At 71.1% G+C, this 55,330-nt stretch carries 60 protein-coding genes and 1 tRNA gene (2 of these 61 running past the window's edge); 46 read left to right on the top strand and 15 right to left on the bottom strand.

The features are described from left to right. Positions 1-815, bottom strand: partial view of a homoserine O-acetyltransferase gene (locus BGO91_RS15205; protein ID WP_290473570.1) — the 5' portion only. 391 nt of this gene lie to the left of the window's left edge; only the first 815 of its 1,206 coding nucleotides appear in the window; its start codon is at positions 813-815; its stop codon lies off the left edge, out of view. A 128-nt stretch (positions 816-943) separates the two neighbouring features. Between BGO91_RS15205 and BGO91_RS15210 the strand changes: the two genes are divergently transcribed. Continuing rightward, positions 944-1,450, top strand: a complete 507-nt coding sequence (locus tag BGO91_RS15210) for an NfeD family protein (protein WP_290473571.1) — start codon at positions 944-946, stop codon at positions 1,448-1,450. Between the two features lie 3 nt (positions 1,451-1,453). Then, positions 1,454-2,989 carry a flotillin family protein gene (locus BGO91_RS15215; protein WP_290473572.1) on the top strand — a complete coding sequence of 512 codons (1,536 nt, stop codon included), beginning with the start codon at positions 1,454-1,456 and terminating at the stop codon, positions 2,987-2,989. A 28-nt stretch (positions 2,990-3,017) separates the two neighbouring features. On the opposite strand, the gene BGO91_RS15220 is transcribed toward BGO91_RS15215, so the two are convergent. Both BGO91_RS15220 and BGO91_RS15225 read right to left on the bottom strand, forming a co-directional pair. Next, positions 3,018-3,737 carry a potassium channel family protein gene (locus tag BGO91_RS15220; protein ID WP_290473573.1) on the bottom strand — a complete coding sequence of 240 codons (720 nt, stop codon included), beginning with the start codon at positions 3,735-3,737 and terminating at the stop codon, positions 3,018-3,020. 4 nt (positions 3,738-3,741) lie between these two features. After that, the gene (locus BGO91_RS15225; RefSeq protein WP_290473574.1) at positions 3,742-4,515 is read right to left on the bottom strand and encodes an SDR family oxidoreductase; all 774 of its coding nucleotides are present in this window, start codon (positions 4,513-4,515) and stop codon (positions 3,742-3,744) included. Positions 4,516-4,639: 124 nt separating this feature from the next. Between BGO91_RS15225 and BGO91_RS15230 the strand changes: the two genes are divergently transcribed. Continuing rightward, positions 4,640-5,962 carry a bifunctional o-acetylhomoserine/o-acetylserine sulfhydrylase gene (locus tag BGO91_RS15230; RefSeq protein WP_290473575.1) on the top strand — a complete coding sequence of 441 codons (1,323 nt, stop codon included), beginning with the start codon at positions 4,640-4,642 and terminating at the stop codon, positions 5,960-5,962. 72 nt (positions 5,963-6,034) lie between these two features. Here the strand turns inward: BGO91_RS15230 and BGO91_RS15235 are convergent, their stop codons facing one another. Then, entirely contained in the window at positions 6,035-7,495 is a 1,461-nt protein-coding gene (locus tag BGO91_RS15235) for an MFS transporter (protein ID WP_290473576.1), read from the bottom strand. Between the two features lie 41 nt (positions 7,496-7,536). Here BGO91_RS15235 and BGO91_RS15240 point away from each other — a divergent pair, with 41 nt between their 5' ends. The 5 genes from BGO91_RS15240 to BGO91_RS15260 all read left to right on the top strand — a co-directional run bounded on the left by BGO91_RS15240 (position 7,537) and on the right by BGO91_RS15260 (position 10,209). Next, positions 7,537-8,055 (top strand): phosphoribosyltransferase, encoded by a 519-nt coding sequence (locus BGO91_RS15240; RefSeq protein ID WP_290473577.1) that lies wholly within the window; start codon positions 7,537-7,539, stop codon positions 8,053-8,055. Between the two features lie 8 nt (positions 8,056-8,063). Next, positions 8,064-8,756: a uracil-DNA glycosylase gene (locus tag BGO91_RS15245; RefSeq protein WP_290473578.1), complete on the top strand. Its 693-nt coding sequence runs from the start codon at positions 8,064-8,066 to the stop codon at positions 8,754-8,756. A gap of 35 nt (positions 8,757-8,791) precedes the next feature. Then, a complete protein-coding gene (locus BGO91_RS15250) occupies positions 8,792-9,370 on the top strand; it encodes a GNAT family N-acetyltransferase (RefSeq protein WP_290473579.1) in 579 nt (192 codons plus the stop codon). A gap of 61 nt (positions 9,371-9,431) precedes the next feature. Then, positions 9,432-9,980, top strand: a complete 549-nt coding sequence (locus BGO91_RS15255; RefSeq protein ID WP_290473580.1) for a DUF2781 domain-containing protein — start codon at positions 9,432-9,434, stop codon at positions 9,978-9,980. A 1-nt stretch (position 9,981) separates the two neighbouring features. Continuing rightward, positions 9,982-10,209: a hypothetical protein gene (locus tag BGO91_RS15260; RefSeq protein ID WP_290473581.1), complete on the top strand. Its 228-nt coding sequence runs from the start codon at positions 9,982-9,984 to the stop codon at positions 10,207-10,209. Positions 10,210-10,229: 20 nt separating this feature from the next. On the opposite strand, the gene BGO91_RS15265 is transcribed toward BGO91_RS15260, so the two are convergent. Continuing rightward, positions 10,230-10,565: a multidrug efflux SMR transporter gene (locus BGO91_RS15265; RefSeq protein WP_290473582.1), complete on the bottom strand. Its 336-nt coding sequence runs from the start codon at positions 10,563-10,565 to the stop codon at positions 10,230-10,232. A gap of 33 nt (positions 10,566-10,598) precedes the next feature. Here BGO91_RS15265 and BGO91_RS15270 point away from each other — a divergent pair, with 33 nt between their 5' ends. Continuing rightward, positions 10,599-11,024 carry a VOC family protein gene (locus BGO91_RS15270; RefSeq protein ID WP_290473583.1) on the top strand — a complete coding sequence of 142 codons (426 nt, stop codon included), beginning with the start codon at positions 10,599-10,601 and terminating at the stop codon, positions 11,022-11,024. Positions 11,025-11,204: 180 nt separating this feature from the next. Here the strand turns inward: BGO91_RS15270 and BGO91_RS15275 are convergent, their stop codons facing one another. Genes BGO91_RS15275 through BGO91_RS15285 form a run of 3 tightly spaced genes read right to left on the bottom strand, consistent with a single transcriptional unit; the run spans position 11,205 to position 13,239 of the window. Further along, positions 11,205-11,981, bottom strand: coding sequence for a hypothetical protein (locus BGO91_RS15275; RefSeq protein ID WP_290473584.1), 777 nt, complete (start codon positions 11,979-11,981; stop codon positions 11,205-11,207). Further along, positions 11,978-12,880 (bottom strand): ABC transporter ATP-binding protein, encoded by a 903-nt coding sequence (locus BGO91_RS15280; protein WP_290473585.1) that lies wholly within the window; start codon positions 12,878-12,880, stop codon positions 11,978-11,980. Before BGO91_RS15280 ends, BGO91_RS15275 begins: the two co-directional genes overlap by 4 nt. Next, complete coding sequence (locus tag BGO91_RS15285; protein WP_290473586.1) at positions 12,877-13,239, bottom strand: GntR family transcriptional regulator; 363 nt, start codon at positions 13,237-13,239, stop codon at positions 12,877-12,879. Before BGO91_RS15285 ends, BGO91_RS15280 begins: the two co-directional genes overlap by 4 nt. An 81-nt stretch (positions 13,240-13,320) precedes the next feature. On the opposite strand from BGO91_RS15285, the gene BGO91_RS15290 reads away from it, so the two are divergent. Together BGO91_RS15290 and BGO91_RS15295 are read left to right on the top strand one after the other, a co-directional pair. Beyond that, positions 13,321-14,748, top strand: coding sequence for an amidase (locus BGO91_RS15290; protein WP_290473587.1), 1,428 nt, complete (start codon positions 13,321-13,323; stop codon positions 14,746-14,748). Then, entirely contained in the window at positions 14,745-15,347 is a 603-nt protein-coding gene (locus BGO91_RS15295; protein WP_290473588.1) for a hypothetical protein, read from the top strand. The genes BGO91_RS15290 and BGO91_RS15295 overlap by 4 nt, the downstream gene beginning before the upstream one ends. Before the next feature lie 15 nt (positions 15,348-15,362). On the opposite strand, the gene BGO91_RS15300 is transcribed toward BGO91_RS15295, so the two are convergent. Both BGO91_RS15300 and BGO91_RS15305 read right to left on the bottom strand, forming a co-directional pair. After that, entirely contained in the window at positions 15,363-15,623 is a 261-nt protein-coding gene (locus BGO91_RS15300) for a hypothetical protein (protein WP_290473589.1), read from the bottom strand. 4 nt (positions 15,624-15,627) lie between these two features. Next, entirely contained in the window at positions 15,628-16,014 is a 387-nt protein-coding gene (locus tag BGO91_RS15305) for a DUF1844 domain-containing protein (RefSeq protein WP_021765186.1), read from the bottom strand. 267 nt (positions 16,015-16,281) lie between these two features. On the opposite strand from BGO91_RS15305, the gene infC reads away from it, so the two are divergent. Genes infC through rplT form a run of 3 tightly spaced genes read left to right on the top strand, consistent with a single transcriptional unit; the run spans position 16,282 to position 17,551 of the window. Next, entirely contained in the window at positions 16,282-16,938 is a 657-nt protein-coding gene (gene infC, locus BGO91_RS15310) for a translation initiation factor IF-3 (RefSeq protein ID WP_081704095.1), read from the top strand. Next, positions 16,938-17,132 carry a 50S ribosomal protein L35 gene (rpmI, locus tag BGO91_RS15315; protein WP_290473590.1) on the top strand — a complete coding sequence of 65 codons (195 nt, stop codon included), beginning with the start codon at positions 16,938-16,940 and terminating at the stop codon, positions 17,130-17,132. Before infC ends, rpmI begins: the two co-directional genes overlap by 1 nt. A gap of 32 nt (positions 17,133-17,164) precedes the next feature. After that, complete coding sequence (gene rplT / locus BGO91_RS15320) at positions 17,165-17,551, top strand: 50S ribosomal protein L20 (RefSeq protein ID WP_021765189.1); 387 nt, start codon at positions 17,165-17,167, stop codon at positions 17,549-17,551. A gap of 326 nt (positions 17,552-17,877) precedes the next feature. Here rplT and BGO91_RS15325 read toward each other — a convergent pair whose 3' ends face one another. After that, positions 17,878-18,207: a hypothetical protein gene (locus BGO91_RS15325; protein ID WP_290473591.1), complete on the bottom strand. Its 330-nt coding sequence runs from the start codon at positions 18,205-18,207 to the stop codon at positions 17,878-17,880. 103 nt (positions 18,208-18,310) lie between these two features. Here BGO91_RS15325 and BGO91_RS15330 point away from each other — a divergent pair, with 103 nt between their 5' ends. From BGO91_RS15330 to BGO91_RS15390, 13 genes are all read left to right on the top strand, one after another. Next, positions 18,311-19,111: an RNA methyltransferase gene (locus BGO91_RS15330; RefSeq protein ID WP_290473592.1), complete on the top strand. Its 801-nt coding sequence runs from the start codon at positions 18,311-18,313 to the stop codon at positions 19,109-19,111. Positions 19,112-19,162: 51 nt separating this feature from the next. Next, positions 19,163-19,525 (top strand): metalloregulator ArsR/SmtB family transcription factor, encoded by a 363-nt coding sequence (locus tag BGO91_RS15335; protein WP_290473593.1) that lies wholly within the window; start codon positions 19,163-19,165, stop codon positions 19,523-19,525. Continuing rightward, positions 19,522-20,565, top strand: coding sequence for an SRPBCC domain-containing protein (locus BGO91_RS15340; RefSeq protein WP_290473594.1), 1,044 nt, complete (start codon positions 19,522-19,524; stop codon positions 20,563-20,565). Before BGO91_RS15335 ends, BGO91_RS15340 begins: the two co-directional genes overlap by 4 nt. A gap of 11 nt (positions 20,566-20,576) precedes the next feature. Beyond that, positions 20,577-21,617 (top strand): phenylalanine--tRNA ligase subunit alpha, encoded by a 1,041-nt coding sequence (pheS, locus tag BGO91_RS15345; RefSeq protein ID WP_290473595.1) that lies wholly within the window; start codon positions 20,577-20,579, stop codon positions 21,615-21,617. After that, positions 21,617-24,160 (top strand): phenylalanine--tRNA ligase subunit beta, encoded by a 2,544-nt coding sequence (pheT, locus tag BGO91_RS15350; protein ID WP_290473596.1) that lies wholly within the window; start codon positions 21,617-21,619, stop codon positions 24,158-24,160. The genes pheS and pheT overlap by 1 nt, the downstream gene beginning before the upstream one ends. Positions 24,161-24,385: 225 nt before the next feature. Beyond that, positions 24,386-25,429, top strand: a complete 1,044-nt coding sequence (gene argC, locus BGO91_RS15355; RefSeq protein WP_290473597.1) for an N-acetyl-gamma-glutamyl-phosphate reductase — start codon at positions 24,386-24,388, stop codon at positions 25,427-25,429. Then, a complete protein-coding gene (gene argJ, locus BGO91_RS15360; RefSeq protein WP_290473598.1) occupies positions 25,426-26,580 on the top strand; it encodes a bifunctional glutamate N-acetyltransferase/amino-acid acetyltransferase ArgJ in 1,155 nt (384 codons plus the stop codon). The genes argC and argJ overlap by 4 nt, the downstream gene beginning before the upstream one ends. A gap of 1 nt (position 26,581) precedes the next feature. Beyond that, positions 26,582-27,553, top strand: coding sequence for an acetylglutamate kinase (gene argB / locus BGO91_RS15365; protein ID WP_290473599.1), 972 nt, complete (start codon positions 26,582-26,584; stop codon positions 27,551-27,553). Then, positions 27,550-28,746, top strand: coding sequence for an acetylornithine transaminase (locus tag BGO91_RS15370; protein ID WP_290473600.1), 1,197 nt, complete (start codon positions 27,550-27,552; stop codon positions 28,744-28,746). Before argB ends, BGO91_RS15370 begins: the two co-directional genes overlap by 4 nt. A gap of 22 nt (positions 28,747-28,768) precedes the next feature. Continuing rightward, on the top strand, positions 28,769-29,707 hold the full coding sequence (gene argF / locus BGO91_RS15375) for an ornithine carbamoyltransferase (protein WP_290473601.1): 939 nt from the start codon (positions 28,769-28,771) through the stop codon (positions 29,705-29,707). Continuing rightward, the gene (gene argH / locus BGO91_RS15380) at positions 29,704-31,164 is read left to right on the top strand and encodes an argininosuccinate lyase (RefSeq protein WP_290473602.1); all 1,461 of its coding nucleotides are present in this window, start codon (positions 29,704-29,706) and stop codon (positions 31,162-31,164) included. Before argF ends, argH begins: the two co-directional genes overlap by 4 nt. Then, positions 31,164-31,289 (top strand): hypothetical protein, encoded by a 126-nt coding sequence (locus tag BGO91_RS15385; protein ID WP_290473603.1) that lies wholly within the window; start codon positions 31,164-31,166, stop codon positions 31,287-31,289. The genes argH and BGO91_RS15385 overlap by 1 nt, the downstream gene beginning before the upstream one ends. A gap of 17 nt (positions 31,290-31,306) precedes the next feature. Continuing rightward, positions 31,307-31,936 carry a DNA-3-methyladenine glycosylase gene (locus BGO91_RS15390; RefSeq protein ID WP_290473604.1) on the top strand — a complete coding sequence of 210 codons (630 nt, stop codon included), beginning with the start codon at positions 31,307-31,309 and terminating at the stop codon, positions 31,934-31,936. Positions 31,937-31,938: 2 nt separating this feature from the next. On the opposite strand, the gene BGO91_RS15395 is transcribed toward BGO91_RS15390, so the two are convergent. Continuing rightward, on the bottom strand, positions 31,939-32,544 hold the full coding sequence (locus BGO91_RS15395) for a hypothetical protein (RefSeq protein WP_290473605.1): 606 nt from the start codon (positions 32,542-32,544) through the stop codon (positions 31,939-31,941). Continuing rightward, positions 32,541-33,182 (bottom strand): DNA-binding protein, encoded by a 642-nt coding sequence (locus BGO91_RS15400; RefSeq protein ID WP_290473606.1) that lies wholly within the window; start codon positions 33,180-33,182, stop codon positions 32,541-32,543. Before BGO91_RS15400 ends, BGO91_RS15395 begins: the two co-directional genes overlap by 4 nt. A gap of 139 nt (positions 33,183-33,321) precedes the next feature. Here BGO91_RS15400 and tyrS point away from each other — a divergent pair, with 139 nt between their 5' ends. From tyrS to BGO91_RS15490, 18 genes are all read left to right on the top strand, one after another. Further along, positions 33,322-34,623 carry a tyrosine--tRNA ligase gene (tyrS, locus tag BGO91_RS15405; protein WP_290473607.1) on the top strand — a complete coding sequence of 434 codons (1,302 nt, stop codon included), beginning with the start codon at positions 33,322-33,324 and terminating at the stop codon, positions 34,621-34,623. Positions 34,624-34,644: 21 nt separating this feature from the next. Next, positions 34,645-34,803, top strand: coding sequence for a hypothetical protein (locus tag BGO91_RS15410; RefSeq protein WP_290473608.1), 159 nt, complete (start codon positions 34,645-34,647; stop codon positions 34,801-34,803). Beyond that, the gene (locus tag BGO91_RS15415) at positions 34,796-35,587 is read left to right on the top strand and encodes a TlyA family RNA methyltransferase (RefSeq protein WP_290473609.1); all 792 of its coding nucleotides are present in this window, start codon (positions 34,796-34,798) and stop codon (positions 35,585-35,587) included. The genes BGO91_RS15410 and BGO91_RS15415 overlap by 8 nt, the downstream gene beginning before the upstream one ends. Before the next feature lie 131 nt (positions 35,588-35,718). Beyond that, positions 35,719-36,636: an NAD kinase gene (locus tag BGO91_RS15420; protein WP_179699653.1), complete on the top strand. Its 918-nt coding sequence runs from the start codon at positions 35,719-35,721 to the stop codon at positions 36,634-36,636. A gap of 1 nt (position 36,637) precedes the next feature. After that, complete coding sequence (gene recN, locus BGO91_RS15425; RefSeq protein ID WP_290473798.1) at positions 36,638-38,362, top strand: DNA repair protein RecN; 1,725 nt, start codon at positions 36,638-36,640, stop codon at positions 38,360-38,362. 31 nt (positions 38,363-38,393) lie between these two features. Then, complete coding sequence (locus tag BGO91_RS15430; protein WP_290473610.1) at positions 38,394-40,121, top strand: CTP synthase; 1,728 nt, start codon at positions 38,394-38,396, stop codon at positions 40,119-40,121. Beyond that, positions 40,121-40,753 (top strand): NUDIX hydrolase, encoded by a 633-nt coding sequence (locus tag BGO91_RS15435; protein WP_290473611.1) that lies wholly within the window; start codon positions 40,121-40,123, stop codon positions 40,751-40,753. The genes BGO91_RS15430 and BGO91_RS15435 overlap by 1 nt, the downstream gene beginning before the upstream one ends. After that, positions 40,750-41,655, top strand: coding sequence for a site-specific tyrosine recombinase XerD (xerD, locus tag BGO91_RS15440; RefSeq protein WP_290473612.1), 906 nt, complete (start codon positions 40,750-40,752; stop codon positions 41,653-41,655). Before BGO91_RS15435 ends, xerD begins: the two co-directional genes overlap by 4 nt. 106 nt (positions 41,656-41,761) lie before the next feature. After that, positions 41,762-42,661 carry a ParA family protein gene (locus tag BGO91_RS15445; protein ID WP_179699641.1) on the top strand — a complete coding sequence of 300 codons (900 nt, stop codon included), beginning with the start codon at positions 41,762-41,764 and terminating at the stop codon, positions 42,659-42,661. 19 nt (positions 42,662-42,680) lie between these two features. Further along, positions 42,681-43,502, top strand: coding sequence for a ScpA family protein (locus tag BGO91_RS15450; RefSeq protein ID WP_290473799.1), 822 nt, complete (start codon positions 42,681-42,683; stop codon positions 43,500-43,502). Further along, a complete protein-coding gene (scpB, locus tag BGO91_RS15455; protein WP_290473613.1) occupies positions 43,492-44,148 on the top strand; it encodes an SMC-Scp complex subunit ScpB in 657 nt (218 codons plus the stop codon). The genes BGO91_RS15450 and scpB overlap by 11 nt, the downstream gene beginning before the upstream one ends. Next, positions 44,138-44,920, top strand: a complete 783-nt coding sequence (locus BGO91_RS15460; protein ID WP_290473614.1) for a pseudouridine synthase — start codon at positions 44,138-44,140, stop codon at positions 44,918-44,920. The genes scpB and BGO91_RS15460 overlap by 11 nt, the downstream gene beginning before the upstream one ends. A gap of 132 nt (positions 44,921-45,052) precedes the next feature. Then, positions 45,053-46,141 (top strand): prephenate dehydrogenase, encoded by a 1,089-nt coding sequence (locus BGO91_RS15465; protein ID WP_290473615.1) that lies wholly within the window; start codon positions 45,053-45,055, stop codon positions 46,139-46,141. After that, positions 46,138-46,836, top strand: coding sequence for a (d)CMP kinase (gene cmk, locus BGO91_RS15470; protein WP_290473616.1), 699 nt, complete (start codon positions 46,138-46,140; stop codon positions 46,834-46,836). Before BGO91_RS15465 ends, cmk begins: the two co-directional genes overlap by 4 nt. Continuing rightward, positions 46,829-48,334 carry a ribosome biogenesis GTPase Der gene (der, locus tag BGO91_RS15475; RefSeq protein WP_290473617.1) on the top strand — a complete coding sequence of 502 codons (1,506 nt, stop codon included), beginning with the start codon at positions 46,829-46,831 and terminating at the stop codon, positions 48,332-48,334. Before cmk ends, der begins: the two co-directional genes overlap by 8 nt. A gap of 282 nt (positions 48,335-48,616) precedes the next feature. After that, complete coding sequence (locus BGO91_RS15480; RefSeq protein WP_290473618.1) at positions 48,617-50,959, top strand: glycosyltransferase family 2 protein; 2,343 nt, start codon at positions 48,617-48,619, stop codon at positions 50,957-50,959. Continuing rightward, a complete protein-coding gene (locus tag BGO91_RS15485; RefSeq protein ID WP_290473619.1) occupies positions 50,959-52,569 on the top strand; it encodes a chitinase in 1,611 nt (536 codons plus the stop codon). Before BGO91_RS15480 ends, BGO91_RS15485 begins: the two co-directional genes overlap by 1 nt. A 250-nt stretch (positions 52,570-52,819) precedes the next feature. Continuing rightward, positions 52,820-52,893: transfer RNA gene (locus BGO91_RS15490), tRNA-Pro, on the top strand. Between the two features lie 303 nt (positions 52,894-53,196). On the opposite strand, the gene BGO91_RS15495 is transcribed toward BGO91_RS15490, so the two are convergent. Continuing rightward, positions 53,197-54,471: an FAD-dependent oxidoreductase gene (locus BGO91_RS15495; protein ID WP_290473620.1), complete on the bottom strand. Its 1,275-nt coding sequence runs from the start codon at positions 54,469-54,471 to the stop codon at positions 53,197-53,199. Between the two features lie 32 nt (positions 54,472-54,503). On the opposite strand from BGO91_RS15495, the gene BGO91_RS15500 reads away from it, so the two are divergent. Next, on the top strand, positions 54,504-55,082 hold the full coding sequence (locus BGO91_RS15500) for a TetR/AcrR family transcriptional regulator C-terminal domain-containing protein (protein ID WP_290473621.1): 579 nt from the start codon (positions 54,504-54,506) through the stop codon (positions 55,080-55,082). Positions 55,083-55,158: 76 nt separating this feature from the next. On the opposite strand, the gene BGO91_RS15505 is transcribed toward BGO91_RS15500, so the two are convergent. After that, a protein-coding gene (locus BGO91_RS15505) for a DUF6596 domain-containing protein (protein ID WP_290473622.1) crosses the window boundary here: on the bottom strand, positions 55,159-55,330 show its 3' end. Its footprint extends 974 nt past the window's final position; only the last 172 of its 1,146 coding nucleotides appear in the window; the start codon falls outside the window, past its right edge — the gene reads right to left on this strand; it ends in the stop codon at positions 55,159-55,161.

The raw sequence follows: 55,330 nt of genomic DNA on the forward strand, positions 1-55,330 counted from the left end.
TCGAACCGCGCGTTCAGCTCGGACGGGCTGCGGTAGTTGAGCAGCGCCATCCGCCGGGCGAGCGCGAGGCCCTGGTGCGGACCGTCGCCGTCGCCGGCGTCGTAGTAGACGCCGCCGCGGTGCAGCGGGTCGGTGCGGACGGCCTCGATCTGCACCGAGTTGAGCGCGATCTGGTCGGCCGTGGAGAACGGAGGCGCGGCGAGCACGGCGAGGCGCTCGACCCGTTCGGGGAACGACACGGCCCACTCGAGCGCCTGCATCCCTCCCATCGAGCCGCCGACGACGGCCGCCCAGCGGTCGATGCCGAGCACGTCGGCGAAGGCCGCCTGCGCGTTCACCTGGTCGCGGATGGTCGTGAACGGGAAGCGCGGTCCCCACTCCGCGCCGTCCGGGGCGATGGAGGCGGGCCCGGTCGTCCCCTGGCAGCCGCCGAGCATGTTGGGCACGACCACGAACCAGCGGTCGGTGTCGATCGCCTTGCCGGGGCCGATGATCCCGGACCACCAGCCGGCGGTCGGCTGGCCCGGTCCGGAGGGTCCGACGGCGTGGGCGTCGCCGGTGAGCGCGTGCAGCACGAGCACGGCGTTGTCGCCCGTGGGGGAGAGCTCGCCCCAGGTCTCGTAGGCGACGCGGACGTAGGGGAGGGACTCGCCGCTCTCGAACGAGAACGGGCCGATGCCCGCGAACCGGCGGCCGGCGGGCGGGTCGGTCTCCTTCCACGCCCCGCTCGCCGGAGGCTTGCCGAGCAGCGAGCGCGCCTGAGCCTCCGTGATGAAACTCGACGGGGCCGTATCGGCGGATGTCTGCCACTCCATAGGCCCATTCTCCCGGAGCGGGAGACGCGTCGGCGCTCTGTTACGTCGCCGCCGGTGCTATAGGCTTCCTGGGACTTGGCTTTCAGTGTGATGAGAGCTTCTACAGGTGTTGCGGGGTGGGCAGGATCATGATCGTCTTCTTGATCATCGGCGGGGTGGGGTTGGCGCTGCTGCTGATCTCGATGCTCTTCGGAGAGCTTCTGGACCTGCTCGACGGCGCCCTCTCGGGCACGGGTCTCGGCGCCGGTCTCACGATCTTCGGCGCGTCCGGCCTCCTCGTGCTGGCCAACGACTGGCCGGTCGGCTTCGCCTACGTGATCGCCGCCGCGGCCGGCCTCGTGACGCTGGTCGGCGTGCAGCTGCTCGTCCGGCGGTTCCAGAGCAGCGAGGACGGCGCCCCGTCGAACCCGGCGGATCTCACCGGCGTCGCCCGCACGCGCATCAGCCCGAACGGCGGCGAGGTCAGCCTCGACGGCCCGCACGAGCTGGAGGCGCGCCTCGCCTACTCCGACGACGAGATCCCCGCCGGGACGGTCATCCGCGTGGTCGAGACCCACGGCTCGCGCGTGAAGGTCGCCCGGCTCGCAGCCGCCTCCCTCCCCGTTTCCGAACACACCGACCCTGAGAAGGACTGAGACATGACCACTCCCTCCTCCATCGCCGGCATCATCGCGGTCGTCGGCATCGTCGTCGCCGTCCTCGCGGTGTTCCTCTTCATCGCCAGCCGCATCCGGCGCGTGGCGCCGAACGAGGCGCTCGTCATCGTCGGCCGCGGCGCCGGACGTCCCTCGGCCGCCGCCACCGCGTCGGGCGAGCACGAAGGCGGCCAGCGCGTCGTCATCGGCGGCCGCGTCTTCATCTGGCCGATCCTGCAGCAGGGGTTCGCGATCTCGCTGGAGCAGCGCCAGATCGGCATCGTGGTGGAGGGCGTCGACAGCAACTTCATCAAGCTCGCGATCCAGGCGAGCGTCAACTTCAAGGTGTCGGGCACCCCGGAGGGTGTGCGCCGCGCCGCGCAGCGCTTCCTGTCGCAGCAGAACTCGCTCACCGAGATCATCCAGCAGTCGCTGGAGGGCTCGCTCCGCTCGATCATCGGCAACATGCCGGTGAAGGACATCATCTCGAACCGCAACGCCCTCTCGGAGGCCGTGGTCGAGGCGACGAAGGTCGACCTGGCCGAGCAGGGCCTCCAGGTCGACCTCCTGAACATCTCGGACATCTCGACCCCGGGCACGAACTACCTCGCCGACCTCGGCCGCGCGGAGGCCGCGCTCGCCAAGCAGAACGCCGAGATCCGGGAGGTCGAGACCGCTCGCGCGAGCGAGTTCGCGCGCATCGACGCGGCCGAGCAGATCGCCGAGCGCCAGAAGGCGCTCAGCCTCAAGCAGGCGACGATCAAGGCCGAGACCGACCGTGCCAACGCCGAGGCGGAGGCCGCCGGTCAGCTCGCGCAGGCCGAGCAGCAGAAGCTCGTCGCCACCCAGGAGCGCGACGCCCTCGCCGAAAAGGCGAAGGTCGAGCAGGAGCGCCTCGACATCGAGGTGCGCAAGCCGGCCGAGGCCGACGCCTACGCGACGGTCCAGCGCGCGCAGGCCGAGCGCGACGCGACCAACGCCGCCACCGAGGCCGACGCCTACAAGCGCCGCACGATCGCCGAGGCCAACAAGGTCGCCGCCGTGCAGGACGCCCAGGCCGCCGCCGAGTCCGTCCGCCTGGCCGGTGACGCGGAGCGCGACCGGCAGATCGCGCTCGCCGCCGGTGTGCGCGCCGACGGCGAGGCGCGTGCCGCCGCGATCGAGGCCGAGGGTCTCGCCGAGGCGCGGGCGACGGACGCGAAGGCGGAGGCGCTGCGCAAGTTCGGCGAGGCCGGCCTCGCCTCCGAGATCATCGACCGCCTGCCCGAGATCACCCGCGCCGTCGCGGAGCCCCTGGCCAACATCGACAACCTCACGGTGATCAGCACCGACGGTGCGTCGGCGGTCACGAAGACGGTCGGCCAGGTCGTCAGCGAGGTGCCCAAGGTCGTGAAAGACCTGACCGGGCTCGACCTGGGCTCGATCCTCGGCTCCCTCGCGGGCGGTGCGCTCGGCGCCAACGCGCTGAGCGCCGCAGCGCCGGGCACCGCGACCCGGGTCGACCGGGGCGCGACGACGACGGCGACCGCGGGCGAGTAACGACGCACGGCACGAAGGGCGGCGGGGACTACTCGCCGCCCTTCGGCGTCTCCCGCTCCTCGTCCTCGTCGCGGGGGAGGTCGAGGCGACGCTCCGGATCCGCGGGCGGCTGGTGCCGGATGCGCTGGGTGCGCTCGTTCAGGTACGACACGATCGTCGCGCTCGCGGTGCCGACGATGGCGATGCCGCCGATCATCAGGACGACCGCGAGGATGCGTCCGGTGACCGTCACCGGGTAGTAGTCGCCGTAGCCGACCGTCGCCATCGTGACGCACGCCCACCACAGCGCGTCTCCGAAGCTGTGGATGTTCGCCCCCGGCGCGTAGCGCTCGGTCCGGAACACGGCCAGCGAGATCGTGTAGATGAACATGACGACCGCGCTGCCGGCGATGACGAGCACCCGGCGACGCAGGTGCGCCGCCGTGTCGCCGCGGAAGGCGTGGATCCGGCTGAGCCCGGTGAGCAGGCGGAACGGCCGCGCCATCGGCAGGAACACCGAGAGCAGGTCGACCTTGTTGCGCCGCACGAAGCGCGCCTTGTCGGCCGAGAGCAGCAGCCGGACGACGTAGTCGATCAGGAAGAACAGCCAGACCGCCCCCAGCACCGTCACGAGCAGCACGTGCAACCAGGTCGGCGGACGCTCGTCGAGGATGTCCCAGGTGTAGGCGATCAGGAAGGCGACGCTCGCCAGCACGCCGGGCCAGGCCGTCGCCCGTTCCCAGTGGTCGCGCCGGGCGTCGTCGCCCACGGTCTCAGTCCTTCACCCGGAGCGCGCCCTTGTGGAAGCGGTACGGCGCCGCCTGCGCGACCGGCTTGACGACGATGAGGTCGAGATCGACGTGCCGCGGGAGCTCGAGCGCGTGCACGATCGTCTCCGCGATGTCCTCCGCGGTCAGCGGCTCCGGCACGTCCTCGTAGACGGCGTCGCGCTTCTCCTGGTCGCCGCCGAAGCGGACCAGGGAGAACTCCTCGGTCGCGACCATGCCGGGGGCGACCTCCACCACCCGGATGGGCTCGCCGTTCAGCTCCAGCCGCAGCACCTCGGTCAGGGCGTGCTGGGCGAACTTCGCCGCGTTGTAGCCGCCGCCGCCCACGTAGGCCTGGTGGCCGGCGATGGAGGTGAGGTTCAGGATGTCGGCGTGCCCGGTCTCCGCCGCGCCCTCGCGCAGGAGGGGGAGCAGTGCGCTGACGACGCGCTTGGTGCCGAGGACGTTGATCTCGAACATCCACACCCAGTCGTCGACGCTGGACTCCTCGACGGAGGCGAGGCCGTGCGCGCCGCCGGCGTTGTTGACGAGGGCGTGGACGCCTCCCGTGGCCGCCAGGTGGTCGCGCAGCGCGTCGACGTCCTCCTGGCGCGTGAGGTCGGCGACGAACACCTCGGCGCCGGTCTCCTCCGCCAGCGCGCGCAGCCGGTCCTCGCGGCGGGCGACCCCGACCACGTCCCAGCCGCGCTCGCGGAAGAGGCGCACCGTCGCCGCCCCGATGCCCGAACTCGCTCCCGTCACGACCACACGTCTGCTCATGGTCCCTATTCTCACGGGTTACGGCGTGTTTCGGGTGCGTTGCCCGTGCGCGAGGCGCACCTCTACCCTGGTCTGGAGGCGGTGGCAGGGCCGCTCGTCGATTTCCACCCGAAGGAGCTACGCCATGACCGACGCCGCCGACTGGCAGTTCGAGACCAAGCAGATCCACACCGGTGCTGCGCCCGACCCCGTGACCAACGCGCGCGCCACGCCGATCTACCAGACCACCTCCTACGTCTTCAACAACGCGGAGCACGCCAAGAACCTCTTCGCTCTGGCGGAGTTCGGCAACATCTACACCCGCATCCAGAACCCGACCCAGGCCGTGGTCGAGGAGCGCGTCGCCGCGCTCGAAGGGGGCACCGGCGCCCTCCTCGTCGCCTCGGGCCAGGCGGCCGAGACCTTCGCCGTGCTCAACATCGCGCAGGCCGGCGACCACATCGTCTCGTCCAGCTCGATCTACGGCGGCACGTACAACCTCTTCAAGTACACCCTCGCGAAGCTCGGCATCGAGACCACGTTCGTCGAGAACCAGGACGACGCCGAGGAGTGGCGCCGCGCGGTCCGCCCGAACACCAAGCTCTTCTTCGCCGAGACCATCGGCAACCCGAAGATCAACATCCTCGACATCGCGCTCGTCGCCGACGTCGCGCACGAGGCGGGCGTTCCGCTGATCGTCGACAACACGATCGCGACCCCGTACCTCATCCGCCCGTTCGAGCACGGCGCCGACATCGTCGTGCACTCGGCCACCAAGTTCCTCGGCGGACACGGCACCGTCATCGGCGGCATCGTCGTCGACGGCGGCAGCTTCGAGTGGTCGAAGAACGTCGAGAAGTTCCCGGGCCTCACCGAGCCGGACCCGTCGTACCACGGCGCCAGCTACACCGCCGCGGTGGGCGACGGCCTCGCCTACATCATCAAGGCGCGCGTGCAGCTGCTCCGCGACCTCGGCTCGGCGATCGCCCCGGCCAGCGCCTGGCAGCTCATCCAGGGCATCGAGACCCTCTCGCTGCGTGTCGAGCGCCACGTGCAGAACGCGCAGGAGATCGCGGAGTTCCTCGAGAACCACCCCGACGTCGCCACGGTCAACTACTCCGGCCTGCCGACCAGCCCGTGGTACGCCGCCGCGAACAAGTACGCCCCCAAGGGCGTCGGCGCGGTGCTCTCGTTCGAGCTCAAGGGCGGCGTCGACGCCGGCCGCGCGCTCGTCGACAACCTGGCGCTGTTCAGCCACCTCGCCAACATCGGCGACGTGCGTAGCCTCGTCATCCACCCGGCGTCGACCACGCACTCCCAGCTGACCCCGGAGCAGCAGCTCACCGCGGGCGTCACCCCGGGTCTGGTGCGCCTCTCGGTCGGCCTCGAGAACATCGACGACCTGAAGGCGGACCTGTCGGCCGGCCTGGCCGCCGCCCGTTCGGTCGCCGAGGCCGCGCGCGCGTAGCCTCCCGCCCCACCACGTGACGAGCCGTCGCGGGATCCGGAACCTCCGGAGCCCGCGGCGGCTCCTCCGCGTTCAGAGGGTGGGCTGCTCCGCGTCGGCGAACGCCAGCTTGGGCACGAAGAACAGCAGGACGGCCGCGACCAGGGCGCCGAGCCCGCAGATCGTCCAGACGAGCATGTAGCCGAACAGACTCGCGGCCGTCGCGGTGACGGTGGCCGCCCCGGTCAGGAGCACCACGCCGAACACGGCGGAGGCGAACGAGCCGCCGATGGTCTTCGTGGTGTTCGTCATGGCGGTGGCGACGCCGGTCTGGCCGCGTGGCGCCGCTGCCGCTGCGGCGGCCGGCAGCGCTCCGACCAGCGCTCCGGAGCCGATGCCTGCGATCGCCATGTTGGTGAACACCTGCCAGGTCTCCAGGTGGAACGGCAGGAAGAGCAGGTAGCCGATCGCGACCAGGAACGACGCCACGATGAGGGTGACGCGCGGGGTCAGCCACGACGAGACCAGCGGGAACAGCACGGCGCCGACGATCATCGAGATCAGATACGCGCCGATCAGGATGCTGCGCTGGCCCGCCGAGAGGCCGAGACCGTAGCCGTTCACCGGGTCGGTGCCGGCGTAGGTGCTGAGCGGCGCCTGAGCGCCCAGGAGGCTGATCCCGACGAGTCCCGCGGTGAGCTGGATCGGCCACATGTTCGGCCGGCGCAGCACGCGGAGGTCGATCGCCGGGTCGGACTGCTTCAGCTCCCATTTGCCGAAGGGGATGAAGGCGAGGATGCCGGCGGCGATGAGCACCCACACCCACCACGTGCCGACGCCGTTGATCCGCAGGAAGGTGAGCCCCGAGGTGATGAGCAGCAGTCCGAGGGTGAGCAGGAGGAAGCCGATGCCGTCGAGCCTGCGGTCGGGGGTCGGCTCCGACTCCGGGACGCCGAACAGGATGGCGAAGAACACGAGGGTCACGGCGATCGCCGGGATCATCAGGGTGATGGTGAGGTTCTGGCCGACGGCCTCGAACAGCAGCCCGGCGCCGATCGCGCCGAGGATCGCGCCGAGCTCCAGGGCGACGACGAGCAGGCCGGCGGCGCGGCGGGTCTGCGACGCGCCCGTCCCGCTGCGGCGGCCGCGGTCGAAGATCAACGCCACCTCCAGCGGCAGCCAGACGACGTAGAAGCCCTGCAGGGCGAACGCGATGAGGAACATCGTGAAGTTGCCCGAGAACGCCAGCGCCCACGTCGCCAGGGCCGTGATGACCGTCGCGATGAGCAGGATGCGCTTGTGGCCGAACATGTCGCCCAGCTTCGCCAGCGGCGGCACGACCAGGGCGGAGAGCAGCAGCTGCGCGGCCTCGAACCAGTTGTAGTCGGCGTCGTGGATGCCCAGATGCTTGACCGTGTCCGAGATCAGGGGCACGTAGTAGCCCTGGAGGATTCCGCTCGTGAGCTCGACGACGGCGAGCCACCCGATCAGGCCGGCGGTGACGCCGATCGCGACAGCGGCCCGGCGGGGAGCGACGGTCTTCTCTGAGGTCATGCTGGATGCTAGCACCGGTCGGAGGCGGGTAACGTAGGGGGGTGGCCAGCGAACTCGACGACTCAGGTACAGGTGTTCTCGCAGAGACGGAACGGGAAGTGCTGGGCTGGTTGGAGTTCGGCGACGCCGCCCGCCATCTCGCGGGCGAGGTGCTGGAGTCCGGGTTCGAGCCCGACATGGTCATCGCGATCGCGCGGGGCGGCCTCCTGCTCGCCGGCGCCGTCTCGTACGCCCTGGGCATCAAGGCCTGCGGTGCGCTGAACGTCGAGTTCTACACGGGCGTCGACGAGCGCCTCCCGGAGCCCGTGGTGCTGCCGCCCATGCTGGATTCCTCCGCTCTCGACGCCAAGCGGGTCCTGCTCGTCGACGACGTGTCCGACTCCGGCCGCACCCTCGCCATGGTCGTCGACCTGATCTCCGCCTCGGGCGCCGACGTGCGCACCGTATGCCTCTACTCCAAGCCGCGCACCGTGCTCGAGCCCGACTTCGTCTGGCGCCGCACGGACCGCTGGATCACCTTCCCCTGGTCGGCCCTGCCGCCGGTCACCGCGGCGCACTGACCGCAGCCGTGGCGAAGTCGCTCGCCGAGCTGGCCGCCGACGGCTCGATGGATCCGGGATGGGCGCACGCCCTCGAGCCCGTCGCCGACCGCATCGCCGCGATGGGGGAGTTCCTGCGCACCGAGGTGGCGGCCGGGCGCCCCTATCTCCCGGCCGGGCCGGACGTGCTCCGTGCGTTCCGGGCGCCGCTCGCCGACGTGCGCGTGCTCATCGTCGGCCAGGACCCGTATCCGACGCCCGGCCATCCCATCGGCCTGTCCTTCGCGGTCGAGCGGCACGTGCGGCCCGTGCCGCGCAGCCTCCAGAACATCTACCGCGAACTGCGGGACGACCTCGGCGTCACCCCTCCCGCCCACGGCGATCTCAGCGCGTGGGCGGACAACGGCGTGATGCTGCTCAACCGGGTGCTCACCGTGCGTCCCGGCGCTCCCGCCTCGCACCGCGGGGCCGGCTGGGAGGCGGTCACCGAACACGCCATCCGCAGCCTCGTCGCGCGCGACCAGCCGTTCGTCTCCATCCTGTGGGGGAGGGACGCCTCGACGCTGAAGCCGCTGCTCGGCGACAACCCGGCGATCGAGTCGCCGCACCCGAGCCCGCTGTCGGCCTCGCGCGGGTTCTTCGGGTCCCGTCCGTTCTCTCGGACGAACGCGCTGCTCGAGGAGCGCGGCCTCGCGCCGGTGGACTGGTCGCTCGAACCGTAACGTGCCCGCAATGTGGGCGACGTAGGCTTGTCGTCGTGCTGGAAGAGGAATACGAGACGCGCCGTGAGCTGCCGCGTCACCTGCGCAAGCCGCCGGCGGCCGAGCCCGCCTTCGAGTACGCGCTGCGCGAGGCGCGCCCGGAGGACCTGCCGCACGTCCGCGAGATCTACAACCACTACGTGGCGAACAGCACGGTGACCTTCGACGAGGACGCCATGACGCTCCGCGAGTGGCGCAGCAAGTACGCGTACCTCCACAAGCTCGGGATGCCGTTCATCGTGGCCGAGTCGCCGAACGGCCAGATCCTCGGCTACGCCCTGGTCTCGCCGTGGAAGCAGAAGCGGGCGTACCGCTTCACCGTCGAGAACTCGATCTACCTCGGCGCCGCCTCCACAGGCAAGGGGCTCGGCCCTGTGCTGATGCAGGAGCTGATCGACCGGTCGAAGGCCGCCGGACTCAAGGAGATGATCGCCGTCATCGCCGACAAGGGCGCCGAGGCGTCGATCAAGATGCACGAGAACTTCGGCTTCGTCGAGATCGGCCGGATGGGTCGCGTCGGCTACAAGTTCGATCGCTGGCTCGGCACGGTGCTGCTGCAGAAGTCGCTCAAGTGACTCCCGCCCCCGGGCGCGTCGCGTCCGTGTGATGCGGCGGGCACGGGGCTAGGCTCGCGCTGTGAGCACAGTGACTTCCGGCACCGGCCAGGTCGCACCCGCCGCCCCCGCGACGCCCGCGAACCTCCCGCTGCGCAAGCGGCCGATCGACATCTTCTTCCTGGTGATCTTCTCGTTGTTCGTGGTCACCTGCATCATCAGCGACGCCATCCCGACGCTCGGGATCCCGCAGACCGCCACGACGACGAACATCCTCGCCCAGTGGAACTACACGTACTCGTCGCAGTACGACCCGCTCTACCAGGCGGAGCCGCTGTGGCTGCGGTTCATCACCGGCACCAGTGCCTTCGTCTACCTGCCCTTCTACGTGCTGCTGATCGTCTGCCTCGTGAAGGGGTTCAACTGGATCCAGCTGTTCGCGGTGATCTACGCCACCATGATCATCAGCCTCACGGCCATCCCGATCTTCGGCGTCGAGTTCTTCGGCCCGGTGGGGGAGCGCACGCCGCACCCGATCATCTTCCTGCTGTACAACGGGCCGTACGTGCTGGTCCCGCTCCTGCTGCTCATCCGGATGCGCAAGCCCCTGCCGTTCACGAGGAGGTTCTGAGATGCCCCTGCTGGAAGACCTAACCGTCTACGAGGACGGCGACGTGTACACGGTCTACGACCACACCCTCCTGGAGGGCGACGAGATCGGCCGCGGGCGCCTCCTCGGCGAGATCCGCGTGACGGCGGACGGCACGTACGAGCCGTCCGGCCTCGGGGCGGTCTACGACTTTGTCTCGCCGGCGGGGACGATCGACGACGCGCTGGCGGCCTTCGTCGGCTCGGCCTGACCGGCCGGTCGGCGCCGGACTCAGGCGGGGTGCTTGCCGCCCAGCTCCAGCAGCCCGACGCCGCCGATCACGAGGACCAGCCCCGCGACCTGCACCCAGGTGAGGGGCTCCTTGAAGAACACCCAGGAGATCAGGGCGATCGCGGCGACGCCGACGGCCGACCAGATGGCGTAGGCGATGGCCAGCGGCACCCCGCGCGAGAGCGACTGGGAGAGGGCGACGAACGACGCGACGTAGCCGACCACGACGATCACGAACGCCCACCACTTCGGGTTGTCGCCCGAGGTGAACTTCAGGAACGTCGTGGCGACGATCTCGGTGGCGATCGCGATCCCGAGGAAGATGTATCCCAGCACGAGCACACGCTATCGATCGAGAAGGAGTCAGGGATGGACGACACGGCACGGGTACGGCAGTTGCGGATCGTGGTCGAGGCGGAGGACTACGACGCGGCGCTGGCGTTCTTCCGCGACGCGCTCGGGCTCCCCGAGCAGGAGGCGTACGCGGGCGACGGGGGAGCGCAGGTGACCATCCTCGACGCGGGGCGCGCGACGCTGGAGCTGGCCAATCCCGCGCAGAAGGCGATGATCGACCAGGTGGAGGTCGGGCGCCCGGTCGCACCGCACATCCGGCTGGCCTTCGAGGTGGGCGACGGCCGAGCGGTGACCGCGCACCTCGTCGACGCCGGCGCCGAGCTGATCGCGCCGCCCACGGTCACGCCGTGGAACTCGCTCAACTCGCGGCTGTCGGCTCCGGCCGGCCTCCAGCTCACGGTGTTCCAGGAGCTGGGGGAGGAGCCCGCCGCCGAAGCCTAGGAACGGGCTATGAACTCACTACGCATGCGGTGAAGAGCCCGTCCGGGCGGCCGTTCCGTTCGTAGGGTGGAGGCACGACATCGTCGGACGGCATTCGCCGGCCGAGTGAGGCCGATGAACAATCGTGGCCCGGGCATCTCGCTGTGCGAGGAGGGGTGCCCGGGCCACGTCCATGCCGGCTCAGCTCTTCGGCGTCGCCCTGCTGAGCACCACGTGGCCCGCCAGGGCGGCGAGCACGGTGGGGACGAGCAGCCAGGCGGCGAGGCCGAGCGGACCGGCGGAGGCGAACCAGTCGCCGACGGCCGGCCAGCTGTCGGTCAGCGTCACCAGGGCGACCACGCCGACGAGGAGCAGCACGAGCACCGCGCCGGCCGCGAGGATGCCGTTCATCCGCCAGCGCATGAAGAGCGTGGCCGAGAAGGCGCCGACGGCGAAGAAGAACAGCATCCCGCACAGGACGATGAAGAAGCGTCCGAGGAAGCTCTGGTCGGCGAAGTACACCGAGGTGTAGAGGTGGCCGCCGAGACCCCACCCGTTCGTCCACTCCTCGATCGCCGACAGCGTCGCGAATCCCAGCGCGTAGCCGATGGACAGGATCAGGAAGGTGAGCCCGGAGCCGAGCGAGAAGTCCCGGCGGGTGGTGCCGTACCCGAGGGCGAACGGGAAGGTCGCCGAGATCACCTGGATGCCGATCACCAGCATGTAGACGAAGACGTAGAACGCTCCGCCGCTCCACTGGGTGCCCTCGAGCGCCTTCGCGCGGTCGGGGCCGGCGCTCGCCGCCCAGATGATCCACCAGATGAGCCAGTTCACCAGCCAGATGAAGCCCATGATCACGATGGGCAGCCAGATGACGGTCCATTTGTTGACGAGGTTCAGCCGGACGATGCGCCAGACGCGGTGCTGGCGTGCTTCGGAGGTCGGGAGCGCCAGGGCTCCCGGATCGATCGCGGTCATGCGCTCTGCTCGAATTCTGTCTCTCGGACGTTGGTCTTGCGGACGATGAGCTGCTGGAGGGAGACCGGGGCGAGTTCCAGCCCGGCCGCCCCGGCGGCCGCGCGGTCGGCGCCGCTCAGGCCGGAGACGGTGACGGAGGCGAGGCCGCCGATCCCGTCGCGGTGGAGCACCTCGTGCGGCGCGACGAACGCGTCGACGGCGCTGCGGGGGCCGACCACCGTGGTGGCGGAGCTGCGCAGCTCCTCCGCGTCCTGGTCCATCAGGATGCGGCCCTGGTCGATGACGATCACGTGCTCGAGGAGGTTCGCCACCTCGTCGATCAGGTGCGTGGAGAGGACGACGGTTCGTGGGTGCTCGGCGAAGTCTTCGAGCAGGCGGTCGTAGAAGATCTGCCGCGCCACCGCGTCGAGGCCGAGGTACGGCTCGTCGAAGAAGGTCAGCGGCGCCCGGGAGGCGAGGCCGACGATCACGCCGACAGCGGAGAGCTGGCCGCGGGACAGCTTCTTGATGCGGCGGTTCACGGGGAGGCGGAAGTCCTCGATCAGGCGCTCGGCGAACTCGGCGTCCCAGTGCTCGAAGAACCACGGCGCGCTGCGGAAGACGTGCTTCGGCTGGAAGTCCTCCGGGTAGCGCTGGCTCTCCTTGATGAAGCAGAGGTGCGAGAGCACGCGCGCGTTCTCGGCGGGGTTCTCGCCGAAGACGCGGATGTCGCCGGAGCTGGGGAAGTCCTGGCCGGTGATCAGCTGCATGAGCGTGGTCTTGCCGGCGCCGTTGCGGCCGAGCAGGCCGTGGATGCGGCCGGGCTGGATGGTGACGGAGACGTCGTCGATCGCGGTGAACGACCCGAATCTCTTGGTCAGTCCCGAGACCTGCACGGCCGGGACGGGGGCGGCGCTCATGCGCGCACTCCTTCCGTTTGGATCATCTGGGCGAGCTGGGTGGGGTCGATGCCGAGCTTGGCGGCCTCGGTGAGGAGCGGGCGGAGGTATTCGTCGCGGAACGCCTCGCGCCGCTTGGCGACGAGCTGCTCCCGAGCCCCCGTGGAGACGAACATTCCGATGCCTCGTTTCTTGTAGAGGATCCCCTCGTCGACGAGGAGGTTGACGCCTTTGCCGGCCGTGGCCGGGTTGATGCGGTAGAAGGCGGCGAACTCGTTCGTGGACGGCACCTGCGTCTCGGCGGGGTAGACCCCGTCGATGATGTCGTCCTCGATCTGCTCGGCGATCTGCACGAAGATCGGCTTGCCCTCTTCGATCATCCGAACCTCTTTGGTTCATTACTCATGTAACTAACCAACCAGGCCTGTCCCGGTTTGTCAAGAGCGAGATAGCCTGGCGCTATGGCGGAACTCCACGAGCTCACCGCGCTCGCGCTCTGGCAGGAGCTGCAGAGCGGACGCGTCTCCCCTCGCGAGCTGACCTCGCACTACCTCGACCGCATCGAGCGGCTCAACCCGGAACTCGGAGCGTTCGTCACGGTCACGCGCGACGCCGCACTGACCCGGGCGGACGAGGTGGCGGAGCACGTCCCGAAGACCGCGCCGCTCTGGGGGCTGCCCTCGGGCGACAAGGACCTCTGGCGTCGCGCCGGCGTCCCCGCCGGCTTCGGCTCGCGGGCCTTCGCCGGCTATGTCCCCGACACGAGCGACGAGATCGTCGAGACCCTGGATGCCGCGGGAGCCGTCAGCCTCGGCAAGACCAACGCACCCGAGTTCGGGCTGCCCGCCTACACGGAGTCGCTCGCTGCGCCTCCCGCGCGCAACCCGTGGGATCCCGCGCTCGGTGCCGGCGGCTCCAGCGGCGGCGCGGCCGTTGCCGTGGCCAGCGGGATGCTGCCCTTCGCGCCCGGCTCGGACGGCGGCGGTTCCGTCCGTATTCCCGCAGCGGCATGCGGTCTCGTCGGCCTCAAGCCCACCCGCGGTCTCGTCCCCGCGGGCAGCGGGATCGCCTCCCTCGGCGGGCTCGTCGTCGACGGCCCGCTGGCGCGCACCACCGCCGACGCCGCCCTGCTCCTCGACGGGATGATCGCCAAGGTCGGCGACCGCATCGGCCACCACTACACGCTTCGCGCTCCGTACGACGACGACGGCCCCTTCCTCGGCACCGCCGTCCGCGGCGAGGGCCGCTTCCAGCTGGGCGTGATGACGACCTCGGCCTGGGACGACGCCTACGAGATCACCATCGCCCCGGAGGCGCGCGCCGCCCTCGACGCCGCCGTCGACGCCTTCACCGCGATGGGTCACGGGATGGAGGAGACCGCGCTGCGTCCCGACCCGACCTACGCACCCGCGTTCCGCACCATCTGGCAGGCCGGCGCCGCGGGCGTCCCGCTCGAGGGCGAGGCGCTCGACCTCCTGGAGCCGCTCACCTCCTGGCTCGTCCGCCGCGGCCGCGAGCTCGGCGCCCGCGAGCTCAGCGAGGCACTGTCGGCGCTGACCGCCTACGAGCGCTCGTTCATCGCCCAGCTGTCGTCGTTCGACGCCGTGCTCACCCCGGCCCTGGCGATGACGCCGCGACCCGTCGGCTGGTACGACGCCGACGACGGCGAGCACAACTTCGCCCAGCAGGTGCAGTACACGCCGTTCACCTCCATGGTGAACGTCACCGGCCTCCCCGCGATCGTGCTGCCCATCGCACAGACCGAGAACGGCCTCCCGATGGGCGTGCAGCTGATCGGCCGCCCCGGAGGCGAGCGCACGCTGCTCTCCCTGGCCGCGCAGCTGGAGCGGACGGTGCGCTGGACGGACCGCCGGCCGCCGCGCTGGTGACGAGCGACGCCGTCGCGATTCCCTGGGGGTCGGACAAGCAGAGCGTGTCCGGCTACGTGCTCGAGGGCCGGCGCATCGCACTGAGAGTGTTCCTCCCCGGAATCGACGCCGCCGGGAGGCTCCGTCGATGGCGGTCCCTCACCGGTGAGGAGGTCGTCGGAACGACGCGGTGGAGGGACCTCGTCGAATCGCACGACGACCTCCCCGCAGCCGAAGCGATCGACCCCGCCACCGGCACCATCGACGGTGCGACGGCGGCCGCGTTGTCGGACAGCCTCAGAACCCTCGTCGGGGATGTGGACGTGCACGTCGCCCGCTGGCGGGGGTACGTGGGTGATGCGACTCCCGCGTCGGGACCGCTGGACGGGGAGCACACTGTGACGACCGAGCCCCTCGCGGCGGTGTTCACTCCCGCGCGTCCGCTGCCGTCCTTCGTGTGGATCCCGGAGGCGCGGCTGTCGATCGGGGCGCCGCTCTACGCCGACTCGGTGTTCGTCTCCGGGCCCGAGGAGAGCCTGGCCGCGATCGCCCGGGATTCGGAGCTGGAGAGCGCCGCCCTGCTCGCCGATCAGCCGCTTCCCCTGCCGGGCCTGGAGTAGCCCGACCCGCAGCCGTCAGTCGAGCGTCCGCCGCAGCGCCGCGGGCGCCCGGTTGTGCCAGGCGTCGGTGACGAGCTCGCGCAGGAGCGCCGGTTCGATGGTCGCGAACGCGACCTGCGCGGCGGAGAGACGGCCGGCGAACCAGCGCTCCGAGCAGTGCTCCGGCCACGCCGCGGCGGCGTCGCCGATGCCGGCCTCGCCGAGCATCAGGTTGATCGTCGACGACTCCGCGTCGAGCATGGTGGCGAACCGGGTGCCGCGCACGGCGGCGTCCACGGGATCAGTTGACGGGGCCGGTGTACTTCTCGCCCGGGCCCTTGCCGATCTCGTCGGGGATGGGGGAGGCCTCGCGGAAGGCCAGCTGGAGGGAGCGCAGTCCGTCGCGCAGGCTGCGCGCGTGCTGGTCGCCCAGGTGCGCCGCGCTCGCAGTGACGAGGCCGGCGAGGGCGTCGATCAGCTTGCGGGCCTCGTCGAGGTCGGTCTGCGCGTCGGGGTCGTCGGCGAGCCCGCACTTGACCGCGGCGGCGCTCATCAGGTGCACCGCCGTGGTGGTGATGACCTCGACGGCGGGCACGTCGGCGATGTCGCGCGTGGCCTCAGAGAGGGCCTCGTCGTGGTGCTGGGGGTCGGCCTCCTGGTAGGAGAAGGAGGGGGATGTGTCGCTCACTGCATTCCTCTGTTAGAATCGTTCGGGCTCCGGGACTTCTGTCCCGGTACGAAAGTGGAGATTCCTCCCACCCGCGCTTGACCGCTTACAGGTTACCGGGTTGTTGCACTCCGCCGATGCGCTCCGGCGCGGAGGTAGACAGGGTGCTGTACCAAGCACTGCGATTTCGATCGCAGGGCTGTGCTGGTGCGTGGAACCTCCTCTTTCGCCGGATCGTCTCCCGATGATCCGCGGCTGTGAAGCATCGCTCGATCAGAGGAGACAAACATCAGCGATCCCCGTACGAATGACCGTATCCGCGTCCCCGAAGTTCGACTCGTCGGCCCCAGCGGAGAGCAGGTCGGTGTCGTCAAGATCGAGGTCGCCATCCGGCTCGCTCAGGAGGCGGACCTCGACCTCGTCGAGGTTGCGCCGAACTCCAAGCCGCCGGTCGCGAAGATCATGGACTACGGCAAGTTCAAGTACGAGGCTGCGCAGAAGGCCAAGGAGGCCCGGCGCAACCAGGCGAACACCATCCTCAAAGAGGTGCGGTTCCGCCTCAAGATCGACAAGCACGACTACGAGACCAAGCGCAAGCGCGCCGAAGGCTTCCTGAAGGCCGGCGACAAGGTCAAGGCCATGATCCTCTTCCGCGGTCGCGAGCAGTCGCGCCCCGAGCAGGGTGTCCGCCTCCTGCAGCGCTTCGCCGAGGACGTCGCCGAACTGGGCCAGGTCGAGTCGAACCCGACCATCGACGGCCGCAACATGGTGATGATCATCAGCCCCCTGAAGAACAAGTCCGAGGCCAAGGCCGAGGCCAACGCACAACGTGCCGCATCGAAGGCTCGCGCCCAGGGGCGCGACACCGATGAGGTTGCTGACGCAGACGACGCTGCGCAGTCCGACGAGAGTTCGCCCGCCCAGGCGACCAACGAGGAGAAGTAATGCCCAAGCAGAAGACCCACTCCGGCGCCAAGAAGCGCTTCAAGATCACCGGCTCCGGCAAGGTCATGAAGCAGCAGGCCGGCATGCGCCACAACCTTGAGGTCAAGTCCAGCGACCGCAAGCGTCGCCTGAACGCCGACCAGGTCGTGCCCGAGGTGGACGCGAAGGTCGTCCGCCGGATGCTCGGCAAGTAACCCCACCCGTACGTTTTAAGGAAGTTTGACTAATGGCAAGAGTGAAGAGGGCTGTCAACGCCCACAAGAAGCGTCGGGTCATCCTCGAGCGCGCCGAGGGCTACCGCGGGCAGCGGTCGCGCCTCTACCGCAAGGCCAAGGAGCAGGTCACCCACTCGCTCGTCTACTCGTACCGTGACCGCCGCCAGCGCAAGGGCGACTTCCGTCGTCTCTGGATCCAGCGCATCAACGCCGCGAGCCGCGCCAACGGCCTCACCTACAACCGTCTGATCCAGGGCCTCGGCCTGGCGGGCGTCGAGGTGGACCGTCGCATCCTCGCCGAGCTGGCCGTCACCGAGCCCGCGACCTTCGCGGCCCTCGTCGAGACCGCCAAGAAGGCCCTCCCGGCCGACACCTCGGCCCCGAAGGCCGCCGCGTAAGCAGCTGCACCACCACGAACGGCCCGGTCGACTCACGTCGACCGGGCCGTTCTGCGTCTGCGTCGCCGGCTCCCGAGCAACTCCGGAGAATCTCGGCCAGGGCAGGCGAATCACCGTTCGAACGGTGAACTGAGCGGCGCGCCGTATGCGGTCTCCGGAGTTGCAAGTCGACACCGGCAACTCGGGACGGTCGCGAGGGTCGGCGTGGGATGGCACGTGCGGCGCCGGAACTCCGGACGATCGGGAGGACGCGCCGCTCAGTTCACCGGAGTTCCGGCGTTCCCGGCCGGCAGCCGGCTGATTTCCGGAATTGCGGGGCGCCGGGGTCAGTCGTCGCCGCCGTGACCGCCGTGGCCGGGCTCGGTGCCGTGGTCGCCGTGGTCGTCGCCCACGTCGTGCGTTGCGGGGTTGTCGGCGCCCTGGTCGTCGCCGATGTCGTGGGTGGCGGGGCCCGGCGCGGGCACCGCGGCGGGGGTGGGGCGCGGTGCCGGCGGGGAGGGCGTCGCGGCGGGCACGCCGACGTGGTCCTCGATCACGCTGGGCGGGTCGTCGGCGCCGCCGCGTCCGGTCGTGGCGGCCAGCGCTCCTGCCGTGCCCGCGCTCAGCGCGAGTGCGACGGCACCCGCGATCACCGCTGCTCTGGTTCCTGTCCTCATGGGTCCTGCCTCCTTCGGCTCTTCCCTGGGACACGAGACGCGGCGCGAAAGGGTTCGATCCAGCCTCCCGAGCCCGGCAGAGGGCTGCCCCTAAGCTGGTCGCATGCTTGACAATCCGCGCTCTCCGCGCGTCCGATCCGTTGCGAAGCTGGCGAAGCGGAACGCCCGGTCAGAGACCGGCCTCTTCCTGCTCGAAGGGCCGCAGGCCGTCGCCGAGGCGCTCGGCTTCCGCCCCGAACTCGTGGTGGAGCTCTACGCCACGCCCACCGCGCTCGAGCGCTACATGGACATCGCGCAGACCGCCGTCGAGGCGGGCGTCGATGTCGAGTTCGTGACCGAGCAGGTGCTCGAGACGATGGCCGACACGGTGACGCCGCAGGGCTTCGTCGCGGTCTGCCGGCAGTTCCCGACCTCGGTGAAGGACATCTTCGCCGACGGACCGAAGCTCGTCGCCGTGCTGGAGGAGGTCCGGGATCCGGGCAACGCCGGCACGATCATCCGGGCCGCGGACTCGGCCGGAGCGGACGCGGTCGTGCTCACCGGTCGCACGGTCGACCTCTACAACCCGAAGGTGGTCCGCTCGACCACCGGCTCGCTCTTCCACGTGCCCGTCGCGGTCGGTGCCGACCTGGCCGACGTGATCGGTCGCGCGCGGTCGGCCGGGCTCACGGTGCTCGCGGCGGACATCAAGGGGGAGGACCTGCTCGCCGCCCGCATGGACGGCCTCCTCGCCCGCCCCACGGCCTGGGTCTTCGGCAACGAGGCCCACGGGCTCGACGACGAGCAGCTGGAGCTGGTGGACCGCGCCGTCACGGTGCCGATCTACGGCAAGGCCGAGTCGATGAACCTCGCCACGGCGGCCTCCGTCTGTCTCTACGAATCGGCGTTCGCGCAGCGGTCCTGACCCAGCCCTTAACCGTTGCGTTATATAACGCGACGATGATAGGTTGCTGCCATGGACGCATTGGAAGCCGTCGGGGACCCCGTCCGCCGACGTTTCGTGGAGCTGCTGGCGGCGGGTGAGCGCACCGCGGGAGAGCTCGCCGCGCTGGCCGCGGACGAGTTCGGCATCAGCCAGCCCGCGGCGTCGCGACACCTCCGCGTGCTGCGGGAGGCGGGCGTCGCCGACTCCCGGGTGAGCGGCCAGCAGCGGGTCTACACGCTCGACGGCGCCGGACTCGCCGACGCGGCCGCCTGGTTCGACGGGCTGGGCGCGTTCTGGGAGCAGCGCCTCGACGCGCTCGGCACCGAGCTCGCCCGCGGCCGCAAGCGGACCCGCCCTGATCGGCCCTCCTCCGTGCGGGCGGTCGGATCGTGACGCTCTGGGGGGACATCGCGCTCGACGGCGCACGCCGCTCGGTCACCGTGGAGCGGGAGTACCCCGCGACGCCGGCCGAGCTCTGGAGCGCCCTCACCGATCCCGCGCGCCTCGCCCGCTGGATCGGCGTCGTCAGCGGGACGCGGGCTGCGTTCCAGCTCGACATGGGCGGCCCCGGCCAGGACGCCCGGGTGTCCGGGCGCGTGCTGGCGTGCGAGCCGGGGTCCCGCCTCCTCGTCAGCTGGCGGTTCGCCGGAGCGGGGGAGACGGAGGCCGAGACCGAGCTCGAGGCGACGATCGAGCCGAGAGGGGAGGCCGCGGCCCTCCTGCGGCTGCATCATCGCCGCGTGCAGGCGGTGACGGCCTCGGTCTACGGCGCGGGCTGGCAGGACGTGCTCACGCACCTGGCCAGGGAGCTCGGAGCGTCCGCCTCGGCCGAGGAGCACGACGGCTATCTCGGCGGTGCCGCTGACCCGGCGGCCTTCGACGCCGCGCTCGCCGACTATCGCACGGCGGAGGCCGCACTCGTCGCGGGGGAGACCGAGCGCGTCGACGGACTCTCGGGAGTGCTGCTGCGCCGGGTGCTCGACGCCCCGCGACCGGACGTGTGGGACGCCCTCACCCTCCCGGACCGGGTCGGCCGCTGGCTCTGGCCCGTGCTCGGCTGGCCGGACGATCCCGCGCGCGAGCGCCGGCTGCGGCTGGGCGACGTCATGCGCCTCGGCGACGAGAACGTGGAGGGCGGCGTGCAGGAGCTGGAGGTGCTCGACCTCGACGAGGGCCGGCTCCTCCGCCTCAGCTGGGGCACCGCGTCCGTCGCCTTCCGGCTCGACGACGGCGACGCCGGCACGACCGTCCTCACCCTGGTGCAGGACCCGATCGAGGAGATCTTCGGCGCCGGGCGGCTGCGCTCGGCGCCGGACTTCGCGGCGGGCTGGCACACGCTGGTCGACCAGCTCACGCTCCTGCTCGCCGGTCTGACGGTCCCTGATCCGCAGGGGCTCTGGGAGGCCGCTTATCCGGTGTACGCCGACGACTAGACTGAGGAACCGTGTCTGAAACCACCGAAATCACCGAAGGCTCGGTCGAAGCGGCGGTCGAGGCGGCGCTCGCCGCGATCGACGCCGCGGGCGACTCGGCCGCGCTCAAGGCCGTGCGGCACGAGCACACCGCGGAGGGCTCGCCGCTCGCGCGCCTGAACGCGAGCATCCGCTCCCTGCCCGGCGACCAGAAGGCCGCGGCGGGCAAGCTCGTCGGCGGCGCCCGCGCCCGCGTCGGCCAGGCGTTCGCCGCCAAGGAGCAGGCGATCGCCGCCCAGGAGGAGGCCGCAGCGCTGGCCGCCGAGACGGTCGACGTCACCGCCCTCGCTTCCCGCTGGACCCCCGGCGCCCGGCACCCGCTGTCCCTCCTGCAGGAGCGCATCGCCGACAGCTTCGTCGGCATGGGCTGGGAGGTCGCGGAGGGGCCGGAGCTCGAGAGCGAGTGGTACAACTTCGACGCGCTGAACTTCGACGCCGACCACCCGGCGCGCGCGATGCAGGACACCTTCTTCGCCGCGCCCACCGACTCGCACCTCGTGCTGCGCACCCACACCTCCCCGGTGCAGCTGCGCGCCCTGCTCGGCAACGAGCTGCCCGTCTACCGGATCGCGCCCGGGCGCGTGTTCCGCACCGACGAGTTCGACGCCACCCACCTGCCGGTCTTCACCCAGACCGAGGGCATCGCCGTCGACAAGGGCCTGACGATGGCGCACCTGCGCGGCACCCTCGACCACTTCGTCAAGACGCTGTTCGGCGACGAGGCGAAGGTGCGCCTGCGCCCGAACTACTTCCCCTTCACCGAGCCGAGCGCCGAGCTCGACCTGTGGCACCCGACCTTCAAGGGCGGCGCGCGCTGGATCGAGTGGGGCGGCTGCGGCATGGTCAACCCGAACGTGCTCCGCTCCGCGGGCATCGACCCCGACGTCTACTCGGGCTTCGCGTTCGGTGTGGGCGTCGAGCGGGCGCTGATGTTCCGCAACGACGTGAAAGACATGCGCGACATGGCCGAGGGCGATGTCCGCTTCTCCCAGCAGTTCGGAATGGTGGTCTGATGCGCGTCCCCCTGAGTTGGCTCGGCGAGTACGTCGACCTCGAGCCCGGAACGACCGCGGAGGAGGTGCACGCCGCCCTCGTCGCCGTCGGGCTCGAGGAGGAGGACATCCACACCTTCGAGATCTCCGGACCGGTTGTCGTCGGTGAGGTGCTCGACTTCGTCGAGGAGCCGCAGAGCAACGGGAAGACGATCCGTTGGTGCCAGGTGCGCGTCGCCCCCGAGGGGCAGACGGCGGCCGACGGCGGCGAGGACGTGCGCGGCATCGTCTGCGGCGCGAGCAACTTCCTGCGCGGCGACAAGGTCGTGGTGACCCTGCCCGGCTCGGTGCTGCCCGGCCCGTTCCCGATCGCGGCCCGCAAGACCTACGGTCACGTGTCGGACGGCATGATCGCCTCGACCCGCGAGCTCGGCCTCGGCGACGACCACGCCGGCATCCTGCGCCTCGTCACCATGGGCCTCGACCCGGAGGTCGGGACCGACGCGATCTCGCTGCTCGGCCTGGACGACACGGCCGTGGAGGTCAACGTCACCCCCGACCGCGGCTACGCGTTCTCGATCCGCGGCATCGCCCGAGAGTACTCGCACGCGACGGGAGCGGCCTTCCGCGACCCGGCCGACGCCGTCACGGTCGCCCCGGCGGCCGAGCACGCGCGCGGCTTCTCGGTCGCGATCGACGACCGCGCGCCCATCCGTGGGCGCATCGGCTCCAGCGTGTTCGTCACCCGTGTCGTGCGCGACGTGGACGGCAGCCGCCCGACGCCGCCGTGGATGGTGTCGCGCCTCAAGCTCGCCGGCATCCGCTCGATCTCGCTCATCGTCGACATCACGAACTACGTGATGCTGGAGCTCGGCCAGCCGATCCACGGCTACGACCTCGACAAGGTGACCGGCGGTCTCGTCGTGCGCCGGGCGCACCCGGGGGAGACCCTGGTCACGCTCGACGAGCAGGCGCGCGCGCTGCACGTCGAGGACCTCCTGATCACCGACGACTCCGGCGCCATCGGCCTCGCGGGCGTGATGGGCGGCGCCTCCACCGAGATCGGGGAGGGCACCACCAACGTCCTGATCGAGGCCGCGAACTTCGACCCGGTGTCGATCGCCCGCACCGCCCGCCGGCACAAGCTGCCGAGCGAGGCGTCCAAGCGCTTCGAGCGCGGGGTCGACCCGCGCGTCGCCGTGGCGGCCGCGGCGCGCGTCGTGCAGCTGCTCGAGCAGCTCGCCGGCGGCCACGCCGACGAGCTCGGCTCGCTGCACGACGCCGCGACCGACGCGGAGGCGATCCGCCTCCCTGACGGCTACATCGCCGGCCTGATCGGCGTGGAGTTCACCGCGGACGAGGTGCGCGGGGCGCTCGCCGAGATCGGCGGAGCGGTCTCCGAGACCGCCGGTGCGCTCCTCGTCGTTCCGCCGAGCTGGCGGCCCGACCTGCTCGACAAGTCGGACCTCGCGGAGGAGGTCGCCCGCATCGTCGGGTACGACCGCATCCCCTCGGTGCTGCCGGTCGCGCCTCCCGGGCGCGGGCTCAGCCGCGAGCAGAAGCTCCGCCGCGGCGTCGCGCAGATCCTCGCGGACAACGGCGCCACCGAGGTGCTCGCCTTCCCGTTCGTGAGCGAGAAGCAGAACGACCTCTTCGGCTCGCCCGAGGCCGGCGGCGTGCCCGCGGTCAAGCTGGCCAACGCGCTCGACGCGACCGCGCCGTACCTGCGCACGTCGCTCCTGCCTGGACTCGTGGAGGTCGCCAAGCGCAACATCGCCCGTGGCCTCGTCGACCTGTCGATCTACGAGCTCGGCACCGTGTTCCTCCCGGACGCGTCGCAGCTCGGCAGCGAGACGCTCCCGCCCGGCGCCGCGCTCCCCGACGAGGAGACCCTCGGCGCCCTGAACGCCGGCATCCCGGCCCAGCCCCGGCATCTCGCCGGGCTGGTCGTCGGCCACACGGTCGAGAAGCAGCCCGGGCTGGAGGCGGTCGCCGCCGGCATCGCCGACGCCCTCGCCATGGTCGCGCAGACCGCTGCGGCGGTCGGCGTGCAGGTCCGCCCGGAACAGAGCAGCCACCAGGCCCTGCACCCGGGACGCACCGCGCGGCTCCTCGCCCGCGGTCGCGACGGCGTGGAGACGGCCGTCGGCTATGCGGGAGAGCTCCTCCCCGCCCTGGCGGCCGAGCTCGACCTGCCCCGCGTGGTCGCCGTGTTCGAACTCGACCTGGACGCGCTCATCGCCGTTTCGTCCGACGACATCGTCGCCCGTGTGATCGCCGGCTTCCCTGCCGCGACGCAGGACCTCTCCCTGGTGGTGCCCGCCGAGGTGCCCGCGGGCGAGGTGCTCGCCGCGGTGCAGGAGGGTGCGGGCGCGCTGCTCGAAGACATCCGCCTCGTCGACGACTACCGCGGCACCGGGCTGCCGGAGGGACGCAAGAGCCTGACGTTCGCCCTGCGCTTCCGCGCCGAGGACCGCACTCTCACCGCCGCCGAGGCGAGCGAGGCGAAGCTCTCCGGAGCGGCGCTCGCCGCCGAGCGGTTCGGGGCGGCCATCCGCGAATGACGCCGTGGCGCCCGCCGAGTGGCGGCGGGCGCCGCGGGGCCGCTAGGGTGGACGCATGCTTTCCGTCCGGTGCACCGCGAGCTCGCGTGCGGCCCTCGCCGCCCGCGCCCTGCGCCGACGCCTGCGCGACCGCCGAATCTAGGCGGCGTTCGGGCGACCCTTCGTGGGTCGACGTGGGCGTCGCCGTCGCCGAGGCCCCTGTCGTCCACTCACTAAGGAAGTAGCATGACCTTCTCGGTCGCCGTCGCCGGCGCATCCGGATACGCGGGTGGGGAGCTCCTCCGCATCCTCGCCGATCACCCGGACTTCGAGATCCGCACCGTGACCGCGCATCAGAACGCCGGTCACCCCCTCATCGCGCACCAGCCGCACCTGCGCTCGCTGGCGCACCTCACGCTCGTCGAGTCGACGGCCGAGAACCTCTCCGGCCACGACATCGTCTTCCTCGCCCTGCCGCACGGCAAGTCGGGCGAGATCGCCGCGCAGCTGCCGGCGGAGACGCTCGTCGTCGACTGCGGCGCCGACCACCGCCTGGAGGACCCGGCCGACTGGGCCGCCTTCTACGGCGGCGAGCACTTCGGCTCGTGGGCATACGGCGTGCCGGAGCTGCAGGTCGGTGACGGCCGCCAGCGCGAGAACATCGTCGGCGCGACGCGCATCGCCGCACCGGGATGCAACGCCAGCGCCGTCTCGCTCGCACTCGCGCCGGGCATCCACTCGGGACTGGTCGAGGAGCAGGACGTGGTCGCGGTGCTCGCGGTCGGCCCTTCGGGCGCGGGCAAGAGCCTCAAGACGATGTACCTCGCGAGCGAGATCCTCGGCTCCGCCAACCCGTACGCGGTCGGGGGCACGCACCGCCACATCCCGGAGATCCAGCAGAACCTCCGCAAGGCCGGCGCCACCGCCCCCACCGTCTCCTTCACGCCGGTGCTCGTGCCGATGTCGCGGGGCATCCTGGCGACCACGACCGCGCGGGTGAAGCCCGGCGTCACGGCCGAGCAGGTGCAGGCGACGTGGGAGGCCGCGTATGCGGACGAGCCGTTCGTGCACGTGCTGCCCGCCGGGTCCGTGCCGCGGACCGCCGACGTGCTCGGCTCGAACACCGTGCTGATCGGGGTCGCCCTGGACGAGGCCGCGGGCCGCGTCGTGACGGTGCTCGCGATCGACAACCTCTACAAGGGGACGGCCGGCGCCGCCATCCAGTCCGCCAACATCGCCCTCGGCCTCGACGAGACGACGGGCCTCGCAGTGAATGGAGTCGCACCGTGAGCGTTACCGCAGCATCGGGATTCGCCGCCGCCGGCGTCGTCGCCGGACTCAAGTCGAGCGGCAAGCGCGACCTCGCGCTCGTGCGCAACCTCGGCCCGCTCACCGCCGCGGCCGCCGTCTTCACCACCAACCGCTGCAAGGCGAACCCGGTGCTGTGGAGCGAGCAGGTCATGACCGACGGCGTCGTGTCGGCGATCGTCCTCAACTCCGGCGGCGCCAACTGCTACACCGGCGCGCAGGGCTTCCAGACCACGCACGCGACGGCCGAGGCCGTGGCCGAGCGGCTCGGCGTCTCCGCCGGCGACGTGCTCGTCTGCTCGACCGGCCTGATCGGCGACCAGCTCGACCTGAGCAAGCTCATCGCGGGCGTCGAGTCGGCCTCCACCGCGCTGGCGACCGACGCCGGCCTGGGCGCCGCCGAGGCCATCATGACCACCGACACCCGTCCGAAGGAGGCCGAGCACCGCGCGGCCGAGGGCTGGACGGTCGGCGGCATGGCGAAGGGCGCCGGGATGCTGGCGCCGGGCCTCGCGACCATGCTCGTGGTGCTCACCACCGACGCCGTGCTCGACTCCGAGCAGCTGGACCGCGCACTGCGCACCGCCACCCGGGTCACCTTCGACCGGCTCGACTCCGACGGCTGCATGTCCACCAACGACACCGTCGCCCTGCTCGGCTCCGGCGCGAGCGGCGTGGTGCCCGACGAGGCGGCGTTCGCGCTCGCCCTCACCGAGGTGTGCCGCAGCCTGGCCGAGCAGCTCCAGGCCGACGCCGAGGGCGCCTCCCACGACATCGCCATCGAGGTCGTGAACGCGCACTCGGAGGACGAGGCAGTGGAGGTCGGACGCGCGGTCTCGCGCAGCAACCTCTTCAAGGCCGCGATCTTCGGCAACGACCCCAACTGGGGCCGGGTGCTCGCCGCCGTCGGCACGACCGGCGCCGCGTTCGACCCGTACGGCATCGACGTCGCGATCAACGGCGTCCAGGTCTGCACCGCGGGGGAGCCGGACCAGCCGCGCGACCTCGTGGACCTCACGCCCCGCGCCGTGCACGTGTTGATCGACCTGCACGCGGGGGCCGAGACGGCGACCATCCTGACCAACGACCTCACGCACGACTACGTGCACGAGAACAGTGCGTACGCCAGCTGAGATGACGACTCCTTCAGACATCGACCCCGCCGGCATCGACCCGGCAGCCATCGACACCGAGGCCATCGACACCGAGGCCATCGACGAGGCGGAGGACCGCTCAGCGGCGGCCGCGAAGGCCGCCACTCTGATCGAGTCCTTGCCGTGGCTCAAGCGGTTCCACGACCAGATCATCGTCATCAAGTTCGGCGGCAACGCCATGGTGAACGAGGACCTGCAGCGCACCTTCGCCGAGGACATGGTCTACCTGCGCTACGCCGGCATCCGCCCGGTCGTGGTGCACGGCGGCGGCCCGCAGATCTCGGCGATGCTCGACCGGCTCGGCATCCACTCCGAGTTCCGCGGCGGCTACCGCGTAACCACCCCGGAGGCGATGGATGTGGTGCGCATGGTGCTCACCGGCCAGATCAGCCGCGACATCGTCAGCAACATCAACAAGCACGGCCCGCTCGCGGCCGGCCTCTCGGGAGAGGACGCGGGCCTGTTCCAGGGTCGGCGCCGCGGAGCGGTCGTGGACGGCGAAGAGGTCGACCTCGGACTCGTCGGCGATGTGGTCGGGGTGAACCCGGAGGCCGTGCACGCGCAGATCGCGGCCGGCCGCATCCCGGTCGTCTCCTCCATCGCGCCGGACATCGACGACCCGGGGCAGGCGCTCAACGTGAACGCCGATGCCGCGGCGGCCGCGCTCGCCGTCGCCCTCGGGGCCGCGAAGCTGGTCATCCTGACCGACGTCGCGGGTCTCTACAGCGACTGGCCCGACCGCGACTCGCTGCTGTCGAAGATCGACTCCGACGACCTGCGCGAGCTGCTGCCCTCCCTCGAGTCGGGCATGATCCCGAAGATGGCGGCCTGCCTCGACGCGGTCGACGGCGGTGTCGAGAAGGCGGCCATCATCGACGGGCGCGTGCCGCACTCGATCCTGCTCGAGGTGTTCACGCAGTCCGGAATCGGAACGGAGGTGGTGCCCGCGTGAGCGAGCTGACACAGGGACAGTGGAAGGGTCGCTTCGGCGACGCGATCATGCGCACGCTGGCGACGCCGAAGCTGATGCTGGCGCGCGGCGAGGGCTGCCGGGTCTGGGACACGGACGGGGTCGAGTACCTCGACTTCCTCGCCGGGATCGCGGTCAACTCGCTCGGGCACGCGCACCCCGCGCTGGTGGAGGCGGTCAGCCGTCAGGTGGGCACGCTCGCCCACGTCTCCAACTACTTCTCGACCGCGCCGCAGCTGGAGCTCGCCGAGCGCCTGCGCACCATCACGGGCGCGGGCGACCAGGGGCGCGTCCTCTTCGGCAACTCGGGCGCGGAGGCCAACGAGGCCGCCTTCAAGCTCGCCCGCCTCAACCGCGGGCCCCACGGCAACCGCACCCGCGTGCTCGCGCTGAACAACGCGTTCCACGGCCGCACCATGGGCTCCCTCGCCCTCACCGGCAAGCCGCCGATGCGCGAGGCGTTCGAGCCCCTCCCGGGCGGCGTCGAGCACATCGACTCCACGATCGAGGCGCTGGAGGCGGCGATCGACGACCGCGTCGCCGCGCTCTTCATCGAGCCGATCAAGGGGGAGGCGGGCGTGCTCGACCTGCCCGAGGGCTTCCTGGTCCGCGCCCGCGAGCTCACCGAGCAGCACGGCGCGCTGCTCATCCTGGACGAGATCCAGACCGGTGTCGGCCGGACGGGGCGCTGGTTCGCGTACCAGCACGAGGACATCCTCCCGGACGCGGTGACCGTCGCGAAGGGGATCGCCGGCGGCGTGCCGATCGGTGCGCTCGTCACGTTCGGCTGGGCGTCCGACCTCTTCACCCAGGGCCAGCACGGCTCGACCTTCGGCGGCAACCCGCTCGCGACCGCGGCCGGCAACGCCGTGCTCGGCGAGATCGAGCGCGCCGGCCTGGTCGAGAACGCCGCCCGTCGCGGCGAGGAGCTGCGCGCCATCATCCGCTCCTACGACTCGCCGCTCATCGGCGACGTGCGCGGAGCCGGCCTGCTGATCGGCATCGGGCTCACCGAGGGGGAGGCGCACCGCCTGTCCGACGCGGCCCTCGCCGAGGGCCTCATCATCAACGCCCCGAACGAGTCCAGCATCCGGCTCGCGCCGCCGCTGATCGTGGGCGACGCCGAACTGGCGGAGTTCCGGGAGCGCTTCGGCCGCGCCCTCGCCGCCCTCTGACCTCCCGAGACGAAAGAGACCGATGACCAGGCACTTCCTCCGCGACGACGACATCACCCCGGCCGAGCAGGCCGAGATCCTGGCACTGGCGGCCGAGCTCAAGCGCGATCCGTACGCGCACAAGCCGCTCGCGGGCCCGCAGACCGTCGCCGTCTTCTTCGACAAGACCTCGACGCGCACCCGCGTCTCGTTCGCCGTCGGCATCGCCGACCTGGGCGGCAGCCCGCTCGTCGTCTCGAGCGCGGACAGCCAGCTGGGCGGCAAGGAGTCCGTCGCCGACACCGCGCGCGTGCTCGAGCGCATGGTCTCCGCGATCGTATGGCGCACTTTCGCCCAGTCGGGCCTGGAGGAGATGGCGGCCGGCACCCGGGTGCCCGTGGTCAACGCCCTCTCGGACGACTTCCACCCCTGCCAGATCCTGGCCGATCTGCAGACCGTCCAGGAGCACAAGGGCTCCCTCGCCGGGCTGACGATGAGCTACTTCGGCGACGGCGCGAACAACATGTCGCACTCGTACCTGCTCGGCGGCGCGACGGCCGGGATGCACGTGCGCATCGCCGCCCCCGCGGAGTACGCGCCCGCCCCGGCGATCCTCGCTGACGCACGCCGCATCGCCGAGACCACGGGAGGCTCGGTCGAGGTCTTCACGGACGCGGCGGCCGCAGCGGCCGGCGCCGACGTGGTCGTCACCGACACCTGGGTGTCGATGGGGCAGGAGGCCGAGAAGGCGCAGCGCCTCGCCACGTTCGGCGACTACCAGGTCGACGCCGCGATCATGGCGCAGGCCGCACCGGACGCGATCTTCCTGCACTGCCTCCCCGCCTACCGCGGCTACGAGGTGGCGGCGGACGTCATCGACGGCCCCCAGTCCGTGATCTGGGACGAAGCCGAGAACAGGCTGCACGCGCAGAAGGCCCTGCTGGCCTGGCTGCTCGCGAAGAACCAGGAGGAGGCCGCATGAGCGCGGAGACGGACGGCACCGGAGTCGGCAAGACCGGAGAGGGCTCGCTCTGGGGCGCCCGGTTCGCGGGCGGACCCTCGCCCGAGCTCGCCGCGCTGAGCAAGTCCACCCACTTCGACTGGGCGCTCGCCGCCTACGACATCGCCGGCTCGCGCGCGCACGCCACGGCGCTCGCCGCCGCCGGCTACCTGGACGACGCCGAACTGGCCGGGATGCTCGACGCCCTCGACCGGCTGGACGCCGACGTGGTGTCGGGCGCGTTCGTCGCGGCCGAGTCGGACGAGGACGTGCACGGAGCGCTGGAGCGCGGCCTGATCGAGCGCGCGGGCGCCGAGCTCGGCGGCAAGCTGCGCGCCGGCCGCAGCCGCAACGACCAGATCGCCACGCTGGTGCGCCTCTACCTGCGCGACCACGCCGGCGTCATCGCCGAACGCCTGATCGGCCTCATCGACGCGATCGCCGCCCAGGCCGACGCGCACCCGACGGCGATCCTCCCGGGCCGCACCCACCTCCAGCACGCCCAGCCGGTGCTGCTGGCCCACCACCTGCTGGCGCACACCTGGCCGCTCGTGCGCGATCTGGAGCGCCTGGCCGACTGGGACAAGCGCGCGGACGTCTCGCCCTACGGCGCGGGCGCGCTGGCCGGCTCGACGCTCGGGCTCGACCCGCTGCTGGTCGCGCGCGAGCTCGGCTTCGCCGCGAGCTCGGAGAACTCGATCGACGGCACGGCCGCGCGGGATGTCGTGGCGGAGTTCGCGTTCATCGCCGCGCAGATCGGCGTGGACCTCTCCCGCTTCGCCGAGGAGATCATCCTCTGGAACACGCGCGAGTTCGGCTTCGTCACCCTCGACGACGCCTACTCGACCGGCTCGTCGATCATGCCGCAGAAGAAGAACCCCGACATCGCCGAGCTGGCCCGCGGCAAGTCCGGCCGCCTGATCGGCAACCTGACGGGGCTGCTCACGACGCTCAAGGGCCTCCCGCTCGCGTACAACCGCGACCTGCAGGAGGACAAGGAGCCCGTGTTCGACTCCGTGCAGACGCTGGAGGTCGTGCTCCCGGCCTTCGCTGGCATGGTCGCCACCCTCCGCTTCCACACCGACCGGATGGCGGAGCTCGCGCCGCAGGGCTTCTCGCTCGCGACCGACGTCGCGGAGTGGCTGGTCAAGCAGCACGTCCCGTTCCGCAACGCGCACGAGATCACCGGCAGCCTGGTGAAGTTCGCCGAGGAGAACGGCCTGGAGCTGCACGAGGTGGACGACGCGCAGCTCGCCGCCGTCTCTCCACTGCTGACCCCGGAGGTGCGGTCGGTGCTCACCGTCGAGGGCTCGGTCGCCAGCCGCGCCGGCGTCGGCGGGACCGCACCGGATCGGGTGGCCGAGCAGCTCGCGTCCCTCACCGAGCGCGTGCGCGCCTTCACCGGCTCGTTCGCCGCGACGCGACGGGACCTGGTCTGATGGCCCGCCCGGAGCAGACGCCGCCGAAGCGTCCGTGGATCATCCCGACGGTCGTCGTGGTCGCCATCGCGGTCATCGTCGTCGGGCTGATCGTCGCGGTCGCCGCCGGCGGCCGCATCTTCTGACGCGGACCCGGCCCGAGATGCCGCTGCACCATCCCCGTCGCGAGGTCTTCGAGGCGTCGTCGCTGGAGGTCGCCCCGCGCCTCCTCGGCGCCGTGCTCCGCCACATCACCGCCCAGGGGACGGTCGGGCTCCGCATCACCGAGGTGGAGGCGTACATCGGCGACGGCCTCGACCCCGGCTCGCACGCCTTCCGCGGCCGCACCAAGCGCAACGCGGTGATGTACGGGCCGCCCGGCCACCTGTACGCGTACTTCACGTACGGGATGCACGTGTGCGCCAACGTCGTGTGCTCGCCGGAGGGCGAGGCGACGGCCGTGCTGCTGCGCGCCGCCGAGGTCATCGAGGGCGAGTCCCTCGCGGAGGTGCGCCGGGTGGGGGCCAGCGGCCGCACCATCCCGCACCGCGACCTCGCGCGCGGCCCGGCGCGGCTGGTCGTGGCGGCGGGCATCGCGCTCGCCGACGACGGAGCCGACCTGTTCGGCGGGCGCTTCGAGCTGCTGCTGCCGGACGAGCAGGCGGAGTACGAGACGGGCCCGCGCACCGGCGTCTCGGGCGCGGGCGGGGGAGCGGCGTTCCCCTGGCGCTACTGGCTGCCGGGCGACCCGACGGTGTCGCCGTACAAGCGGCACCCGAAATCGGACGACTGAGCTCAGGCCGCGACGAAGCGGAACAGGCCCGCGCAGACGCACGCCCAGGTGATGCTGACGAGCGTGCCGATGATGAACCGTTCGCGCGCCTCGGCGGTGTCGAGCTCGGTGAAGCGGCCGACGCCCTTGATGGCGATCAGCACGCCGAGCGCCTCCGGGAAGCCGGCCATGATCGCGCCGGTGGTCGCGAAGCGCTCCAGGAAGCCGATGGTGGTGCCGCCGCGCAGCACCTCGCGGGTGGCGTCGGCGGCGGAGCCGGTGGAGCGGTCGTGCACGACGATGCCGCCGTGGTCTCCCGCGACGATCGTGCTGCGCGCGGCCAGCGCGAGGACCAGCTGGGAGGCGGGGCCGCCTCCCGCGACGCTGAGGGCGAGCGCCGCGATGCCGATGAAGAGGCGGAACTCCAGCGGCGCCTGCTCCTGCGGCAGGACGGCGAGGATGAACGCGAGCGCGAGGAGGCCGGTCGCCGTGTAGACGAGGGGACGCCGGGGTGTGCGCAGGGTCGCGACCATGCAGCAGAGGGCGGCGATCGTCAGCAGCAGGACGAGCATCCACACGGTGTGCGCGAAGAGGAAGGCGAGGAAGGCCGCCGGGGGCAGGGTCGTCATTCGTCCTCCGAGTCGTGCGCGGTGGTGGGGGGAGCGGCGAGCTGTGCGGCGTCGGCGCTCGCCAACAGCCTAGTCAGCGCGGGGACGGCCGCCAGCTCGACGCGGAGGTTCGCGGCGCGGGCGCGGTCGCTCACCGATTGCGGGGTGATGCCCAGGCGCGCGCCGGCTTCCGTCTGGGTCAGTCCCGCGGAGAGGAGGTCGTACAGCTCCCAGCCGGCGGGGGAGCGCGCGTCGCGCAGGGTGAGGAGCAGGTCGGCGAGCGCTTCGACATCCCGAGCGGCCTCGGGGTCGACGAGGGCCTCCACGGCGAGGCGGGTGGGGGACTTCTTGGCGCGGCCGACGGCGGCGCGGGCTGCGACGAAGGCGTCGCCGCTCGCCGCGCGGGTCTGGGCGGGGAGCGGGAGGCGGATGGCGCCGATCCCGACCCCGACGCTCCAGAGTCCGTCCCGGGTCAGTTCGAGCACCAGCGCCAGCGCGGTCGCCGGGTCGGGTGTCAGCGCCTGGAGCTCGTCCCCGGCGTTGCGGTCGACGGGGAGGGCGAGGGTCTCGCCGTGGCGCTCCTGCAGGGCGCGCAACGTGTCGGTGGCGAGGTCGGGGCCGGTGCGGCTGCCGACCTGGTCAGCGGTGATCACGAACATCGGTCCTCCTGAATCGGTCAGGGCTGGTGGCCTGATCGGTACTCTATCAGGGATATAGACCTGATTACTAGTCCATCAGGTCCACGGACCTGACTGCCGACGGCGGGGAGGCCGGCCCTCCCGCTGATAATCTGGGTGGATGTCCGAATCCGCCACGCTCGAAACGCAGGCCATCGACCCGTCCTTCGACGACATCTGGGACGAACTGGTCTGGCGCGGTCTCGTCCACGTCTCCACCGACGAGGCCGCTCTCAAAGAACTCCTCGCGGGCGGACCGGTCACGTATTACTGCGGCTTCGACCCGACGGCGGCGAGCCTCCACCTCGGCCACCTCGTGCAGCTGCTCACCATGCGCCGCCTCCAGCTCGCCGGCCACAAGCCGCTCGGCCTCGTCGGCGGCTCGACCGGCCTGATCGGCGACCCGCGCCCGACCGCCGAGCGCACGCTCAACACGCGCGAGACGGTCGCCGAGTGGGTGCGCTCGCTGCAGGCGCAGGTCTCGAAGTACCTCAGCTTCGAGGGCGACAACGCCGCGCGTCTCGTCAACAACCTCGACTGGACGGCGCCGCTGTCCGCGATCGACTTCCTGCGCGAGATCGGCAAGCACTTCCGCGTCGGCACCATGCTGAAGAAGGACGCCGTCTCGGCGCGCCTGAACTCCGACGAGGGGATCTCGTACACCGAGTTCAGCTACCAGATCCTCCAGGGCCTCGACTTCCTCGAGCTGCACCGCCAGTACGGCTGCGTGCTGCAGACCGGCGGCAGCGACCAGTGGGGCAACCTCACCAGCGGCACCGAGCTCATCCGCAAGGTCGAGGGCGCGCACGTGCACGCCATCGGCACGCCGCTCATCACCAACAGCGACGGCACCAAGTTCGGCAAGAGCGAGGGCAACGCGATCTGGATCGACGCGGAGCTGACCAGCCCGTACGCGTTCTACCAGTTCTGGGTCAACACCGACGACGCGGACGTGATCAGCCGGCTCAAGGTGTTCACGTTCCTCACCCGCGACGAGATCGCCGAGTACGAGCGCCTCGTCGCCGAGGAGCCGTTCCGCCGGGCGGCGCAGCTGCGGCTCGCGCGCGACGTGACGACGCTCGTCCACGGCGTGGCGCAGACCGAGGCGGCCATCGCGGCGGCCGAGGCGCTGTTCGGCCAGGGCGACCTCGCCTCCCTCGACCGCGGCACGCTGGAGTCGGCCCTGCGCGAGCTGCCCAACACGACGACCGCGCCGGGCGCGACGATCGCCCAGGCGCTCGTCGACACCGGGCTCACCAGCAGCCTCGGCGAGGCACGCCGGGCGGTCGCCCAGGGCGGCGTCTACACGAACAACGCGAAGGCGGAGGACGCCGAGGCGCCCATCGGCGACGCGGCGCTCCCGGGCGGGATGGTCGTGCTGCGGCGCGGCAAGAAGACGCTCGCCGGCGTGTTCGTCGAATAGGCCGACGAGTAGTCTGAACGCATGTCCGACCAGGATCGCGACGACAGCGACGACGCGCTGGTGGCCCGCCTCGATGTGATCGAGGAGCAGCCGCTGACGGCGCGCGCCGACGCCTATGCGCAGCTGCACGCCGAGCTCTCCGAACGGCTCGAGGGAGCCGACGCGCACCGGCATGACTGAGCGGCTCGACGTCGCTCTCGCCGCGCGCGGACTGGCCCGTTCGCGCACGCACGCCGCGACGCTGATCGCCCAGGGGCTCGTGACGGTCGACGGCGCTCCGGTCGTGCGCGCGTCGGCGAAGGTCGGCGAGGAGCAGAGCGTCGAGGTCGCGGGCGCCGACCACTACGTCAGCCGCGGCGCGCACAAGCTGATCGCGGCGCTCGACGCCTTCGACGTGCCCGTGGCGGGGCGCCTCGCGCTCGACGCGGGCGCCTCGACCGGCGGGTTCAGCCAAGTGCTGCTCGAGCGCGGTGCGGCGCGGGTGATCGCGGTCGACGTCGGCCACGGGCAGCTCGCCCCGCAACTTTTGCTGGAGGAGCGGCTCGCGTTGTTCGAGGGCGTCAACGTGCGCTCCCTCACCGCCGAGCAGCTGGCCGGGCTGACCGGCGACGACGCCCGGCCCGACCTCGTGGTCGCCGACCTGTCCTTCATCTCCCTCGGCCAGGTGCTCCCCGCCCTGCGTGGCACGGCCGTGCCGGAGGCGGACTTCGTCCTGCTGGTCAAGCCGCAGTTCGAGGTGGGGCGCACCGGCGTGCGCGAAGGGATCGTGCACGACCCCGTGCTGCGGGCGGACGCGCTGACCGGCGTCTTGTGGGCCGGGTTCGACCTCGGGCTCGGCACGGCGGGTGTCATCGCGTCGCCGATCGCGGGCTCGCACGGCAACCGCGAGTTCCTCATCCACCTCTCGGAGCGCGGTGCGAACCCGACGGAGTGGCTCGACCGGGCGCAGGACCTCGCCGGCTGAGCGCAGGAGGCAGCGGGCGCAGGCCCGGCGGAACAACCCGTGAATTCTCCACAGGTGCGGGCGATCGACCCAGACCGGGCCGAATCTCCGACAGAATGGGAGGACGAGCACGACCGGAGGGAGAGTCGGGTATGGGAGCAGCGACGCGATACATCCTCGTCGTCGCGCACACCGGCCGTCAGGACTCCCTCGACGCGGGCGTGCGCGTGTGCACGCAGCTGCTCGAGGCCGGCGTCATCCCGGTGCTCAGCGCGGACGAGCGGCGCGACCTCCTCGCGGCGGAACCGGGCCTCGACCGCATCGCCCTCCTCGGCGACGAGGTCGCGGCCGACGAGCTGGAGCTGGTGATCGTGCTCGGCGGTGACGGCACCATCCTGCGCGCGGCCGAGCTGGTCCGCGGCTGCTCCGCGCCGCTGCTGGGTGTCAACCTGGGCCACGTCGGCTTCCTCGCCGAGAGCGAGCGCGACGACCTCGAGATCGCGGTCGCACGCGGCCTCGCGAAGGACTACACGGTGGAGGAGCGCATGACGCTCTCCGCCCGCGTGAAGGTCGGCGACGAGGTCGTCTACGAGAGCTGGGCGCTCAACGAGGCCACGGTCGAGAAGGCCAGCCGCGAGCGGATGCTCGAGGTGGTGATCGAGGTCGACGGCCGGCCGATGTCGAGCTTCGGCTGCGACGGCGTCGTGATGTCGACCCCGACGGGATCGACCGCCTACTCGTTCTCGGCCGGCGGCCCGGTCGTGTGGCCGGGCGTCGCCGCGCTGCTGCTCGTGCCGCTCAGCGCGCACGCGCTGTTCTCGCGCCCGCTGGTGGTCGACGCGGAGTCGTCGCTCGCGGTCGAGCTGCTGGACCGCACGGGCGGCGAGGGGATCCTGTGGTGCGACGGCCGTCGCGCCTTCGACCTGCCGCGCGGCGCTCGCGTGGTCGTGCGCCGCTCGCCGGTGCCCGTGCGCCTGGCGCGCCTGCACCCGGGGCCGTTCACCGACCGGCTGGTGCAGAAGTTCGATCTTCCCGTCACGGGATGGAGGGGGCCGGCGGGCCGTGACTGACGTGACCGACGTACGTGGAGCGATCGAGGAGATCTCGATCAAAGACCTGGGCGTGATCGCCGACGCCTCCCTGCCCCTGGGCGCGGGATTCACCGCGATCACCGGCGAGACCGGCGCGGGCAAGACGATGGTGGTGTCCGCCCTCGGCCTGCTGCTCGGCTCGCGCGCCGACACCGGAGCGGTGCGGCTCGGGAGCGGCCAGGCCTGGGTCGAGGGGCGCTGGCGCGTCATCGACACCGGTGAGGTCGTCGAGCGCGTCCGCGACGCCGGAGGCGATGTCGACGCCCTGGGCGGGGGAGCGGCCGAGCTGGTGCTGAGCCGCTCGGTCTCCGCCGAAGGACGCTCGCGCGCCGTCGTCGGCGGGCGCAGCGCTCCGGTGAGCGTGCTCACCGAGCTCGGCGAGCAGCTCGTCGTCGTGCACGGCCAGTCCGACCAGATCCGGCTGCGGTCGGCGGTCGCGCAGCGCGAGGCGCTCGACCGCTTCGCCGGTCCCGACTTCGGGGCGGCCGTCGACGCGTACGCGCAGGTCTTCCACCGCTGGCGCGACAACACGGCCGAGCTCGACGAGCTCGTCGCCGACCGCGACCGCCGCTCGCGCGAGGCGGACGACCTCCGGCTCGCGATGTCCGAGATCGAGACGGTCGCACCCCAGCCCGGGGAGGACGACGAGCTGGCGGAGCGCGCCGAGCGCCTCACCAACCTCGAAGAGCTGCGGCTCGCCGCGGCCGGTGCCCGCGAACTGCTGTCGGCGGAGGAGTCCGAGGGCGCGGACGCGCTGGGCCTGCTCGACAACGCGCGTCGCCAGCTCGACCGGATGGCGCCGCACGACGCGGCGCTGGGTCCGCTCGCCGAGGCGGTGGCCAACGCCAACTACCTCATCTCCGACATCGCCGCCCAGCTCTCGACGTACCTCGACGGGCTCGACACCGACGGCGCCCACGAGCTCGGGCTGGTGCAGGAGCGGCGCTCCGAGCTGGCCACGCTCGTCCGCAAGTACGGACCGACGCTCGACGACGTGATCCGCACGCTCGAGACGGGCAGCCTGCGCCTCCTGGAGCTCGACGGCGACGCCGACCGCATCGAGGACCTCGCACGGGAGGTCGAGGCCGACGAGACGCTGGCCGCCGAGCTGGCCGCCGATCTCAGCGCCCGCCGCCGGGAGGCCGCCGAGCGCCTCTCCGCCGCCGTCTCCGACGAGCTCTCCGCCCTCGCGATGCCCGACGCGCGCGTCGTCGTCGAGGTCACCGAGCGCGACGATTACTCGGCCACCGGCCGCGACCAGGTCTCGATCCTGCTGCAGCCGCATCCCGGGGCCGAGCCCCGCCCGCTCGGCAAGGGCGCGTCCGGCGGCGAGCTCTCGCGCGTCATGCTGGCGATCGAGGTCGTCATCGCCGGCGCCGACCCGGTGCCGACCTTCATCTTCGACGAGATCGACGCGGGCGTCGGCGGCGCCTCGGCCATCGAGATCGGCCGCCGGCTGGCGCGACTGGCCGAGAGCGCGCAGGTCATCGTCGTCACCCACCTGGCCCAGGTCGCCGCGTTCGCGACCAACCACCTCACGGTCGTGAAGGGCAACGACGGGTCGGTGACAGCCTCCAGCGTGCGCCGTCTCGACGGCGACGAGCGCATCGCCGAGATGGCGCGCCTGCTCTCGGGCCTCCCCGACTCCGAGAGCGGCCTCGCCCACGCGCGCGAGCTGGTCGAGATGGCGGCCGCCGCCCGCTGATCCGTCGCGGCGCGCGAACCTCTCGCAGCCGATGGTGATAAGCTGCAAGCCCGTGGTGGATAAATCTGAAGCGGGCATCTCGAACGGCATTACCAAGCACATTTTCGTGACCGGTGGTGTCGTTTCTTCGTTGGGCAAGGGCCTCACGGCGGCCTCCCTGGGCAACCTTCTGACCGCGCGCGGACTCCGCGTCGTGATGCAGAAGCTCGACCCCTATCTGAACGTGGATCCGGGCACGATGAACCCGTTCCAGCACGGCGAGGTCTTCGTGACCGACGACGGCGCCGAGACGGACCTCGACATCGGGCACTACGAGCGGTTCCTCGACATCAACCTCGGCCAGTCGGCCAACGTGACCACCGGTCAGATCTACTCGAACGTGATCGCCAAGGAGCGTCGCGGCGAGTACCTCGGCGACACCGTCCAGGTCATCCCGCACATCACCGACGAGATCAAGCGCCGGATGCGCCTCCAGGCCCAGGCCGGCCCGGACGGCGAGCCCGCACCCGACGTCATCATCACCGAGATCGGCGGCACGGTCGGCGACATCGAGTCGCAGCCGTTCATCGAGTCGGCCCGCCAGGTGCGCCACGAGCTCGGCCGCAAGAACTGCTTCTTCGTGCACGTCTCGCTGGTGCCGTTCATGAACGCCTCGGGCGAGCAGAAGACCAAGCCGACGCAGCACTCGGTCGCCGCGCTCCGCTCGATCGGCATCCAGCCCGACGCGCTCGTCCTCCGCAGCGACCGCCCGGTCTCCGAGAGCAACAAGCGCAAGATCGCGCTCATGTGCGACGTGGACGAGGCGGCCGTGGTCAACGCGATCGACGTGCCGAGCATCTACGACATCCCGACCATGCTGCACGACCAGGGCCTGGACGCCTACATCATCGACCAGCTCGGCCTCGACAAGGCGGCGGACGTCGACTGGAACGGCTGGGCGCGCCTGCTGGAGGCCGTGCACGACCCGAAGCACGAGGTCACCATCGGCCTGGTCGGCAAGTACATCGACCTCCCGGACGCGTACCTCTCGGTCACCGAGGCGCTCCGCGCGGGCGGCTTCGCGCACCAGACCAAGGTGAAGCTCAAGTGGATCCCGTCGGACGAGTGCCAGACCGCCGAGGGCGCCGCCCACCAGCTGAGCGAGGTCGACGCGATCTGCGTGCCCGGCGGCTTCGGCGTCCGCGGCATCGAGGGCAAGGTCGGCGCCCTGCGCTTCGCCCGTGAGAACGGCATCCCCGCGCTCGGCCTGTGCCTCGGCCTGCAGTGCATGGTCATCGAGTACGCCCGTCACGAGGCGGGCCTCGCCGGCGCGTCCTCGTCGGAGTTCGACCCCGAGACCGAGTTCCCCGTGATCGCGACGATGGCGGAGCAGGTCGAGATCATCGCCGGCGGCGACCTGGGCGGCACCATGCGCCTCGGCCTCTACCCGGCCGTGCTCGCCGAGGGCTCCCTCGCCGCCGACCTGTACGGCTCAAACGAGGCCAGCGAGCGCCACCGCCACCGCTACGAGGTCAACAACAACTACCGCGAGCAGATCGCCGACGCCGGCCTGTGGTTCTCGGGCACCTCGCCCGACGGCCACCTGGTCGAGTACGTCGAGCTGCCGCGCGACGTGCACCCGTTCTACATCGGCACCCAGGCCCACCCCGAGCTGCGGTCGCGCCCGAACAACGCGCACCCGCTGTTCGCCGGCCTGGTCGGCGCGGCGCTCGAGCGCCAGAAGGCGAGCCTGCTCTTCGAAGTCGCCGCGGAGGGCTGATGAGCGACGGCCTGCTGTCGGACGAGGCGTTCCGCCCCGAGATCGTCTCGTCCGAGACGGTCTTCCACGGCCGGGTCTGGGACGTGCGCCGCGACGTGTTCCGCTACAACGACGCGGACATCACCCGCGACTACGTGGACCACACGGGCGCGGTCGCCGTGCTCGCCCTGGACGACGCGGGGCGGGTGCTGCTGATCAAGCAGTACCGGCATCCCGTGCGGCACCGCGACTGGGAGATCCCGGCCGGGCTGCTCGACATCCGCGGGGAGGACCCGCTCGCGGCGGTCAAGCGCGAGCTCGCAGAGGAGGCGGACCTCGTCGCCGACGAGTGGAACGTGCTGGCCGACATCTTCACGAGCCCCGGCGGCAGCGACGAGGCGATCCGCATCTACCTGGCGCGCGGCGTGCGTCCCGCGCCGGAGGTCTTCGACCGCGAGGAGGAGGAGGCCGACATCGAGACGGCCTGGCTGCCCCTCGACGACGCGGTGGACGCGGTCCTCGCCCGGACGGTGCACAACGCGCCGCTCATCATCGCGCTGCTCGCGGCTCGAACAGCGCGTGAGAAGGGCTGGGCGACGCTCGGCGCGGCGGACGAGCCGTGGCCGACCCACCCGAAGCTCGCCGGGGAATGACCGCCGCGGCGGAGGTGGACGCCTTCCTGAGGCACGTGACGATCGAGCGCGGTCTCTCGGCGAACACCGTCGCCGCCTACCGGCGCGACCTCTCGGTCTACACGGCGTGGCTCGACGAGCGCGGGGTGGGCGACCTGCGGGAGGTCACCAGCCCGATGGTGTCGGAGTTCGTTGCGCACCTCGGCACACGGCCGGAGTCGCCGCTGACCGCGTCCTCCCTCGCCCGGGTGCTGTCGACCGTCCGCGGCTTCCACCGGTTCCTGCTGGAGGAGGGGCGGGTGGAGCAGGACGTCGCCCATGAGGTGCGACCCCCGAAGCTCCCGAGCCGCCTCCCGAAGGCGATCACGATCGACCAGGTGAGCGCCCTGCTCGCGGCGACCGACGGCGAGGAGGTCGTGAACCTCCGCGACAAGGCGCTCCTGGAGCTCATGTACGCCACCGGCGCCCGCGTCAGCGAGGCGGTCGGGCTGAACGTGGACGATGTCATCGACGCCGACATCGTGCGCCTGACGGGCAAGGGGAGCAAGCAGCGCATCGTCCCCCTCGGGAGCTACGCCCGGGCGGCGGTCGACGCCTACCTCGTGCGCGCCCGACCGCTGCTCTCGACCAAGGGCCGCGCCACGCCCGCGCTGTTCCTCGGGATGCGCGGGGCACGGCTCTCGCGCCAGAACGCCTGGCTCATCATCCGCGCCGCCGCCGAGCGCGCGAACCTGCCCGTCGAGATCTCGCCGCACACCCTCCGCCACTCGTTCGCCACGCACCTGCTCGCCGGGGGAGCGGACGTGCGCGTCGTGCAGGAACTGCTGGGGCACTCGTCGGTGGCGACGACCCAGATCTACACGCTGGTGACGGCGGATACGCTGCGCGACGTCTACACGTCGGCGCACCCGCGGGCGCGCTGATCCGCGGCCCCGCGAACCGCCGCTCTCCCGCCCGGCGGCAGGGGTTCGCCCCGGATAGACTGTCCCCTTGAACAGACCGCCTACGACAGGGACGAGGAACACCCCGGTGACGCGCAACGACCAGGTCAGGACCGAGCTTCCCGGTATGGACGAGGCTTCCCTCACCACGAAGCTCGGACCCACCGGGCGACCCCTGCGCGCGTTCCCCCAGCCCGCCCCGCTGAACCAGCACGGCCCGGCCCGCATCGTGGCGCTCTGCAACCAGAAGGGCGGGGTCGGCAAGACCACGACCTCCATCAACCTCGGCGCCACCCTCGCGGACTACGGCCGTCGCGTGCTGGCCGTCGACTTCGACCCGCAGGGTGCGCTCTCGGCCGGCCTCGGCGCGCAGACGCACGACGTGACGACGATCTACGACCTGCTGCTGAACCGCAACGCGGACGTGCAGGGCGCCATCCAGACCACGAGCGTCCCCGGCCTCGACATCATCCCGGCCAACATCGACCTGTCGGCGGCGGAGGTGCACCTCGTCAACGAGGTCGCCCGCGAGCAGATCCTCGCCTCGGTGCTGCGCAAGGTCAGCGCCGACTACGACGTCATCCTGATCGACTGCCAGCCGTCGCTCGGCATCCTGACCGTGAATGCCCTCACGGCGAGCCACGGCGTGCTGATCCCGCTGGAGTGCGAGTACTTCGCGCTGCGCGGTGTCGCCCTGCTGATCGAGACGATCGACAAGGTGCGCGAGCGGCTCAACCCGGCGATCGAGCTCGACGGCATCCTCGCCACCATGTACGACTCGCGCACGCTGCACTCGCGCGAGGTCCTGGAGCGTGTCGTGGACGCGTTCGGCGACCGCGTGCTGGAGACGGTGATCTCGCGCACGGTGAAGTTCCCGGACGCCTCGGTCGCCGGCACCCCGATCACGCAGTTCGCCCCCGAGCACGCCGCCGCCGAGGCCTATCGCCAGCTCGCGCGGGAACTGATCTTCCGTGGCGCCGTCGCCTGACGACGCCCCGCAGGGCACGCTGGCGACCCCGCCCGAGGCGGACGGGGCGACCGGTGCCGACGCCGGATTCCGCGTCGCGGTCGGCGCCTTCGAGGGGCCGTTCGACCTCCTGCTCTCGCTCATCACGAAGCACGAGCTCGACATCACCGAGATCTCGCTGAGCCGCGTCACCGACGAGTTCATCGCCTACCTGCGTGCGCTCGACACCGCGGACAGCCTCGACGAGGCGAGCGAGTTCCTGCTCGTCGCCGCGACGCTGCTCGACCTCAAGGTCGCCGGGCTGCTTCCGCAGGGCGAGCTCGTGGATGCGGAGGATGTGGCGCTCCTAGAGGCGCGCGACCTGCTCTTCGCGCGGCTGCTGCAGTACCGCGCGTTCAAGGAGGCGTCGGCGTGGTTCGCGGGGACGCTGGAGGCCGAGAGCAGCCGGCACACCCGCACCGTGCGACTGGAGGACAAGTTCCGCCAGCGCGACCCGGAGCTGGTGTGGACGCTGGGCCTCGACGACTTCGCCGCGCTCGCCACCCTGGCGATGACGCCCCGCGAGATCCCCGTCGTGGGCCTCGACCACCTGCACGCGCCGCTGGTGAGCATCCGGGAGCAGGCGGCCGTGGTCGTCGGCCTGCTGCGCGGCGGCGAGCAGCTGTCGTTCCGGCAGCTGGTCGCGGGCGCCGACCAGAAGGGCGTGGTGATCGCGCGGTTCCTCGCCGTGCTCGAGCTGTACCGGCACGCGGCCATCGCCTTCGAGCAGCTGGAGCCGCTGGGCGAGCTGACGCTGCGCTGGACGGCGGAGCACTGGTCCGAGGAGAACCTGACCAACCTGGGAGCGGATTATGACGGTTGAGAACGTGTCCGGGATCGTGGACGCGGACGAGGCCCCGGAGCTGACGGACGCGACCGACACCACGGAGGTGCCGGCGCCCGTCGCCGACACCGACATCGAGCGCGCACTGGAGGCCATCCTCATGGTCGCCGACGAGCCGATGAGCGTCGTGACCCTGGCGACCGCGGTCGGTGCGCCGGTGAAACGGGTGCGGCAGGCCATCGACGTGCTCGTGGAGGACTTCGACGGCAACGCCCCCGGCGGGAGCGTGCGGCGCGGCTTCGAGCTGCGCGAGGTCGGGGGAGGCTGGCGCGTCTACGTGCGCGCCGAGTACGACCAGGTCGTCGCCGGCTACGTGCTGCAGCAGAACCCCACCAAGCTCTCGCAGGCCGCGCTCGAGACCCTCGCCGTGATCGCCTACAAGCAGCCGATCAGCCGCGGCGCGATCGCCTCCATCCGCGCGGTCAACGTGGACTCCGTGGTCCGCACCCTGCTGGGCCGCGGACTCATCACAGAACTCTTCACCGACAGCGAGACGGGTGCCATCAACTACGGCACGACCGACCTGCTGCTCACCCAACTCGGCATCAACTCCGTGGACGAGCTGCCCAAGATCTCCCCGCTGCTGGCGGACGGAGCGGAAGGATTCGATGCCGATGTCCGTTGAGGACGCACCCCAGGGCGAACGCCTGCAGAAGGTCATGGCCGCGGCGGGAGTCGCCTCCCGCCGCGTCTCCGAGCAGCTGATCGTCGAGGGCCGGGTGACGGTGAACGGCCAGGTCGTCGCCGAGCTCGGCCGCCGCATCGACCCGGAGAACGACAAGGTCGCCGTCGACGGCACCGCCGTGCAGCTGGACACCAGCCGCCGCTACGTCATGCTCAACAAGCCCGTCGGCGTCGTCAGCTCGATGCGCGACGAGCAGGGGCGCCCCGACCTGTCCCGCTTCACCTCCGAGTTCGCGGAGCGGCTGTTCAACGTCGGGCGGCTGGATGCGGAGACCTCCGGGCTGCTCATCCTCACCAACGACGGGGAGCTCGCCCACGTGCTCGCGCATCCCAGCTTCGGCGTCACGAAGACCTACATCGCGCGCGTGCGCGGCCAGGTCACGCCGCAGACGATCGCGCGCCTCACCCGCGGCGTCGAGCTCGAGGACGGGCCGATCTCCGCCGACCGCGCCCGCCTGCTCCAGGGCGGCGGCGGGGCGAACGACTGCCTCGTCGAGCTGACCCTGCACTCCGGCCGCAACCGGATCGTGCGCCGCATGATGGCGGAGGTCGGACATCCCGTGATCGAGCTCGTCCGCCGCCAGTTCGGCCCGCTGCACCTCGGCACCCTGAAGGTCGGCGCGATGCGCGACCTGACCAAGGAGGAGCTGGGCAAGCTGCTCACCATCTCCCGCGAGGGCTCCGCCGACTCCGCCGACCCCGCCGAGCGCTGACCCCGCCGGCCCTGACCCCCTCCCGATTCGTGCCAAATGTCGCCTTTGGTGCCGCCAAAGTCGACATTTGGCACAAATGTGTGGGGGAGGGGTGCGGCGATGAGGGGTGCCGCCGCTGACTAAGGTGGATGCGTGAACGAACCCGCCTCCCGGCTCACCGGTCCCGTCCGCGTCGTCGGCGCCGGGCTGCTCGGCGCCTCCGTCGGACTCGGGCTGCGCGCCCGCGGTGTCGACGTGCTGCTCGCCGACGCCTCGCCCGCCCACCTGCGGCTGGCCGCGGACTATGGGGCGGGGCGCGCGGACGACGGAGGCTCGGAGCCGTCTCTGATCGTGGTGGCGGTGCCGCCGGACTTGGTGTCGCGCGTCGTCGCGGACGAGCTCGCCGCGCATCCCGCAGCGGTCGTCACCGACGTCGCCAGCGTGAAGGTCGCGCCGCTCTCGGAGCTGCAGGAGTCGGGCGCCGACCTGTCGCGCTACGTCGGCTCGCACCCGCTCGCCGGGCGCGAGCGCGGCGGCCCCAGCGCGGCCCGCGCCGACCTCTTCATCGGCCGCCCGTGGGTGGTCGCGGCGCGACCGGAGAACCCGCGCGAGGCCGTCAGCCTGGTGGAGGCGCTCATCCTGGACCTCGGCGCGACGCCGGTCGAGATGGGCGCGGCCGACCACGACGCGGCCGTCGCCCTCGTCTCGCACGCGCCGCAGATCGTGTCGAGCCTGATGGCCAAGCGCCTCGCCGGCTCCACCGACGCCGCTCTCGGCCTCGCGGGCCAGGGCGTGCGCGACGTGACCCGTATCGCGGCGAGCGAGCCCGAGCTGTGGGTGCAGATCCTCGGTGCGAACGCGCCCGCGATCGTCGAGATCCTGCACGCCTACCGCGACGACCTCGACCGCGTGCTCGTGGCCCTCGGCGACGTGGATGCGGCCGGCTCGCGGCGCGCGATCGCCGAGGAGATCGCGGGCGGCAACGTCGGCGTCTCCCGCCTGCCCGGCAAGCACGGCCAGGACAAGCGCTACAGCTCCGTGGTCGTGATGGTGGAGGACCGCCCCGGCGAGCTCGCGCGCCTCCTGAACGAACTGGGCGACCTCGACGTGAACCTGGAGGACCTGCGGCTCGAGCACTCGCCCGGAGCCGCCTTCGGCCTCGCCGAGATCGCCGTGCTGCCCGAGGTGCTGACCCGCACCGTGAACGACCTGACCGACCGCGGCTGGAGGATCGCCGGATGACAGAGCTCGCACAGACCCCGATCGTGGTGGCGGTCGACGGACCCGCCGGCAGCGGCAAGTCGTCCGTCTCGAAGGCCACCGCCCGCCGGCTCGGCTGGGCGTACCTCGACACCGGCGCCGCGTACCGCGCGCTGAGCTGGTACGTCGTGCAGCGCCGGCTCGACCCGACCGATTCCGCGGCCGTGATCGACGCGCTGCCCGACTTCGACTACCGGATCGGCACCGACCCGTCGGGGGAGGACCCGGCCGAGACGGGCGTCTTCGTCGGCGATCACGACGTGACCGACGCCATCCGCGAGCCCGACGTCACCGCCGTGGTGAGCGCCATCGCGCGGGTGCCGGAGGTGCGCGCCTACCTCACCCAGCTCTTCCGCGACATCGTGCGGCGCTCCGGCAAACCGGGCGTCGTGGTCGAGGGCCGGGACATCACGACCGTGGTGTTTCCGGATGCTCCCGTGCGCATCCTGCTCACCGCCGACGAATCCGTTAGAATTGCCAGACGTTCTGCTGAGCTGATCGGCCATTCCGCCGCCCATGTCGGCGAGGCGCTGCTCCGGAGGGACGCGGCCGACTCCCGGGTCGTCGACTTCATGAACGCCGCGGACGGTGTGACCACCGTCGACTCCACCGACCTCGACTTCGACCAGACCGTGGATGCGGTCATCCAGGTCGTACAGAAAGAGACCCATGTCTGACATCGACAACGAGCCCGTCGGGGCCGACGACCTCGCCGAGCGGCTGGCGGAGATGGACGACGTCCTCGCCGTCCAGCGCGCCGCCGCCCTGCGCAGCGGCCTCAACGACTACGAGCTCGACGAGAGCGACCTCGACATCCTCGAGACCGTCAGCGAGGACCCGAACGCGATCACGTTCCTCCCCGCCCTGCCGGTGCTCGCCATCGTCGGCCGCCCCAACGTGGGCAAGTCGGCGCTCGTCAACCGCATCCTCGGCCGCCGCGAGGCCGTCGTGGAGGACACCCCCGGTGTGACCCGCGACCGCGTGTCGTACCAGGCGGAGTGGAACGGCCGCCGCTTCACCCTCGTCGACACCGGCGGGTGGGAGCCCGACGCCCGCGGCATCGACGCGTCCGTGGCCGCGCAGGCCGAGGTCGCGGTCGACCTCGCCGACGCGGTGCTGTTCGTCGTGGACGCGACGGTCGGAGCGACCGCGACCGACGAGCACGTCGTGCGAATGCTGCGCAAGACCGACAAGCCGGTCTTCCTCGCCGCCAACAAGGTGGACGACGCGCGCCAGGAGCCCTTCGCGACCGAGCTGTGGTCGCTGGGCCTCGGCGAGCCGCGTCCCGTCTCGGCCCTGCACGGCCGCGGCGTCGCCGACCTGCTCGACGACATCCTGAAGGCGCTGCCCGAGGTCTCGGCCGTCGCCAAGCAGGAGGTCGGCGGACCCCGTCGCGTCGCGATCGTCGGCCGGCCGAACGTCGGCAAGTCCTCCCTCCTGAACAAGGCGGCGGGGGAGGAGCGCGTGGTCGTCAACGAGCTCGCCGGCACCACCCGCGACCCGGTCGACGAGCAGGTCGAGTTGGCCGGCAAGGTGTGGCGCTTCGTCGACACCGCCGGCATCCGCCGCCGCGTGCACCTGCAGCAGGGCGCCGACTTCTACGCGTCGCTGCGCACCTCCACCGCGCTGGAGAAGGCGGAGGTCGCCGTCGTCGTGCTCGACGTCAGCCAGCCCATCAGCGAGCAGGACGTGCGCATCATCGACCTCGTGCTCGAGTCGGGCCGCGCCCTCGTGCTGGCCTTCAACAAGTGGGACCTGCTGGACGACGAGCGCCGCCGCTACCTGGAGCGCGAGATCGAGCAGGACCTCGCCCACGTCTCCTGGGCGCCGCGCGTCAACATCTCGGCCCGCACAGGCCGCCACCTCGAGAAGCTCGTCCCGGCGCTGGAGCTCGCGCTCGAGTCGTGGGACACCCGCATCCCGACCGGCAAGTTCAACGCCTTCCTGGCCGAGCTCACGGCCGCCCACCCGCACCCGGTGCGCGGTGGCAAGCAGCCGCGCATTCTGTTCGGCACGCAGGCGACCAGCCGCCCGCCGACATTCGTGGTCTTCACGACCGGGTTCCTGGACCCGGGATACCGGCGCTACATCATCCGCCGGCTGCGCGAGGTCTACGGCTTCGAGGGCACGCCCATCGTGCTCAACATGCGCGTGCGCGAGAAGCGCCAGCGCTAGGCAGCGCGCGCCGGTCGCGAGCTTCGGGCGCCGAAGTTCACGTTGTTGCGGTCATCTCCCCGGATTCGACCGCAACAACGTGAAGCTCGGTGCCCTTGTGCGTCAAGCGGACACGCGCGAGCGATTCTGAGAAATTCGGTGACGAGTCACCCCCAGATCGGGGGCGACCATGTTGGGGGTATTTGTCCCCCACCGTGTCCTCACTATGGTGGACAACCGAGAGCTACCCGACCGCGCCACCCGAAGGCGCGGACTCTCATTATCAAGGACGCATACCCGATCATGAGTTCTACAAGTTCATACACCCCTGCCCGAAAGCGCCAGCTCGGTTCCGAGAAGCGCACGACCCCGCTGCCGACGGTCCACCCGAAGCCGTCGGACCGCAAAGTCACCTGGAGCCGCGTCGCCATCGTGCTGACGATCGTCTTCTGGGCGATCTACGTGGTGACCACGATCATCCGCCAGTTCCTGGTGCTCGGCACGCAGGACTTCCGGTTCACGATGGAGGCGATCGGCTACACGGTCGTCGTCACCTTCCTCACCTTCTCCGCGCTGATGTACCTCGTCGCCCGCCAGGGCGCGCTGCAGCGGTTCCAGAAGCACGTGCGCGTTCCCCGCGCCGAGCTCGACCGCCACTTCTCCGAGAACCAGCCGACCATCACCGTCCTCGTGCCCTCCTACGCGGAGGAGCCGGAGGTCGTGCGGATGACGCTGCTCTCGGCCGCGCTGCAGGAGTTCCCCTCCAAGCGCGTCGTGCTGCTGCTCGACGACAACCCCAACCCGACCGACCCGGCCGTGATCGAGCGCCTCGAGGCCACCCGCGACCTCGCCGCCAGCATCAGCGACCAGCTGTCGGAGCCGCGCTTCCGCTTCACCGACGCGCTGCTGCGCTTCGAGCTGGGCGACGGCCGCGCGTTCGCCTCCACCGACGACGCCCGCGAGCTCGCCGACCACTACACCTGGGCCGCCGAATGGCTGTACGCCCAGGCCGACGCTCACGCCATCGACGACCACGTGGACGTCTTCTTCGCCGACCAGGTGCTCCGCGCCCTCGGCGACGACCTCGCCCTGACGGGGGAGGCCGTGCGCGCCGCGATCGAGGACGGCGCCACCCTCTCCACCGAGCGCGTCGCGCAGCTGTACCGCCGCCTCACCTGGACCTTCGACGCCGAGCTCGCCGTCTTCGAGCGCAAGCAGTGGGCCTCCCTCTCGCACGAGGCCAACAAGGCGATGAACCTGAACGCCTACATCGGCCTGATGGGTGGCGTGTACCGCACCGAGGAGACGCCGGACGGCCCCATCCTGACCCCCGTCCCGGCCGGCCAGCGCCGCCCGGGCGACATCGAGATCCCGGACAGCGACTTCCTGCTCACCCTGGACGCCGACTCCATCCTGCTGCGCGAGTACTGCCTGCGCCTGACCTACTTCCTGCAGCAGCCGGACAACGCCCGCGTCGCCGTCACGCAGACCCCGTACTCGTCGTTCCGCGGTGCAGGCACCCGCATCGAGCGCCTCGCCGGTGCGACCACCGACATCCAGCACATCCTGCACCAGGGCAAGTCGTACTACGGCGCCACGTTCTGGGTCGGCGCGAACGCGGTCATCCGCAAGCGCGCGCTGGAGGACATCGTCGAGACCGAGTTCGTCGGCGGCTTCGAGGTGCGCCGGTACATCCAGGACCGCACCGTCATCGAGGACACCGAGTCGAGCATCGACCTCGGCACCCACGGCTGGACCCTGGCGAACTACCCGGAGCGCCTGAGCTACTCCGCCACCCCGCCGGACTTCGGCTCCCTGATCGTGCAGCGTCGCCGCTGGGCGAACGGCGGTCTGCTCATCCTCCCGAAGCTGTGGCGCCAGGTGAAGGAGCGTCGCCGTCGCGGGGAGAACGTCTCCCGCATCGAGCTGCTGCTGCGCGTGAACTACATGGCCTCCATCTGCTGGGCGAGCTTCGGCCTCGTCTTCCTGCTGGCCTACCCGTACGACGGCCGCCTCCTGAGCCCCATGGTGCTGCTGGCCGCGCTGCCGTACTTCATCAGCCAGGCCTCCGACCTGCGCTACTCCGGCTACAAGGCCACCGACATCTTCCGGATCTACGGCTTCAACCTGATCCTGCTGCCCGTGAACCTGGCCGGTGTGCTCAAGTCGATCCAGCAGTCGCTGACCGGCAAGAAGATCCCCTTCGCCCGCACGCCGAAGGTCAAGAACCGCACCGCGTCGCCGCTGCTCTACGTGGTCGCCCCGCTGGCGATGGTCGCCTTCTCGCTGTTCACCCTGTGGCGCGACTGGAACGCGCAGAACTGGGGCAACGCCGCGTTCGCCGCCTTCAACGCCACCCTCGCGATCTGGGCGATCATCTCCTACATCGGCATCGGCGCCACCATCGTCGACATCTGGCTCGGCCTGACCAAGCCGCTGTACGTCGAGAAGGGCAAGAAGCGCGACGCCGCGGCTCCGGCTCCCGCCACCGAGTCGCTCGACTGGCGTTCCGTGCTGTACCACGGCCACTCCGGCGGGGAGGTGCCCCACCTGGAGCGCGCCGCCGCCGCGGGTGCCACGGGTGCTGCCGGTGCTGCCGTGTCCGGTGACTCCGTGGTCGACGACGCTGAGAAGCAGGCCGCCTGATGGCTCGCGACACGAAGGCCGCGGACGCGGCCCAGATCGAGCGCGCCCAGGCGCCCGAGTCCACCTCCGGCCGCCGGCTCGGCTTCTGGCGGGTCGTCGGTGCAACGCTCGTCGCCGCCATCGTCATCACCGGCGGTGTCGTCGGATTCCAGTGGTGGAGCGCCCGCGCCGCCGTCGATTCCAAGCCCTGGTTCGCCTCCTACGTCGACGTGACCGCCACCCCGCGGTTCGCGTTCGAGAACATGGGCGCCACCTCCTCCAAGGACGCCGTGCTCTCGTTCGTCGTCTCGTCGAAGGAGAAGGCGTGCACCCCCTCGTGGGGCGCCGCCTACACCCTCGACCAGGCCCGTTCCTCCCTCGACCTGGACCGCCGCATCGCGCGCCTCCAGCAGCAGGGTGGCACCGTCGCCGTCTCGTTCGGCGGCCTGAACAACGACGAGCTCGCCGTGAAGTGCACCGACGCCACCGAGCTGAAGGATGCGTACGCCTCCGTCGTCGACCGGTACAAGATCGGCACCATCGATCTCGACCTCGAGGGCAACGGCCTGACCGACACCGCGGCCGCCGAGCGTCGCGCCACCGCCATCGCCGACCTGCAGAAGGAGCGTCGCGCCGCCGGCAAGAGCCTCGCCGTGTGGCTGACCCTCCCCGTCGCGCCCAGCGGCATGACCTCCGACGGCACCAACGCCATCGCCGCCATGCTCAAGGCCAAGGTCGACATCGCCGGCGTCAACGTCATGACCATGGACTTCGGTCAGTCGAAGGATGCCAAGAAGTCCATGGCGCAGAACGCCCAGGCCGCCGTCACCGCCGCTCAGCGTCAGCTCGGCGTGCTCTACGACCGGGCCGACCTGCACCAGAGCGACCCCAGCCTGTGGGCGAAGATCGGCGCCACCCCCATGATCGGCCAGAACGACGTGGAGGATGAGGTCTTCAGCCTCAAGGACGCCACCGCCTTCAACACGTGGGCCCTCTCCGAGGGCATCGGCCGCATGTCCATGTGGTCCGCCAACCGCGACAAGACCTGCGGCTCGAACTACGTCGACACCTCCGTCGTCTCGGACGCCTGCTCCGGCGTCAGCCAGGGCAAGCAGACCTTCGCCGGCATCCTCTCCAAGGGTTTCGACGGTCACATCTCGCTCGGCGAGTCGTCCGTCACCACCGCGGAGCCCACCAGCACCGCCGTCGCCGACGATCCCGCCACCTCCCCGTACGCCATCTGGACCCAGACCAACTCGTACCTCAAGGGCACCAAGGTCGTCTGGCACCGCAATGTGTACGTCGCCAAGTGGTGGACCAAGGGCGACGTGCCCGACAACCCCGTCCTGAACGCGTGGGAGACCCCGTGGGAGCTCGTCGGCCCCGTGCTGGCCGGTGAGACGCCCATCCCGCAGCCCACCCTCCCCGCCGGCACCTACCCCGAGTGGACCGGCACGGGACAGTTCGACAAGGGCCAGCGCGTACTCTTCGACGGCGTGCCCTTCGAAGCCAAGTGGTGGACCCAGGGCGACAGCCCCGAGGCCGCCAGCTCGGACCCCGACTCGTCCCCCTGGACCCCGCTCACCCAGGACGAGATCGACCAGATCCTCGGCGGTTCCACCGCCGGATGAGACTCGGCGGCGGGATGCAGACCCCCTGCTCGCATCCCGTCGTCGACCTGACTGGACACATCCGCTGCGGGGCGGAGGTTCCAGGCGGCGATACGCGCCGGCTTCGTCGGGAAGCCCCTGAGCGCGCGTTCGTCGTCGTGTCGGCGGGGCCGTCAAGGCACCTTCGGGTTGGTGCACGACGCACCCCCGCCGACACGCTAAGATAGTGGAGTTGCCTCGCTTGGTGCCCAGCGCCTGGGTGGGGCAGCAACGGGCTGTGGCGCAGCTTGGTAGCGCACTTGACTGGGGGTCAAGGGGTCGCAGGTTCAAATCCTGTCAGCCCGACGTCACGACAAAAAGAGAAGGGTCCTGGTTCGCTCTGCGAACTGGGACCCTTCTCTTTTTGTCGTGACTCGCTGCGGACTTCCCGGGCCCCGCCGCGAGGGGCCCCGAGCGCCGGAGAACGCGAAGCGTGAGCCGGCGTTTGGGGTAGCGGTGGGGTGCAGCCTGGTGACCGGCGTGGAGATCGTGACGCGTCAGCCAACCGGTTCGGCAACCGGCACACGATGCTCTTCCATCTCGCTGCGTGACCGGTGTCTAGAACGCGTCTCGTGCGTTAGCGGCGGTTCCGGGGTGAAACCTCGCCGATCAGGAGGGCAGGTGTAGATGACCGTCGACGTACGTCGGGTAGTCGGGTAGCGCCCAGTCCCCGCCGCGGTCTTCTGCGGAGAACCGGGCGACGAGGTCGGGAATGCGCAAGGCGGTGGCGAGGGCGGTGGCCGACTGGAAGGCGCTGATCGCGAGCCGTGAGTTCGGCATCCCGAGGCGCAGCAGGCGAGGTTTGACGGTGGCTTGAATCTCGTCGACGAAAGGCCGCAAGACCCGGTCGTAGCTCGCCAGCGCACGAGGGAGGTCGGCCGGGGTGCGATTCAGCTCGCCGGCGAGCACGTACGCCCCGACGAGGCTGCCCGAGACGCCCATGCCGCTGTAGGGGGAGGCGCAGTGCGCGGCGTCGCCGACGAGCACGACGCGACCCTTCGACCAAGTGTCGGTGCGTACCTGCAGAACCTCCTGGGAGTAGAAGAAGGGAGCGTCATTCATGCCGTCGATGAAGCGTTCGGTCTGCCAGCCTGCATCGCGGAACCGGGCAGCCCAGAAGTGCTTCTGCTCCTCCACCGGAGCGCGGTGGATCGCTGTGGCCTCGGCCGATTGCTCGCGGAGCACGAAGTACACCTGGGTCTCTTCGGGGCTGTGGCTGCGGCGCATGATCTGCCGCCCGCCGGGCACCATGTAGGTGTCGCGGATGCTGCCATCCGAAGCGATGCGAGGGATGAACCAGTAGGCCATGTGAATTCCGACGCGCCGATACGGGTCGGCGCCATCGGGGAGGAGAGCGCGGCGAATGCGGGAGCCCTGTCCGTCGGCGCCGACGAGCAGATCGAAGTCTTCGGATGCGCCGTCGGAGAAGTGCGCGGTGACCTTCGTGTCGTCCTGCTCGAAGCTGTCGACACTCGTGTCGAAGAGGAACCGGGCGCGATCGTGGACGGCGTCGTGGAGGATGCGCACGAGGTCGCCGCGCATGATCTCGTACTCGGAGGTCAGAGACTGCCTGCCGGTGCCGGAGGTGTTGGCCATGATCGTGGCCCGGGGTCGTCCCTGAGCGTTCACGAACGCGACGCCCTCCTCGTCCACGCGAGCCGCCCGGATCCGGTCGATCAATCCCATCCGTCGAGCCGCCTCGATGCCCTGGCCTCGCAGGTCGACCTGCGCACCGGTGGCGCGGAGCGCCGGGAACCGTTCGACCACCGTCACGTCGTGGCCAGCGCCGGCCAGCCAGAACGCCAGCGCCTGCCCGGCGATCCCGCCACCGCAGATGAGTACCTTCATCTCACACCACCTTTGTCTATCGCTGATAGGTTGCACTCATCGTCGCCTATCGGTGATAAGTTGTCAATGTGGCGAAGCTCGATCGGGACACGGTGATCTCTGAGGCACTCGACCTCCTGGATGAGGTCGGGTTGGACGGTGTGAGCACGAGGCGCCTGGCCACGAGGCTCGGCGTCGAGCAGCCATCGTTGTACTGGCACTTCCGCAACAAGGGGGAACTGCTGGCCGCGATGGCCGAGGCGGCGATGGTGCCGCACGCCACCGCGCCGCTTCCCGGTCCCGACGAGCGCTGGCAGGATTGGTTCCTCGAGAACACCCGCAGCTTTCGTCGGACCCTGCTCCTGCGCCGCGACGGCGCGCGGCTGCACGCCGGCCTCGTCCCGAACGGTGATCTCGATCGCATCGCTGCGAAGATGGAGTTCCTCACGCAGGCGGGCGTGCCGGAGCGTGACGCGCAGTTTGCAATGCTCGCCGCCAGCCGATTCACAGTGGGCAGTGTGCTGGAAGAGCAGGCGGACGCGCAGGCGGCGATCACCGCGGCGGGGGAGTCCGACGCGCTGCCTCCGATAGACCACACCCGTGCATTCGAAGAGGGACTGGAACTGATCGTGGACGGCCTCGCCCGTCGCGTCGACCCCGCCCCCTGAGTTGAGGGTCTTCGGCGGCATTCTCGCTGCCGCCGTCTGCGCGAGTCACATCCGCGGTCGCACGCAAGCCGACCCTCTACACAGGGGTATCCGGCGAGTCGTCCGGGGCTGCATCCTCTAGCACCACCCGAAGTCGCCGTGCCGGGTCGAACGTGTCCGGAATCCCATCCAGCGCCGCAAGCCCCGCTGCCGCCCCATCTAGCCGCGCCGTCACCGCCGCGAGCGAGACGCGTGCTCCCAGCGTGGGG

Origin of the sequence: Leifsonia sp. 71-9 (assembly GCF_001898805.1) — a bacterium.
Classification (GTDB): domain Bacteria; phylum Actinomycetota; class Actinomycetes; order Actinomycetales; family Microbacteriaceae; genus Leifsonia.

Bases quoted from the DNA above. Each gene is read 5' to 3' on its own strand.
- BGO91_RS15210 (WP_290473571.1), top strand. From the start codon at position 944: ATGATCGTCTTCTTGATCATCGGCGGGGTGGGGTTGGCGCTGCTGCTG.
- BGO91_RS15215 (WP_290473572.1), top strand. From the start codon at position 1,454: ATGACCACTCCCTCCTCCATCGCCGGCATCATCGCGGTCGTCGGCATC.
- BGO91_RS15225 (WP_290473574.1), bottom strand. From the start codon at position 4,515: ATGAGCAGACGTGTGGTCGTGACGGGAGCGAGTTCGGGCATCGGGGCG.
- BGO91_RS15230 (WP_290473575.1), top strand. From the start codon at position 4,640: ATGACCGACGCCGCCGACTGGCAGTTCGAGACCAAGCAGATCCACACC.
- BGO91_RS15235 (WP_290473576.1), bottom strand. From the start codon at position 7,495: ATGACCTCAGAGAAGACCGTCGCTCCCCGCCGGGCCGCTGTCGCGATC.
- BGO91_RS15260 (WP_290473581.1), top strand. From the start codon at position 9,982: ATGCCCCTGCTGGAAGACCTAACCGTCTACGAGGACGGCGACGTGTAC.
- BGO91_RS15270 (WP_290473583.1), top strand. From the start codon at position 10,599: ATGGACGACACGGCACGGGTACGGCAGTTGCGGATCGTGGTCGAGGCG.
- BGO91_RS15275 (WP_290473584.1), bottom strand. From the start codon at position 11,981: ATGACCGCGATCGATCCGGGAGCCCTGGCGCTCCCGACCTCCGAAGCA.
- BGO91_RS15280 (WP_290473585.1), bottom strand. From the start codon at position 12,880: ATGAGCGCCGCCCCCGTCCCGGCCGTGCAGGTCTCGGGACTGACCAAG.
- BGO91_RS15285 (WP_290473586.1), bottom strand. From the start codon at position 13,239: ATGATCGAAGAGGGCAAGCCGATCTTCGTGCAGATCGCCGAGCAGATC.
- BGO91_RS15290 (WP_290473587.1), top strand. From the start codon at position 13,321: ATGGCGGAACTCCACGAGCTCACCGCGCTCGCGCTCTGGCAGGAGCTG.
- rpmI (WP_290473590.1), top strand. From the start codon at position 16,938: ATGCCCAAGCAGAAGACCCACTCCGGCGCCAAGAAGCGCTTCAAGATC.
- rplT (WP_021765189.1), top strand. From the start codon at position 17,165: ATGGCAAGAGTGAAGAGGGCTGTCAACGCCCACAAGAAGCGTCGGGTC.
- BGO91_RS15325 (WP_290473591.1), bottom strand. From the start codon at position 18,207: ATGAGGACAGGAACCAGAGCAGCGGTGATCGCGGGTGCCGTCGCACTC.
- BGO91_RS15330 (WP_290473592.1), top strand. From the start codon at position 18,311: ATGCTTGACAATCCGCGCTCTCCGCGCGTCCGATCCGTTGCGAAGCTG.
- BGO91_RS15335 (WP_290473593.1), top strand. From the start codon at position 19,163: ATGGACGCATTGGAAGCCGTCGGGGACCCCGTCCGCCGACGTTTCGTG.
- pheT (WP_290473596.1), top strand. From the start codon at position 21,617: ATGCGCGTCCCCCTGAGTTGGCTCGGCGAGTACGTCGACCTCGAGCCC.
- argC (WP_290473597.1), top strand. From the start codon at position 24,386: ATGACCTTCTCGGTCGCCGTCGCCGGCGCATCCGGATACGCGGGTGGG.
- argB (WP_290473599.1), top strand. From the start codon at position 26,582: ATGACGACTCCTTCAGACATCGACCCCGCCGGCATCGACCCGGCAGCC.
- argF (WP_290473601.1), top strand. From the start codon at position 28,769: ATGACCAGGCACTTCCTCCGCGACGACGACATCACCCCGGCCGAGCAG.
- argH (WP_290473602.1), top strand. From the start codon at position 29,704: ATGAGCGCGGAGACGGACGGCACCGGAGTCGGCAAGACCGGAGAGGGC.
- BGO91_RS15385 (WP_290473603.1), top strand. From the start codon at position 31,164: ATGGCCCGCCCGGAGCAGACGCCGCCGAAGCGTCCGTGGATCATCCCG.
- BGO91_RS15390 (WP_290473604.1), top strand. From the start codon at position 31,307: ATGCCGCTGCACCATCCCCGTCGCGAGGTCTTCGAGGCGTCGTCGCTG.
- BGO91_RS15395 (WP_290473605.1), bottom strand. From the start codon at position 32,544: ATGACGACCCTGCCCCCGGCGGCCTTCCTCGCCTTCCTCTTCGCGCAC.
- BGO91_RS15400 (WP_290473606.1), bottom strand. From the start codon at position 33,182: ATGTTCGTGATCACCGCTGACCAGGTCGGCAGCCGCACCGGCCCCGAC.
- tyrS (WP_290473607.1), top strand. From the start codon at position 33,322: ATGTCCGAATCCGCCACGCTCGAAACGCAGGCCATCGACCCGTCCTTC.
- BGO91_RS15410 (WP_290473608.1), top strand. From the start codon at position 34,645: ATGTCCGACCAGGATCGCGACGACAGCGACGACGCGCTGGTGGCCCGC.
- BGO91_RS15415 (WP_290473609.1), top strand. From the start codon at position 34,796: ATGACTGAGCGGCTCGACGTCGCTCTCGCCGCGCGCGGACTGGCCCGT.
- BGO91_RS15420 (WP_179699653.1), top strand. From the start codon at position 35,719: ATGGGAGCAGCGACGCGATACATCCTCGTCGTCGCGCACACCGGCCGT.
- BGO91_RS15430 (WP_290473610.1), top strand. From the start codon at position 38,394: ATGGTGATAAGCTGCAAGCCCGTGGTGGATAAATCTGAAGCGGGCATC.
- BGO91_RS15435 (WP_290473611.1), top strand. From the start codon at position 40,121: ATGAGCGACGGCCTGCTGTCGGACGAGGCGTTCCGCCCCGAGATCGTC.
- xerD (WP_290473612.1), top strand. From the start codon at position 40,750: ATGACCGCCGCGGCGGAGGTGGACGCCTTCCTGAGGCACGTGACGATC.
- scpB (WP_290473613.1), top strand. From the start codon at position 43,492: ATGACGGTTGAGAACGTGTCCGGGATCGTGGACGCGGACGAGGCCCCG.
- BGO91_RS15460 (WP_290473614.1), top strand. From the start codon at position 44,138: ATGTCCGTTGAGGACGCACCCCAGGGCGAACGCCTGCAGAAGGTCATG.
- cmk (WP_290473616.1), top strand. From the start codon at position 46,138: ATGACAGAGCTCGCACAGACCCCGATCGTGGTGGCGGTCGACGGACCC.
- der (WP_290473617.1), top strand. From the start codon at position 46,829: ATGTCTGACATCGACAACGAGCCCGTCGGGGCCGACGACCTCGCCGAG.
- BGO91_RS15480 (WP_290473618.1), top strand. From the start codon at position 48,617: ATGAGTTCTACAAGTTCATACACCCCTGCCCGAAAGCGCCAGCTCGGT.
- BGO91_RS15485 (WP_290473619.1), top strand. From the start codon at position 50,959: ATGGCTCGCGACACGAAGGCCGCGGACGCGGCCCAGATCGAGCGCGCC.